Origin of the sequence: Gallintestinimicrobium sp. (assembly GCF_046968865.1) — a bacterium.
GTDB classification, from domain to species: Bacteria; Bacillota; Clostridia; order Lachnospirales; family Lachnospiraceae; genus Gallintestinimicrobium; species Gallintestinimicrobium propionicum.
This window is the reverse complement of the sequence record NZ_JBKVPW010000007.1, coordinates 57,672-115,342: the sequence shown is the minus strand read 5'-3', so window position 1 is coordinate 115,342 and position 57,671 is coordinate 57,672. Positions and strand designations below refer to the sequence as shown.

At 49.2% G+C, this 57,671-nt stretch carries 61 protein-coding genes (2 of these 61 cut by a window edge); 5 read left to right on the top strand and 56 right to left on the bottom strand.

The annotated features are described in order from the left end of the window. The 38 genes from ACLTOQ_RS08115 to ACLTOQ_RS07930 all read right to left on the bottom strand — a co-directional run. Positions 1–4 carry the 5' end (the start) of a DUF3991 and toprim domain-containing protein gene (locus ACLTOQ_RS08115; protein WP_262586091.1) on the bottom strand. Its footprint begins 926 nt before the window's first position, so only the first 4 of its 930 coding nucleotides appear in the window; the start codon lies at positions 2–4; the stop codon falls past the left edge of the window. Between the two features lie 11 nt (positions 5–15). Next, entirely contained in the window at positions 16–1,368 is a 1,353-nt protein-coding gene (mobP3, locus tag ACLTOQ_RS08110) for a MobP3 family relaxase (RefSeq protein ID WP_021915705.1), read from the bottom strand. A 6-nt stretch (positions 1,369–1,374) separates the two neighbouring features. Next, entirely contained in the window at positions 1,375–1,782 is a 408-nt protein-coding gene (locus ACLTOQ_RS08105; RefSeq protein ID WP_021915704.1) for a ribbon-helix-helix domain-containing protein, read from the bottom strand. A 346-nt stretch (positions 1,783–2,128) separates the two neighbouring features. After that, a complete protein-coding gene (locus ACLTOQ_RS08100) occupies positions 2,129–2,371 on the bottom strand; it encodes a DUF6103 family protein (protein WP_021915703.1) in 243 nt (80 codons plus the stop codon). Between the two features lie 29 nt (positions 2,372–2,400). Beyond that, complete coding sequence (locus ACLTOQ_RS08095; protein WP_262586096.1) at positions 2,401–3,201, bottom strand: C40 family peptidase; 801 nt, start codon at positions 3,199–3,201, stop codon at positions 2,401–2,403. A 242-nt stretch (positions 3,202–3,443) separates the two neighbouring features. Next, complete coding sequence (locus ACLTOQ_RS08090) at positions 3,444–3,947, bottom strand: gamma-glutamylcyclotransferase family protein (RefSeq protein ID WP_021915701.1); 504 nt, start codon at positions 3,945–3,947, stop codon at positions 3,444–3,446. Positions 3,948–3,960: 13 nt separating this feature from the next. Beyond that, positions 3,961–4,968 carry an amidoligase family protein gene (locus ACLTOQ_RS08085; RefSeq protein ID WP_021915700.1) on the bottom strand — a complete coding sequence of 336 codons (1,008 nt, stop codon included), beginning with the start codon at positions 4,966–4,968 and terminating at the stop codon, positions 3,961–3,963. Between the two features lie 9 nt (positions 4,969–4,977). After that, positions 4,978–6,852, bottom strand: a complete 1,875-nt coding sequence (locus tag ACLTOQ_RS08080; protein WP_412271356.1) for a VirB4 family type IV secretion system protein — start codon at positions 6,850–6,852, stop codon at positions 4,978–4,980. Positions 6,853–6,893: 41 nt separating this feature from the next. Further along, positions 6,894–7,493 carry a hypothetical protein gene (locus ACLTOQ_RS08075; RefSeq protein WP_330667332.1) on the bottom strand — a complete coding sequence of 200 codons (600 nt, stop codon included), beginning with the start codon at positions 7,491–7,493 and terminating at the stop codon, positions 6,894–6,896. Then, on the bottom strand, positions 7,490–7,756 hold the full coding sequence (locus tag ACLTOQ_RS08070) for a hypothetical protein (RefSeq protein WP_021915697.1): 267 nt from the start codon (positions 7,754–7,756) through the stop codon (positions 7,490–7,492). Before ACLTOQ_RS08070 ends, ACLTOQ_RS08075 begins: the two co-directional genes overlap by 4 nt. Positions 7,757–7,768: 12 nt before the next feature. Then, entirely contained in the window at positions 7,769–8,992 is a 1,224-nt protein-coding gene (locus ACLTOQ_RS08065) for a DNA cytosine methyltransferase (protein WP_262586099.1), read from the bottom strand. Between the two features lie 11 nt (positions 8,993–9,003). Next, positions 9,004–9,543, bottom strand: a complete 540-nt coding sequence (locus tag ACLTOQ_RS08060; protein WP_021915694.1) for a DUF4259 domain-containing protein — start codon at positions 9,541–9,543, stop codon at positions 9,004–9,006. Positions 9,544–9,566: 23 nt separating this feature from the next. Continuing rightward, positions 9,567–10,472, bottom strand: a complete 906-nt coding sequence (locus tag ACLTOQ_RS08055) for a conjugal transfer protein TrbL family protein (RefSeq protein WP_021915693.1) — start codon at positions 10,470–10,472, stop codon at positions 9,567–9,569. Between the two features lie 24 nt (positions 10,473–10,496). Beyond that, positions 10,497–10,835, bottom strand: coding sequence for a DUF3852 domain-containing protein (locus tag ACLTOQ_RS08050; RefSeq protein WP_021915692.1), 339 nt, complete (start codon positions 10,833–10,835; stop codon positions 10,497–10,499). Between the two features lie 19 nt (positions 10,836–10,854). Next, on the bottom strand, positions 10,855–12,453 hold the full coding sequence (locus tag ACLTOQ_RS08045) for a hypothetical protein (RefSeq protein WP_262586239.1): 1,599 nt from the start codon (positions 12,451–12,453) through the stop codon (positions 10,855–10,857). Positions 12,454–12,620: 167 nt separating this feature from the next. Next, a complete protein-coding gene (locus ACLTOQ_RS08040; RefSeq protein ID WP_021915690.1) occupies positions 12,621–13,199 on the bottom strand; it encodes a DUF6550 family protein in 579 nt (192 codons plus the stop codon). Positions 13,200–13,274: 75 nt separating this feature from the next. Further along, positions 13,275–13,829, bottom strand: coding sequence for a hypothetical protein (locus tag ACLTOQ_RS08035; RefSeq protein ID WP_412271412.1), 555 nt, complete (start codon positions 13,827–13,829; stop codon positions 13,275–13,277). A gap of 32 nt (positions 13,830–13,861) precedes the next feature. Next, positions 13,862–14,269 (bottom strand): DUF4320 family protein, encoded by a 408-nt coding sequence (locus tag ACLTOQ_RS08030; protein ID WP_021915688.1) that lies wholly within the window; start codon positions 14,267–14,269, stop codon positions 13,862–13,864. A gap of 16 nt (positions 14,270–14,285) precedes the next feature. After that, positions 14,286–15,158 carry a secretion protein F gene (locus ACLTOQ_RS08025; RefSeq protein WP_262586105.1) on the bottom strand — a complete coding sequence of 291 codons (873 nt, stop codon included), beginning with the start codon at positions 15,156–15,158 and terminating at the stop codon, positions 14,286–14,288. 5 nt (positions 15,159–15,163) lie between these two features. Next, the gene (locus ACLTOQ_RS08020) at positions 15,164–16,093 is read right to left on the bottom strand and encodes a type II secretion system F family protein (RefSeq protein WP_021915686.1); all 930 of its coding nucleotides are present in this window, start codon (positions 16,091–16,093) and stop codon (positions 15,164–15,166) included. After that, the gene (locus ACLTOQ_RS08015; RefSeq protein WP_412319216.1) at positions 16,090–17,616 is read right to left on the bottom strand and encodes an ATPase, T2SS/T4P/T4SS family; all 1,527 of its coding nucleotides are present in this window, start codon (positions 17,614–17,616) and stop codon (positions 16,090–16,092) included. The genes ACLTOQ_RS08020 and ACLTOQ_RS08015 overlap by 4 nt, the downstream gene beginning before the upstream one ends. Further along, the gene (locus ACLTOQ_RS08010) at positions 17,610–18,419 is read right to left on the bottom strand and encodes a hypothetical protein (protein ID WP_021915684.1); all 810 of its coding nucleotides are present in this window, start codon (positions 18,417–18,419) and stop codon (positions 17,610–17,612) included. The genes ACLTOQ_RS08015 and ACLTOQ_RS08010 overlap by 7 nt, the downstream gene beginning before the upstream one ends. Then, the gene (locus ACLTOQ_RS08005) at positions 18,416–19,315 is read right to left on the bottom strand and encodes a Flp pilus assembly protein CpaB (RefSeq protein ID WP_021915683.1); all 900 of its coding nucleotides are present in this window, start codon (positions 19,313–19,315) and stop codon (positions 18,416–18,418) included. Before ACLTOQ_RS08005 ends, ACLTOQ_RS08010 begins: the two co-directional genes overlap by 4 nt. Positions 19,316–19,371: 56 nt before the next feature. Further along, on the bottom strand, positions 19,372–19,461 hold the full coding sequence (locus ACLTOQ_RS08000; protein ID WP_021915682.1) for an LPXTG cell wall anchor domain-containing protein: 90 nt from the start codon (positions 19,459–19,461) through the stop codon (positions 19,372–19,374). Continuing rightward, complete coding sequence (locus tag ACLTOQ_RS07995; protein WP_262586110.1) at positions 19,458–19,937, bottom strand: prepilin peptidase; 480 nt, start codon at positions 19,935–19,937, stop codon at positions 19,458–19,460. The genes ACLTOQ_RS08000 and ACLTOQ_RS07995 overlap by 4 nt, the downstream gene beginning before the upstream one ends. Further along, positions 19,927–20,118, bottom strand: a complete 192-nt coding sequence (locus tag ACLTOQ_RS07990; RefSeq protein WP_262586241.1) for a DUF6133 family protein — start codon at positions 20,116–20,118, stop codon at positions 19,927–19,929. The genes ACLTOQ_RS07995 and ACLTOQ_RS07990 overlap by 11 nt, the downstream gene beginning before the upstream one ends. A 68-nt stretch (positions 20,119–20,186) precedes the next feature. Then, positions 20,187–20,534, bottom strand: coding sequence for a SpoVG family protein (locus ACLTOQ_RS07985; RefSeq protein ID WP_262586112.1), 348 nt, complete (start codon positions 20,532–20,534; stop codon positions 20,187–20,189). 55 nt (positions 20,535–20,589) lie between these two features. Beyond that, on the bottom strand, positions 20,590–21,147 hold the full coding sequence (locus tag ACLTOQ_RS07980; RefSeq protein ID WP_021915679.1) for a YodL domain-containing protein: 558 nt from the start codon (positions 21,145–21,147) through the stop codon (positions 20,590–20,592). A gap of 20 nt (positions 21,148–21,167) precedes the next feature. After that, positions 21,168–21,665: a hypothetical protein gene (locus ACLTOQ_RS07975; protein WP_412319215.1), complete on the bottom strand. Its 498-nt coding sequence runs from the start codon at positions 21,663–21,665 to the stop codon at positions 21,168–21,170. A gap of 11 nt (positions 21,666–21,676) precedes the next feature. Beyond that, entirely contained in the window at positions 21,677–24,400 is a 2,724-nt protein-coding gene (locus ACLTOQ_RS07970; protein WP_412319214.1) for a hypothetical protein, read from the bottom strand. Positions 24,401–24,478: 78 nt separating this feature from the next. Continuing rightward, positions 24,479–24,760: an AbrB/MazE/SpoVT family DNA-binding domain-containing protein gene (locus tag ACLTOQ_RS07965; protein WP_021915675.1), complete on the bottom strand. Its 282-nt coding sequence runs from the start codon at positions 24,758–24,760 to the stop codon at positions 24,479–24,481. Then, positions 24,741–25,127, bottom strand: a complete 387-nt coding sequence (locus ACLTOQ_RS07960; protein ID WP_262586119.1) for a hypothetical protein — start codon at positions 25,125–25,127, stop codon at positions 24,741–24,743. Before ACLTOQ_RS07960 ends, ACLTOQ_RS07965 begins: the two co-directional genes overlap by 20 nt. Then, positions 25,124–26,056 (bottom strand): DNA adenine methylase, encoded by a 933-nt coding sequence (locus ACLTOQ_RS07955; protein ID WP_262586243.1) that lies wholly within the window; start codon positions 26,054–26,056, stop codon positions 25,124–25,126. Before ACLTOQ_RS07955 ends, ACLTOQ_RS07960 begins: the two co-directional genes overlap by 4 nt. A gap of 52 nt (positions 26,057–26,108) precedes the next feature. Beyond that, positions 26,109–26,450, bottom strand: coding sequence for an LPD28 domain-containing protein (locus ACLTOQ_RS07950; RefSeq protein WP_021915672.1), 342 nt, complete (start codon positions 26,448–26,450; stop codon positions 26,109–26,111). 56 nt (positions 26,451–26,506) lie between these two features. Then, positions 26,507–27,910 (bottom strand): DUF6329 domain-containing protein, encoded by a 1,404-nt coding sequence (locus ACLTOQ_RS07945; protein WP_308728935.1) that lies wholly within the window; start codon positions 27,908–27,910, stop codon positions 26,507–26,509. 460 nt (positions 27,911–28,370) lie between these two features. Then, entirely contained in the window at positions 28,371–29,780 is a 1,410-nt protein-coding gene (gene rlmD, locus ACLTOQ_RS07940; RefSeq protein ID WP_412319232.1) for a 23S rRNA (uracil(1939)-C(5))-methyltransferase RlmD, read from the bottom strand. A gap of 144 nt (positions 29,781–29,924) precedes the next feature. Beyond that, positions 29,925–30,869, bottom strand: a complete 945-nt coding sequence (locus ACLTOQ_RS07935; RefSeq protein ID WP_118763339.1) for a 3'-5' exoribonuclease YhaM family protein — start codon at positions 30,867–30,869, stop codon at positions 29,925–29,927. Positions 30,870–30,970: 101 nt separating this feature from the next. Beyond that, positions 30,971–32,269 (bottom strand): S1C family serine protease, encoded by a 1,299-nt coding sequence (locus ACLTOQ_RS07930; protein ID WP_412319213.1) that lies wholly within the window; start codon positions 32,267–32,269, stop codon positions 30,971–30,973. Positions 32,270–32,526: 257 nt separating this feature from the next. On the opposite strand from ACLTOQ_RS07930, the gene ACLTOQ_RS07925 reads away from it, so the two are divergent. Genes ACLTOQ_RS07925 through ACLTOQ_RS07915 form a run of 3 tightly spaced genes read left to right on the top strand, consistent with a single transcriptional unit; the run spans position 32,527 to position 37,079 of the window. After that, positions 32,527–34,905, top strand: a complete 2,379-nt coding sequence (locus ACLTOQ_RS07925) for an endonuclease MutS2 (RefSeq protein ID WP_021915667.1) — start codon at positions 32,527–32,529, stop codon at positions 34,903–34,905. A gap of 55 nt (positions 34,906–34,960) precedes the next feature. Beyond that, entirely contained in the window at positions 34,961–35,659 is a 699-nt protein-coding gene (locus tag ACLTOQ_RS07920) for a response regulator transcription factor (protein ID WP_021915666.1), read from the top strand. A 1-nt stretch (position 35,660) separates the two neighbouring features. Next, positions 35,661–37,079 carry a sensor histidine kinase gene (locus ACLTOQ_RS07915; RefSeq protein WP_021915665.1) on the top strand — a complete coding sequence of 473 codons (1,419 nt, stop codon included), beginning with the start codon at positions 35,661–35,663 and terminating at the stop codon, positions 37,077–37,079. 11 nt (positions 37,080–37,090) lie between these two features. Here ACLTOQ_RS07915 and ACLTOQ_RS07910 read toward each other — a convergent pair whose 3' ends face one another. The 17 genes from ACLTOQ_RS07910 to ACLTOQ_RS07830 form a co-directional block, all read right to left on the bottom strand. After that, complete coding sequence (locus ACLTOQ_RS07910; RefSeq protein ID WP_337562112.1) at positions 37,091–37,612, bottom strand: tRNA (cytidine(34)-2'-O)-methyltransferase; 522 nt, start codon at positions 37,610–37,612, stop codon at positions 37,091–37,093. A 7-nt stretch (positions 37,613–37,619) separates the two neighbouring features. Next, entirely contained in the window at positions 37,620–38,792 is a 1,173-nt protein-coding gene (locus ACLTOQ_RS07905; protein WP_349173196.1) for an aminotransferase class I/II-fold pyridoxal phosphate-dependent enzyme, read from the bottom strand. Further along, entirely contained in the window at positions 38,789–39,271 is a 483-nt protein-coding gene (locus ACLTOQ_RS07900; protein WP_021915662.1) for an Lrp/AsnC family transcriptional regulator, read from the bottom strand. Before ACLTOQ_RS07900 ends, ACLTOQ_RS07905 begins: the two co-directional genes overlap by 4 nt. A gap of 40 nt (positions 39,272–39,311) precedes the next feature. Beyond that, complete coding sequence (locus ACLTOQ_RS07895; protein ID WP_412319212.1) at positions 39,312–40,331, bottom strand: AIR synthase-related protein; 1,020 nt, start codon at positions 40,329–40,331, stop codon at positions 39,312–39,314. Positions 40,332–40,427: 96 nt separating this feature from the next. After that, on the bottom strand, positions 40,428–41,981 hold the full coding sequence (locus tag ACLTOQ_RS07890; protein WP_412287479.1) for a VanW family protein: 1,554 nt from the start codon (positions 41,979–41,981) through the stop codon (positions 40,428–40,430). Between the two features lie 226 nt (positions 41,982–42,207). Continuing rightward, a complete protein-coding gene (locus tag ACLTOQ_RS07885) occupies positions 42,208–42,921 on the bottom strand; it encodes a PolC-type DNA polymerase III (RefSeq protein WP_337427139.1) in 714 nt (237 codons plus the stop codon). Next, positions 42,918–43,574: an endonuclease III gene (gene nth, locus ACLTOQ_RS07880; protein WP_412319211.1), complete on the bottom strand. Its 657-nt coding sequence runs from the start codon at positions 43,572–43,574 to the stop codon at positions 42,918–42,920. Before nth ends, ACLTOQ_RS07885 begins: the two co-directional genes overlap by 4 nt. Further along, a complete protein-coding gene (locus ACLTOQ_RS07875) occupies positions 43,571–45,502 on the bottom strand; it encodes a B12-binding domain-containing radical SAM protein (protein WP_412319210.1) in 1,932 nt (643 codons plus the stop codon). The genes nth and ACLTOQ_RS07875 overlap by 4 nt, the downstream gene beginning before the upstream one ends. A 444-nt stretch (positions 45,503–45,946) precedes the next feature. Continuing rightward, positions 45,947–47,467 carry a UDP-glucose--hexose-1-phosphate uridylyltransferase gene (galT, locus tag ACLTOQ_RS07870; RefSeq protein ID WP_412319209.1) on the bottom strand — a complete coding sequence of 507 codons (1,521 nt, stop codon included), beginning with the start codon at positions 47,465–47,467 and terminating at the stop codon, positions 45,947–45,949. A 21-nt stretch (positions 47,468–47,488) separates the two neighbouring features. Continuing rightward, positions 47,489–48,652, bottom strand: a complete 1,164-nt coding sequence (locus ACLTOQ_RS07865) for a galactokinase (protein ID WP_412319208.1) — start codon at positions 48,650–48,652, stop codon at positions 47,489–47,491. A 311-nt stretch (positions 48,653–48,963) separates the two neighbouring features. Continuing rightward, complete coding sequence (locus tag ACLTOQ_RS07860) at positions 48,964–49,137, bottom strand: hypothetical protein (RefSeq protein WP_412319207.1); 174 nt, start codon at positions 49,135–49,137, stop codon at positions 48,964–48,966. 189 nt (positions 49,138–49,326) lie between these two features. Beyond that, the gene (locus ACLTOQ_RS07855; RefSeq protein ID WP_412319206.1) at positions 49,327–49,464 is read right to left on the bottom strand and encodes a phage holin family protein; all 138 of its coding nucleotides are present in this window, start codon (positions 49,462–49,464) and stop codon (positions 49,327–49,329) included. A 327-nt stretch (positions 49,465–49,791) separates the two neighbouring features. After that, a complete protein-coding gene (locus tag ACLTOQ_RS07850; protein WP_412319205.1) occupies positions 49,792–50,034 on the bottom strand; it encodes a hypothetical protein in 243 nt (80 codons plus the stop codon). A 45-nt stretch (positions 50,035–50,079) separates the two neighbouring features. Next, on the bottom strand, positions 50,080–51,609 hold the full coding sequence (locus ACLTOQ_RS07845) for an ABC transporter transmembrane domain-containing protein (RefSeq protein WP_412319204.1): 1,530 nt from the start codon (positions 51,607–51,609) through the stop codon (positions 50,080–50,082). A gap of 19 nt (positions 51,610–51,628) precedes the next feature. Further along, positions 51,629–53,278, bottom strand: coding sequence for an ABC transporter ATP-binding protein (locus ACLTOQ_RS07840; protein ID WP_412319203.1), 1,650 nt, complete (start codon positions 53,276–53,278; stop codon positions 51,629–51,631). 512 nt (positions 53,279–53,790) lie between these two features. Next, positions 53,791–54,624, bottom strand: coding sequence for a PD-(D/E)XK nuclease family transposase (locus ACLTOQ_RS07835; RefSeq protein ID WP_262586167.1), 834 nt, complete (start codon positions 54,622–54,624; stop codon positions 53,791–53,793). A 273-nt stretch (positions 54,625–54,897) separates the two neighbouring features. Continuing rightward, positions 54,898–55,221, bottom strand: coding sequence for a helix-turn-helix domain-containing protein (locus tag ACLTOQ_RS07830; protein WP_021916158.1), 324 nt, complete (start codon positions 55,219–55,221; stop codon positions 54,898–54,900). Positions 55,222–55,471: 250 nt separating this feature from the next. Here ACLTOQ_RS07830 and ACLTOQ_RS07825 point away from each other — a divergent pair, with 250 nt between their 5' ends. Next, positions 55,472–55,951 (top strand): RNA polymerase sigma factor, encoded by a 480-nt coding sequence (locus tag ACLTOQ_RS07825; protein ID WP_337427127.1) that lies wholly within the window; start codon positions 55,472–55,474, stop codon positions 55,949–55,951. 110 nt (positions 55,952–56,061) lie between these two features. Next, on the top strand, positions 56,062–57,006 hold the full coding sequence (locus tag ACLTOQ_RS07820; protein ID WP_337427125.1) for an RsiV family protein: 945 nt from the start codon (positions 56,062–56,064) through the stop codon (positions 57,004–57,006). A 107-nt stretch (positions 57,007–57,113) separates the two neighbouring features. On the opposite strand, the gene ACLTOQ_RS07815 is transcribed toward ACLTOQ_RS07820, so the two are convergent. Beyond that, a protein-coding gene (locus ACLTOQ_RS07815) for an AraC family transcriptional regulator (RefSeq protein ID WP_117961861.1) crosses the window boundary here: on the bottom strand, positions 57,114–57,671 show its 3' portion. 357 nt of this gene lie beyond the right edge of the window; the window shows 558 of its 915 coding nt (coding positions 358–915); the start codon falls outside the window, past its right edge; the stop codon is at positions 57,114–57,116.

Genomic DNA, 57,671 nt, shown 5'->3' with positions numbered 1-57,671 from the left:
CCATTTCCCAGCCCCCTATCCTTCTATCTGCTGTTCCGGTTCATGGTCATCTGTCCGATGCCCCTGCGCACGCCGTCTCTCAGTCAGCTTTTTTCTCCGTTTCCTGTCAATATGATATCTTCCCGTCCTGTTTTCTTTTCGGAACTCTTCCTGAAATATTTTTTGCAGACCAGTCATCAGCCTTACTGTAGCAAAAAATACAGAAGGTTCCCTGACCGCAACTTCCCCCTGAATCCACTCGGTACTCCGCACATTATGGCTTATTTGCATTGCCTCACTGATAATCAGGTTTTTAAGGCTTTTAAATGCAGCGCACTGCGACAGCGGCACCTGTTTTTCCGGGCTGTTTTCATAAAATTTCCGGATTTCTCCCTGCCATTTATTCCATTCCTTGTATAACGCATCCACACGTTCATCTTCCGCAATCTCATCTATGATCCGGTCCACCAGATTTTTTACGTCCCGCTTCAAATATCCATAAACTTTTTTCCCTTTTGTATGGCTCAGTTTCCCCGATAAAGCAAGAAGCATTTTTTCCAGCTCCATGTTTTTTACCATCCCGCTTTTCATCTCTTCCATCAGCTGTTTTATGACATCCGCACTTTCCTCCTTCATTTCCGTTCGTGCCTGATTTTGCTTATCATAGATGTTTGCAAAATCCTGCCGGAAAATGTCATGTGCCAGTTCCGACCGCATCGCCTCAATCGACATTTTGGTCAGATAGCCATCATTGTCCCTTGCAGAATACACCATTAGATGTACATGGGGGTGATGTCCCTCATTATGAAAGGCTGCATACCACCTTAAGTCTGCGCTGTCGATTTTCATATGTTTACAGAGCATCGCCCGCTTTGACCTTAATAGCGCCATCCACTGTTCTGCCCGGTCATATCCCAGCCGCGCGGCATCCTCCCTCTTCAAAGAAATGACATGCGTCCATATCACGCCCTTATGTTCCGCTGCCTCTTTCTGCACCTGCCGCAGCATGACAGGCTTCCCTGCGTCAGTAAACAGACCATGCTCCCCGACCCGCTCCACTCTCGGACGGTTTGCTATATAATCCACATAATTTTCCATACTCCCTGAAAAATCCACATAACGCTCCAACGCACAGGATATCAGCTCCGATGCATTCCCCATTGTCGGATGCTCTGAAAAATCCATGTATTCCAACAGCTCCCTTGCCTCCGGGATTTTCCGGACCATCTCCTCGATATATTGTTTCTGGTTTTTGGTCGCCGGAAGGTTATCCCGTCCCCCTGCCATTTTTTCAACGCCTTCCCGTGTTCCTATATAACGGACATAATGTTCTATCCGCGGCGCAGGGACATCCCGCAGATAGCGGGATGTAAAAATCAGCTTTGCCATATACTTTTATTCCCGTCCCCTCTGATACCGGTATGCATCCTCAAACAGGACTGTTCCGTTGATACGGCTGACTTCCTCCACACATTTTGCATGGAGCTTCTGCAAATCCCCTTCATCCACCTCATGACTGTATGCAACCACATGGCAGAGCTTTGCCAGCTCCACTGCCATTTTAAAATCCATCCGCGCCAGACGGTTTTCGCTGTCCTTCACAGTCCCTCCCAGCATAGACGAGAGGGACTGCAAAAGATAATCCTCCGATTTTTCAGCAGAAAGGAATCCCAGATAAAACCGTAAAGCGTCCTCTATCATCTCTGTGCGGCTCAACGCCATCCCCTCCTGCACATAAGCATCTGCTGTCCTGACAAGCTCTTCATCCATCCGGATTGAAAATTTTATTTTTTCCGTGTCCATCCCCCTTTCTCCTTTTATCCCTTTCCCTTTTTGCAGAGCCACCCAAAAAACTGCTTCCTTTCCCGGTTTTCGCCGTTTCTGCCACCTGAACCCTGCAAAAAATGTTTCATGGGTGGCATCCTGTTTTCCCGCACGGCTTTGCCGGGCGGTGTATTACGGGCGAGGAGGCTTTTTTAAGCCACCCGCCCTTTAACCCGCACACATTTCGACCTTGTCCCATCCTCTTTTTCTCCGGAATCCTGCCCTTTCCCAAACTTCGCCAAACGCGCGCTTGACTGGCACTCATGCACATTTCCCCGCCCCTGCTCCCAAAAGCCCACACAGCGGCTCACAGACGCTTACAGGGCTATTCCTCTTCCCCTCTGGCTGCCGCCCTGCTCTGCCTTCTTCCAGTATTTCTTGCCTCTTCCACCCGGCTTACCCTGTCGTCGATGTATTCCCGGGTCGCCAGCGGCACATATTTTTCATAAAGCTTCTGGATGATGTCGTTTAATTCTTCCTGAAGGTTTGCATCCTTTTTCCCCATATGGAAGAAAAGCGCATCCAGTTTCTCCGTATTAAATGTGATTGTTAATGTCGTATTTTTCATTTGTTCCCTTTCTCTGCTTTCATCCGCAGCTAAAACAACCGTCCATACCCATACAGATGCCTCCGCCAATAAGCAGCGTTTAAGTCCGCATACCCGATCGGGTCACCTGCATGGAGCATCCTTCCCCCACCTACATAAATCCCCACATGGCTTACAGCGCTTCCTGAAGCATATGTCCCTGTAAAAAACACCAAATCTCCGGGCTGTGCCTCCCCCTGTGATACGGAGGCACACTGGTCATAAATCCCCTGCGCTGTTGTCCGGGGCAGATAACATACCCCCGACTGTGTATAGACCCAGCAAATATAACCGCTGCAATCAAATCCGGTCGCCGGGGAGCTTCCTCCCCACACATAATCCATCCCGATATATTTCCGTGCTTCCTCCATCAATGCGGCAAAACTTCCATCTCCCATCGCCTCCCCCGCTTCTCCGTTCATTCCTCCTCCGATACCTCCTCCTTGTTTTACAAGACTGTAAATTCTGCGGGCATTGGTTTTATCCTCCACACGGATCTCTTTTCCAAGCAACTGCGACAGGCTTTGGCATATCTGGTTCTGGTCAGAAACAGGAACCGTTACCGTAACGATATTTCCTTTCTCATCCTCTATTTCTTCAAAAGAAACAAAGCATTCCGCAAATTTCCTGTAATCGGCTCTCCTCATATGTTCCTGTTCTGTCCCGAAAAACAGTGTATAGAAATATGACTTGACCAGATCTGCATCAACTGCCCCGTCCCTGACATCCTTATTTATTTTACCAATCTCCCTGTCCAGATCTTGAAAGCTTTCCTGCATATCCCGGATATAACTTCTATACTCCTCCGGCATTTTTAAAGATATCCCACTGCCATAAAAAGACAAAAATACAGCCTGCCTGTTATGATCAGCAGTACCTGATAAGGAACATAACATTACTGAAATGATAAGAAAAAACGGGATACAAATGGCTGCTGTCACGGACAAAACTGCCGTCCTGACACGTTCATCAGTCATTGCTGTAAGCGCTCCTTTTACGGCAAACACTGCCCCTGATACCGACACAAGCCCTCCCCCTTCCATGTTGATATCTGTTAATATCCCATCCGGACACCGCCTGTGCCCTGCTGGTTTTCCTGCAGACTTTTTTCTGCCAGTCCATATGCCCTCTGGATGGCCTCCTCCAAAATCTCTGCATCAAAACCTGCTGACTGGTATCCCTCCCGGATGATTTCTGCGTAATGTTCCGATGGAATCCCAAATTCCCGTCCGGGAGTCATGACATATGCCATGACCCGCTGGCATTTCCCATCCACTTCCACCTCCATCATCTGCTTCCTATACAATCTCGGATACCCTTCATAACAGTCTAACGCCACCTCATCCCGGGCACCGATCTCCCAAAGCACCACCGGAACACTGCTTCCTTCCCGCGGCTCTACCGTCGCAACCGCTCCGTGCCTTGCGCCCCTGAACAGCAGCTCATAATTTTTCAATATCCCCTTCCCTACTACTTCTGCGGTCCGGCACCGGTCAGCCATCTGCTCCAGATTCATGTTGCTCCCGTATGCCATATACAATCTTGTCCTTCTGCCCATTTTTCTTCTCTCCTCATCCTCTTATCATCATCGTTCCTGTTTCCGTTTCCTCATCAGCTGCCTGCTCCTGCAGCCTGCAGCTTTCTGCCCGTTTTCGCCGCAGCCGCTCCTGCTGTGCGATTGCCTGAGCCGGGTCTCTCCACGCGATACACCCCGGCAGATTTTTCAGCAGATGATACCGTGCTGTTTCAAATTCTTTTCCATTTAATCCCAACCGCAAAAGCCACGTCCGGAAGGTATACTTCTCATTCGTTGTCTCCGTCCTGATTCTGCTCGCACAGGTCTGATTTAATGCCTGCGCCGTAACTGCAAGACAAAACTGGATATATGCCTTGATCTTCCCTGCATGGAGCGTCCCGTTGAACAGCCGGAATTCAACCGTCCCTTTCTGGAAAACCGAATGGAGGTTCAGACAATGATACCTGCTCTGGTCATAATGTTGTCCCCTCCTGCTCCTGCCGTTGTACCAGATTTCCTCTACCGCCTCCATACTGGTCGGACGCCGTCTGTTTAATTCTTCCAGAAAACGTTCCTCCACAGGCCTGCACCATCGATGCTGTCTCTCCACTGACACCCCAAGCGCCTTATAGATCAGGTCCTCCTTTGCCGCCATGATATTTGTAAGGTTTCTCAGTTTCCCTGCGTCAAAGGGAGAAGCATCGATATGCACATGGATGCCGCAGCTCTCATTTACGATCGCACCTTTCTTTTTCAACTCACGGATTAATTCCTGAATTTTTTCAATATCTTCATATCTGCAGATTGGGCTGACCATTTCTGTCCGATATACTGCACCCGCCGCTCTTTTCTCCCCGTTAACCTTCTTTTCCGCCCGGATGCTGCCGTCACTCATGAATTTCCACTGTCGTCCCTCCTGATCCACGGCTGCATATGTCTGGTAATAGGTGCCCACATATTCCGACCTTGTCCCAAAATATGTGGCGGCTACCTTGGCCGCCCCTGCCCTTGTGATCCCTGTCATTTCGATCTCTATCCCAAACCTCTGCTCCCTAAGTTCCATTCTCCCCCTCTATCTCCCGCCGGCATCCCCAAACAACTTTGCCTTGTGCTCCGGCGCATGCACCATCAGGTTATACCGCTCATTTCCACATTTATAAAGGCACACGCCCCTCTGCGGATACCGGATCAGCTGATATTCACATTCTTCCAGCTGCAGGGTATCTGTATAAAATTTTGCATCGATGCTCCCGGCATTGAACAAAAACTGATGGGTCGGGATTGAAAACAACGGCTTTGTATATTCCCGTATGCCGTCCAGATTAAAATCCTCCAGATTCTGGCTCGCAATGATCACGGCCGAATCCTTTTTCCTTACCCTCTTTGAAAAATTACGCACATATTCCACGGCGGTCAGGTTCGACAGGAACAGATAAAATTCATCCAGACTTGCCGCCGCATTTCCCTGTGTCAGCAGTTCATTGCTCATAAAAGAAAGCACATTAAAAAGCAACGCATCCTTTAAGCTCCTGCTCGCCTGCAAAAGTCCCTTTACCCCAAAGGTAATAAACCCGGAGTCTGTGATATTGGTGTGCCCGTTAAAAAACTTACTTTCTGCCCCCATGCACATGGAATGCAGCCCCAACAGGATTCCCTGCAGCATTTCTGCCGTATAAATCTGTTTGCCATTTTCATCAAACCCTTTATATTCCTCTTCCATAAAATCATACAGGTCTGATAAAACAGGATAATCATAAGAATTCATGCGGTCAAAATGACTTCTGTCACTGATTCCCCACTTGGCATAAAGCTTCTGTACCATGATCTCTATCACATCGAGCTCCCTGTCCGTAAAATCCTTATAGCTCCTAAAAAAATCCTTCAGGAAGCTGATATGCTGTGACAGGCGCGACCGGATGCGGAACGTCTGAGGTGCATCCGCATCCTCTAGCCCGCTGCTGTCATCCCATATTTTAGGCTCCAGCGGATTGATCAAAAACTCGCCGCCCATCAGGTCGATAAAACATCCACCCAAATTTTTCGTAAGCTCTTCATATTCCATTTCAGGGTCAAGGGCGCATATCCGCATGCCCGCCTCCCGTAAATTTGTTAAGATGAGCTTCAGCAGATAACTTTTCCCTTGTCCGCTGTTTCCCAAAATCAGGATGTTTGCATTGGTCTTATCATCCGTGCGTCTGTTAAAATCCACGATCACATTGCTTCCAAACTTATCCTTCCCGACATAAAATCCATTCGGGTCCGTTTTTCCGGAATAATGGAACGGATAAAGGTTTGCCACACTGCTGGCGGGCAATACACGTTCAAACTGATCCCCGAATAGATTCCTCCCTGTCGGCATCACACACCGAAATCCCTGTTGCTGCCGCAAAAGCAGACGGTCCACATTTAACTTCGCACGTATCAGTTCTGTCAGTACCTCTGTCTGTAAAAGCTTAAAACGCTCCAGGTCATGGGCACACAGCTCCAGATAGACCGCCGTATGCAAAAGCGGCTCCCTGTTTCTGTGCATCTGCGCCACAATCGCCGTTACGTCCTGAAGGTTACTTTCTGCCAGCACAGTCTGCTGTAGATCGTTCGTGCTGCTCCGGTCCAACCGGTTTTTATTTACCGCGTTGCTGATGATCCTTTTTTCTTCCATCGCCGTAACATGACGGGTATAGATGTGGAGCGTTACGCCATCCTTTTCCCCGAGATGGGACAGGATTGCCTGCTCATCCGTCGCAGTCGGGTATTCCCTGATCGCCCATACACAGCGATAAGTATTCCCGCATATAAAATGGTCTGTTTCAAACCAGATCACTGACGGCGCAATCATATCCAGAAATTCCCGGATATGAGAATCTTCCCTGTTTTCCTCAAAATCTTTCTGATGTTTTTTCAACTTTCTGCCTCCATGACTGAAAAAATCCCGTCTGCCTTCCGGCATCCGGGATTCGATTTTTTCCTGTTATATAAGTTCCTGCCCTTTTAATCCTCCTGAATGATCCAACGCTCTCCGTCAAAATCTTCAAACTTTTCCGTTGTCACATTTTGCTCATAATATACGGCAAGAAGGCGCTTGATGTCCTCCCTTCCCGCCCTGCTGACAGAAAAGCCCTGTTCTTTCAGGGATTTTTCAATTCGTGACAGATAAGCCAGAGCCTCCCGCTCTTCTTCCTCCTTCAACCGGACGATGATTAAAAATTCCCTCGCTGTTGCCATCTGAACCTGTATCCGGTCAAGATGCTTCTGGTCTTTTTCCAGCAGGCTGCGCACCACAGGGTTTTGTTCCTCCTCCATCCTCCTGCGTAAGAACAGTTTATTCTCTTCAAAGCTCTCCCTGCTGTTTAAGCATAACATCTCAACTTCCGCTACCCCTTTCAGCACCGTCATCAATGCATATATCCGTCTCCCGATGCTCGCTTCTGACAGCACGGATAAATTTGCCGGTTTTATCAGAAAATACACCAGCGTCTCCTGACCGTATGTCACAAGTCCATATTCCGTAAGTGCCTGTACACCGATCAGATGGCGCGTATCTGTCTCCTGCCTCCGCTTTCTTTCCCTTTTCCCTATATATCCGCTCACTCTGAACACCTCCTCCATTCAAAGCTCTGCTGACGGATAAAGAAGAACTCACATGCATATCTGATAAAATCCAGAATGCTGGCATCCTCAAAACGGATCGTCAGAAACGCATAAACTGCCGTCAGCACTGCCGGGAAAAAGATTCCCGCCTGTGTCAGCGCCAGCACCGACGCCACCGCGCAGACCCCTGTAATCCCAAGGTCTTTTAATTGCCAAAGCCACAGGGTAGCCCTTGACTTTAAATTATCAGGGTAAATATACATATTTTTTTCTCCTCACACGCCTTCAAAATCTCCGTTTTCATCCAATTCTCTGTTTTTCTGCAAAAAGCAAGCGATCCGCCGCAGGACAAAGTCCACACAGGGAATCGCCACGCTATTTCCAAGGGCACGGTATCTCGCATTGTCAGATGCCCCCGGAATATCCGTCCATCCGTCCGGAAACCCCTGCAGCCGTTCGCACTCCAATGGTGTCAGGCGGCGCACCTGTTCTTTATTTTCTACAACGCACTTATCCCCATTGATATACTGGTTTCCTGCTCCCTTATAATCTGAATAAGTGAGCGTCCCGACTGTTTTCTGATAAGTTTCCTTCTCACAAAATACCGCATGACGGTCCATACACGTCAGACTGTAGCTCACATCCGGCAGACACCCCAAGCCATTTCCCCCATTCTGCAACTGTCTGCCGATAATATTTCCCGTAATACAATAGCTTCTGGGATTCATGGCACACTTCCTGTTTTCTTCTCCTGTCATCCTTCTATCCCCGCCTGTTTCTTCAGCGCCCAAAGAAGCTGCTCCGGGAGCTTCTTCCCCCTTGCTTTTACCCTTTCCAGTATCCCCCGGCACGCTTTCTGGCTCAAATAATATCTTTGGGGCGGTGAGTCCTCCAAAATCTGCCACAAGAAAGATTCGACGGCGACGCTGGGGGACTCCCCAGTATTGAGCGTCCAGCACTCGCCAAGCCACGCTGCATCGTTTTCCCAAAATGGCAGCCCCAGCAGATTCCCAGCGCCCGGTGTCAGGTCGAGGCACATCACAGGAACAGTCTGCGATCCGGATGATTTCCTGCAGGACCGCCCTGAAATCCTCCCCCGCCGCACTGCTGAATGCTCCCGGCACATTTTCCCAGACCATATACCGAGGTCGTCTAAGGTCATCTGATATCCCTCTTGTACCATCTGCATCCCTCATCTCCTTTACGATCCGCACCTGTTCCATAAATAATCCTGACCGTTCTCCCGACAGCCCTTTTCTTTTCCCGGCTACGGACAAATCCTGACAGGGGCTGCCGCCGCAGATAATATCCACAGGAGGGATATTTTTCCCGTCGACTCTCGTGATATCCCCTAAATGTTCTATTTCCGGGAAATGGATTTTTGTTACCCGGATTGGGAATGCCTCTACCTCGCTTGCCCAAACTGGCTTTATCCCATTATGGACAGCTGCCAGCGGAAATCCCCCGATCCCATCGAACAGACTCCCCAATGTCCACATTCAGCTCCCCCTTATTCCAATTTCATCATCTGCTTTTTCTCAGCCCTCTGCATTCCTGCATTCCAAAACTGGATAGTATCCCCTTCCTTTTCCAAAAGCTCCTCCAGCCGCTTTATCAGATTTTCAACATGCCCCTGCCAGCCAATCCAGTTTTCTTCCTTCAGCCAGCCGTTCCACTGATATTCTTTGCTCCTTTCCCTGCTCCGTCTCAGCATATCTTTCAAATAGTTTCGGATTACCATGACCGTTTTCCGCTTTCCTTCAAACTGCGTTATTTTTGCAAAATTCATTTCTTTGCTTTTTTTATCGGAACCTCCATATAATCTATACTGCTCCCCATCCAGATACGCCATAATGACCTCTGCCAACACCATTGGCTTTGTATGCACTTTCCCATCTTCGCACACATCCCCATAAGCATCCCAGCATTTGCTTCCCCCACTCAACTTCTCCAACTGCAAATGCCCGTCCTTTGGAAGTATCTTTTCCAGCTCGATTATAATATCCAGCCCTTCATCCGACTCTAAGGCTTTGATTCCCCAGCATCCCATTTCCAAACCTCCTGATATCGTTTTTATTTTACCGTGATTGCCTGCACCACAGACCGGGTCAGGTTTATCGCCCCCTGCGCCGCATAAAATGCCCCCGTTACATTAGCCCTCGTTGTTGTATCCAGCCCAAACTGCCCTGCGATCCGGGGGACTTCCCCTGCCGATAACATCAGCCCCATCCCCAACAGCGCATGGTCCTTTACTGCCATCAGCCCTGCCGTCAGGATCACTGCCTGCAAAAAAGCTGTCAGGCACAGCCCTACCACCTGCTTGCACCAGCTGATAAATCCATCTGTATATCCCCGCGGGACACTGAACAGATAAAGGCTTCCAACAGAAATCTGGATGAGAAGGATGCCTCCCCTTTTTAAATTTGCAAAAAACACCTTTATGACCGCATATCCCATCAAGATCAAAAGGAATATCATTAAAATCGGGCTGTCTACTGCAGATATCCCGCCAAACACGCCCGACACAGCTGCTTCCTGCCAGGTCCCGGCATCCTTTAGCGAGGAAAGTATCCGCTGCGCCGCCTCCCCAAATGTCTCCCCGGAACCGCTCAGGCCACGCGTCAGACTTGCCTGCAGCGATACACACAGGCGGTACAGCTCCACCGGCACGGTCGAAAACAAGCTTGCCGCAAAAAAGCCCTTCAACGCATTTACCCCAGTTTCCCGTATGCTCCCTCTTCCATTTTGATACTCTATCCCACACTCAAACCCTGCTACCACAAGACCTGTCACATACAAAGCCCATGCCAGACAGGAAAAAAACATTACGATTGCCTGTACCCATTCCATTTCAAACAGGTCTGCCCCCATATTTCCCATCTGAGCAAAAAAGCTTCCCAAAAATCCTACGATCTGTCCATAGACCCAGTCCGTAATCTGCCCCAGGACCGTGTCCGCAACAAAATCCCATATAAACATCTGCCGCTCCCCTGTCCCTTTTTATCAGATTCCGAGTATCTTCCATACATACATCGGCGCAGTCAGCATCAGCACAAGACACACAAATAAGATAGCGGGCGGCGCCCAGTCAAACTGCCCGTGTTTGCGGTAATCAAAATATGCTGTCCCCAGCTTCCCGAAAAAGAAAACTGCCAGGATCATATCTATCGCCGGGAACACCACGTTGTCCACCACAGTTTTTATCTGCCCTGCCGCACTGCTCCATGTTTCCTCGATCACGCCCGCCACATTTGCTTCCTTTGCACACACGGGGAACGCCATCATCCCTGCCGCCAGCATGACAGCCCCCAGTAAACACACGACTTTTTTTGTTTTCTGCATTTAAAATCTCCCTTCTTTTTCATCTCCACGGATTCTGGGGCGCGATATGCCAGTCTTCCCATAGGTTCCCCTGTATCTGCAAGGTATCCGTCAGATTCCTGGCAAGCATCCCCGCCGGAGTCCAACAATCCATCAGCCATGTATATGGCGTATAACTTCCATCCGGATACCAGATTGGAGTAAAATGGGTCCTCCCCCTGTAAGTGCTGTAGCTGTTTTCAAAAAATTCATGGGTCATGCCATAGCCATCCCCCATGCGCTCTAATAATCTCCAGAAGGTTTTATATCCGAATTCCGGGAAATAGGTGACTGCATTCTGCGCAGGGGTTACCGCATCCGGCTGGTCTGTCTGCACAGAAGTCATGACCCTTTCATGAAACCCGTATCCTGATTTCATCGTTTTCCCATTTGCAGTCGGGGATTTTTCATCCCCCCAAAGCTCCATAGATGCACTCAGGCTGGCAGAATGACGTTCCAGCAAAAACTCCCACCAGCCTTCGTCAACCCAATATCCCTCTTCCTCTGCCTCCGGTGTCTCATGCCAGACCCATTCTGCCTTCCACCACGGCTTCCACACACTCCATCCTGTCGTTGTTGCTTCACTCCGATAAGGTATCTGCACAGCCTGAAAGCTATCGTTTCTATCGTCCGCATTCGGGTCCGGAGGGGGATTTTTCCCAAGCTCTGTAATCCTTGCCGTAATGATCCCTTTTTCTGCAGTTCCGCCTCCCTCTACCGTTACAGGGATTTCCATGACCTGCTCCTCTTTTGGCGTTGTCCATCGTACCCATGCCAGCTGTTCCTCCCCTTCCGGATAATAGACATTTTCTACCCTGTAATCACGCCCACCTATCTGAAATGTCACAGTTACCGGATGCTCCGGGTCGCTCTGTCCCCCCTTGATCCGGACAGACGTGATGACTTCTGTATTTGTCCGGTATTCATAGTCATAGCTCGCTACTTCCGGTCCTTCCGGCAGGATATCCTGAAACCGGACAATCCCAAGCCCAAGGCTGCTTTTTATTTCTTCATCCGATACCGTCTGGTCCGTGCTCTTTCCCCACGCCGGATATCCTAAATCCCCTGTTTCCAAAAACATGGACAGCGGAAGGTTTTTATGCGTAAAAGATACCATCCGCTTCCGCAGCCCGCCGCTTAGTTTCTCATCATAAAGCGCAGCTTCCGTAGCGGTCGTTGCGATCATGCTCCCCTGAAAACGGTAATAACCGACCGGCTCTAAAAGCAGCTTATATCCCCCGCTTACCAACACTTCAAAGTCCATCCCGGTCAAACCTGCGATACTCCTGATGACCTGTTCATCCGTAAAATAATTTTTGATCGCTTCGATATTGGCAGCACCATTGCTTTGAGAACTGATAATCTTAGGCAGTGCCTGCGCAGGGTTCACATATTCATAAGTGCCTGTATCCACTGACAGGGCAGTTCCTCCAGAATAAGAAAGTTTACATACCTTCCCGAAAGAGTAATCTATTTTCGGTTTTTTGTTTGTCAGGTCGACCGGCCTTGTGACCGGCTCCCTGCCCTCTGCCCGGACCACCGTCACACGCACCCCGTCATTGCCCGGCGACCACACATTCTGGCTGCTCCCCTGCCCCATGCTTCCCCCGCCGCCGTCCACATTTCCATCCCCCACTGCCTTCACTGGAATGGCACACAGCCAGCAACAAAGGAACACAGCACATAAAATCCTCCATTTTCCTTTCACCGCTTTCCTCCCATATACGAAAAAAACACCGCTCTATGCGGTGCTTTTCCCCATGATGTTTAATCCATCACGCCTATCTTATTTCCGTTTTCATACATATCCTGCGCGACAGTTCCCGAGCTGCCGCCGCCCTCATTTTCCACCCAGCCAAAGCCCGGTATAAAAATCTGTCCACCATCCGTGTCGCCCGCCTGAGGTTCCTCCTGCCCCGTTGTTTCCCCCGGTGCATTTTCTCCCGGCTGCTGATCCGGGTTTTTTAACGCCTCCTCCGGCACCTCCGGTTTTTTCACATCCAGCTGGATGCTTTGCACAGTGTCCTTCTCCTGTCCGTCATCCGCCCCATTCTCCAAGCCATCCTGTGCTGTCTCTCCCGATTCGGTTTCCGATTCTGTTTCAGCCTGCAGGCTCTCCGGTTCTGTCTCCACTATCCCATCCCCGTTTTGCGCCCCTTGCCCTTTTTCTTCCTCCTGTTCCATATCCACCGTTATCTCTGTAACTTCCCCGGTTTCTGCCTCAAACCGTTCCTCCGGCACAGCTTCCGGCTTTAGCTGGAACCAGATTGCCACCAAAAGCCCTGCACACAATAAAATGCCTCCTAAAACCAGAAGATACCTTTTTGCCTTTTCTGTCAGTTTCATCTCTCTTCCTCCATATTTATCCATTGTTCCCCTGACCACAACATACTATAAACGGTCCGCAAAGTCTATCACTACCTAAAAAACCTCCGTATATCCTGCCTGAACTTTCAACTCCATCTCAAGCGGTAATAACATTTTCCCTAAAAAACGCACCGGGGCTTCCATCCGGATTATTCCCTCCGCTTCAAAACGCTGTGTCCCCGACGGGTCTGATGGCGCAAACGGTGCATTCCGTATCGTAACTTCCAGCCCATCCAGCGCAAATTCTTCTGTCTGTCCATCCCCCATATATTTGAAACGCCTGCCGCCATCCAGCTGTGTCCCAAGTATTCTGTCCAGCTGTCCGTACACATCCCCCGTATCCAACGTTTCTTCCCAGGCATCCTCCCCAAAGGGCTGATAACTTCCGGAATATCCCTCCCGCACACCATGATAGACCCCTGCATAATTATCATTTACCACGGAGATGATCGCATCTTCCAATGCATCCCTTACTCCGACTGCAATAATCTGGAGCCGGAAATACTCGCTGATTCCGCAAAAAATGACCAATAACGCCAACGTTACCGCTGCCGCCATCGGAACTCCTGAACCGCCCTTCCCCTTAAGGCATTCTATCGTCCTGCACACCAGTCCTCTTATCTTTTCTTTCCGTCCGCCTTTTATTTCCAATACACCTCCGATTTCCCTGACGCCTCTGCCCGCAATGTGACCGGGAACGAACCAAATTTTCCAAACAGTCCGATATTTGTTTCATAGGTGAGCGTTACGGACACATCCTTATTTAGCTGTATCCGCCCCTCCTGCGACCATGAGATATCCGGTTCCAGACCTGTTTTTTCAATCAGGCTTTCCTCCCGACGGTCGGTTTCTGCCCCCACCCGACCTGATATTTCCGCTTCCCGCACCAGCTCTGTAGCAAACACATCCAGCTGCTGTTTTTTTACAAACACCGGGAGTACCTGCACACACAGCGCCAGCACCAGCATCCCGCACAGGACCAGAACGACCATATCCACATATCCTTCCCCGCTCCGGTCCCGCCACAGCCGTTTCCACCGTTTTCCCATCTTTCCCCTTCTTTCTTTAAAACATCCCGCCCAGATTCTCTATTGCCACATAACAGATGATCGTAAGATATGTGAGCAAAAAACACATCAGCATCACAAAGGAAAACACCCTTATCTTAGGCGGTATCTTCTGCGCCTCTGCCTTTAACCTCTGCAGTTCGATCTGCTTAAAATCATGGGACAGCATCTGAAAATACACAGCACTGTCATCCCCGCGCAGCACCCCTATCAGCCCCCTTACCACATCCGACAGCATCGGGGAGTTGATTCTTGATTCAAAACGTGTTAATGCAGCTTCATAGTTAGAGGACCTCATATCCGCTATCAGGATATCCAGCTCACCTGAAAGGCTCTCTCCCGCATTCATGCGAAACCGCTCCAGCATCCCGACCACATTCCTGCCTGATTTTAATTCCTGTTCGATCGTTGCGACCAGCCGCGGAAGCTGCGCTTCAATCTCATCCCGCTTTGCTTTCAACCGTTCGTCGGCCTTTTGCATCTCCTGAAAGTATAGCAGCACCGCCAAAATGACGATTACCGGGGTTAAGAGCGGAACAAAAAGCACACAGGGGATGGTACCCAATAATACTGCCCCTGTCTTTACAAGGGCATACGCCTGATAGACTTCCGGGGAAAGGTTCATTCCCCCTGCCTTTAATATCCGGTCCAGCCTCCCTCTCCGGTATGCTTCCATATGGATATATTTTGACAGATACACTGCCGCTGACATCAGACAGGCTTCTATGGTCTTTACCGTCTTTTTTTCCTGCCGGACCGTCCCCAGCATCGCCCGCGCCGTCCTGAGCGTCGGGAGCCTTAAAAAAGAGCTTGCCAGAAAAAACAGCCCCATCGCCAGAAATACACCAAATAAAAAAAGAAGAACTGTCACTGGTATTACCTCCTGTACTCGATCGGACGGGTCAGTTTCACTACAAAACCCGCTGAAATAAAAATTGCTGCCGCTGTCCCTGCAAGGATGACCTGCCCCAGGACAGTATGCATCAGCACTCCGTACCACTCTTTATTTAACAGATACATCAGCGGGATATTCCCAACCACAAAGATGACCATGATCAGAAACTCCTTTCTCGGCTCTGCGATGAGGTATTCCAGCTCTGCGTTTACATTACGCATATCGGATAATTTTGACACGATCGGTACAAGCGTCGTTTTCAGGCTGCGGTCTCTCTGACAGTCGCTGAGAGCATCACACCATTCCCCGAACACCTCATTATCAATCCGTCTTTTCATCGTATGCAGTGCTGCGTCAATATCCGGGTCCACCATCCGCACCTGCATCAGAAACGCTCCAAACACTTCTGATACCGGCGGGTTCAGATACGAAATATTTTCTTCTACTGCCGTCACGATGTCCTCCGTCCTAAGGTATGCCGTCGTTATCACGGACAACGCTGTTTCCAGCTCCGCCGATACATCCCTTTTGTAATGGTGCGCGGTCAGCTTCACATACCAGAACGGGAGAAACAAAAATCCTGACGCCAAAACCGGGGCTAAGAGCAAACTCCCCAAAAGCCCTGCCAAGACCGCCCCGATCAAAAACAGTATGAGCGAAACGGCGCACACCATTGAAAACCGTTCCCCCCGCCCGGTCAATTCAAGCACTTCCTGTGCTTCCAGAATCTCCCGGCGCAGGATTCCCTTCTTTCGTTTCCCTGTCGATTCCCTGATTTTTTCCCTGATCCCCTGTCTGGGATGGATAAACGAATCAAACAGCCCCTCTGTAAATTCTGATATATTGAGATTCAGAAGCAAAAAAAGCCCTGTTACCAGCCCTGCACAGGCAAGCGTTTCTATTGCGATCATTTTTTCTGTCCCTTCCTTCCATTCAACGGTGCAGCAAGCCGCACCAACATCTCCTGCGGCATCCCATTCTCCATCAGCCGCCTCCTAAGGCTATCCGAAATGGCATTGACCCTCCGGTGGCTGCCTTTTACAATAAATTTCCCGTTTTCGATCCGGTTCTCCTCAATCTGATACTCAAATAATGGCCGGAAGCTCCGTGTCCCGTCCGGAAGTATCTCGCATTCCATGATCTCCATTAAACGCCTTTCCTTGTTTTCCAGCTGCTTACAGAACGCAACGATCGGATACGCTTCCGTCACAAAACCCATCAACGTTTCATCCCGCATCTCCACTGCACGCTTACACAGGGAAACCATCCGGCGGTATGTCGCATCACAGCTCATGGAATGGATCGTCGTCACGACCGCCACTCCCGTCCGTGCCGCTTCCTGCGCCGCATTTGCCTCCGGTCCCCTCATTTCCCCGACTACGATAATATCCGGATTAAACCGAAGGGCCATATCGAGCAGCGCCGTCTGGTCAATCCTCTGCCTCTCATTTTCACTGTCACGGGTCAGGGTATGGATTACGGAATTTACCACCCGTCCCTCTTTTCTGCGTACCAAAGCCAGCTCCCTCGAACCGTTCTCGATGCTGTAAATACGCTTATTGTCCGGTATGGTTGTCAAAAGCCACCCCAGAAGTGTTGTTTTTCCCGAGCTGGTTGCCCCCGCCACACACACGGAAATGCCATATCGGATACACTCCGCCAGAAAATCCAGCATTTCCTCCGTGGCAGTCCCGCCATCTATAAAATCCTCTTTTTTCATATTCTGCGGGTTTACGATACGGATTGACGCTGCGACACCCACATCTTCATCCACCACCGGGGTTTTTAGCACAGCAATGCGGATATTTTTAGCCAGATGTCCCAGCACGCTCGGGCTGGCATCATCCAGCACCATACCGGATACATGCAGCATCCGACGGACCACATTGACCGCATGCTCCGGGCTTTCAAAATGTTCCTCCAGCTTTCTCGTCTCCCCGCCCGAAAACTGTACCTCCACATCGTCCCATGCGTTGATGTCAATCTCCTCGATCCCTTCTCCGTAAACATATTTTGTCAGGAAGCCAAATTCCGCCATCTCGGAATAAATAGCATCGATCAGCTCCTCCGTCCCCATCCCTGCCACACATATCCTGTGGTCCTGGATATACTTTCCTGCAAACCGCCTGATCTGTGCTTTGACCTCATCGCTTCCCCCCGCCGTTACAAGACCGCTGTACTCCTTTGACAGATACCCCTGCACTTCCCGAAGCACGGAAGAAAAACCCCGGCTCTCTCCTGAGGCAAAAAACAGGTCGCTGCTTTTCATCCTGCCCGGTTCTTTTCCTGTGCAGGGTCTGTTTTCAGGTAAACGTCCCTTTTCTTCTTTCTGCTCCCTTTCCGTCGCCGCCTCTGTTTCCTCTACATCTGGATTTTTAAAAGCTTCAGATAGGTCTGCGCACCATCCGGCCCGGCTTCGCCTTTCGCCTAACATCCAAACACCTCCCCGGTTACCGCCTCTATCGCCCTCCGAAAGCCTCTGCTCTCCTTTAATCCCAGCTCTTTAAACAGGTTTCCTTGCAGCACCTGCTCTTCCACTTCTCGGGAATATGGAATCTGGAATACGGTATTCCCCAACACCTGCTCCATATGTGCGCTCGCTTCATTCGGCCGAACATTACTCGCAGCCTTATACTGCTTGTCCGCATCCCATTTACTTTCTTTCAAAAGCGGCAGCTGGCTGGAAAAATAGCTGACAGATTTCAGGTCGCACCCTGTCAGCCTCAACACAGAATCAGCCTCCATCAGGGAAACTGCGGAAAGGATGTCGTTGGCGATATAGCTGCTGCAGTCAATGATGATACATGGTGCGATCTTCCTCAAACACTCCAGCAGTTCCTCTGCCTGCACCCTTTCATATTGCGGATAAGTGTATTCATTCTCCCCTTTCCGCATTCCAAGGATTGTCAGATGCCGGAGTTTCTTATGGGTAATACAATGATGCCGCACAAGATTCTCCGTCACATGGGCTGCTGCGAGGATACTTCCTAAAGAATGCTCTTCTTCCAGCTCCCCCGGAGGACAGATACAGGGCAGCATTGGCGTATTCATATCGCACAGAAGCAGTGCTACGTCCTGCTTCTGCATTGCCAGCCGCATGGCAAGCTTGGATGCGACTGTCGTTTTTCCGCACCCCGGACTCCCCCACACCGCAAGCATCTGGTTTTCCGGTTCCTCCCGATACGCTTCCTCTTCCTCTGGCTGATGGCAGAAAATGCTGTTTTTTATAAAATTCAAGGCTCCTGCACCTCCTGCGGCTCTTCTGTACTTTCTTCGCTTTCCTGTATTTCATCTGCAGACAGGCTTTCCTCTGCTGTATCTTCTGCTTCAGCATCATTTTCAGGCAATTTATCGGTTACATGCACTTCCATATCTTCTGTCTGTCCGTTGTCCTTCCCGTCCTTTTCTTTTTCCAATCCCTTTAAAATGGAATCCTGAGCAGCCACAAATTTTTCAGCATTTTCCCGTTCTCCACGATAGACCAGGGATAAATGGATTTTCCCTTCCGCCTCCAGCTCTGCCAAAAGCTTTGATTGCTCCGGGGCTGCCAAAAGCGTTACGGTTCCCGGAAGCTCTTTTTCTTCCCCTTCTTCCTGCGCTTCTGTATTCGCATCATTTCCGCTGGATGCCGTTACCGCGATCACTTCCATGTATTTTAATTCCGGCAGTATTTCTGTCGTCCCCTGCTTTTTGTAATCCGGCGCGATCACTGAAACAATATCCCCGCTCTTTAACTTTCCGGACAAGCCATTGGCAAAGGCTTTTACAGAAATGGAGATTGCCTGTTTTTTTCCATCCAGATGATACAGATAAGCATTTTCTGCAGCCGGTTCCACTTCCACCTTGGAAGTCAGGATATAGTCCCCTTCCACAAAATCTGCCACCGCATACTTCCCGATCACCGCATAAGGGTTTCGCGCTACATTTTCAGGAAGATTAAAGCTTCCTACTTCCACTGTCTTTACCATATCCGCCGTAATCTTTTCCCCGCTTTTAATCTGCTTTACGACCCGCACGATCTCCGCCTTATTTGCAAGACTTTTGTTAAAAAGCGGCGTGATGCCGAAACAGATCAGCAGTGCCGCTGCAATACACATTACCCCCAAAACTGTCCGATTCTTAAAAAACTGCATTGATATTCTCCTTTTTCTCTACAAGAGAGGGGCGGTCTGGATACCGCCCCTCCCTGTTACGCCTGTTTTCTTCTGCGCCCAAAATAAATCCCTATTGCCGTGGCAGCGGCCATGATCCCTAACACAAGCATTCCTTTTTTTCTCATCTCATCCATCCTCCTGTCTGTAAACAATAAATAACAGCTGCTCCAAAGCACAAAAAAGGGCACAATGGAAAACCCTTTTCCTTTCCATCCGCCCTTTTTTGCAAATAGACATATCCTAAAAACAATACCAGGCCGATCAACGATGCGCTGACCGCCCCCTGCAGACCGAGGACCATTCCACTGCTCCCTGCCAGCTTAATATCCCCGCCGCCAATCCCTTTTCCCTCTTTTCCGCATAATGCCGCAACCAAATACGGCACTAAAATGAATCCTCCCAGAATATAACACGGGGAAACATTCAAAAATAACACCCTCAGGCATGCCGTCATCACAATCCCTGCCTGCAGCCGGTCTGAAACCTCCCGATACCAGATGTCCCTGACCGAAACGGCTGCAAGCAAAGAAAAAAAAGCTGTAGAAACCAGCATTTCCATCCAAAACACCTCTGCAGCCTGAAATGCCGGCTCAGCCTGCATAATCAAACATCTCCTTGACCCGGTTCGTCAGCGTGGGCAGTACCGTATCATTAAACAATGCATACAGCCCGGCAAGAAGCAGCGCCCCCAATACCACTGCGATCAGGATTTTTACTGCGGTATCCACATATCCTTCTCCCGACGTTTCTGCCAGCTTTGTCTTTGCCTCCCATACTTTCATGACTACAGCCGTGTGGGCTTTCCTTACCTGATTTCTCCATTTTCCCATCTTCCCATTCCTCCATTTTTTCATTGCATCTGCACATACCCTGCTTCTTCTCCCGGTCCCGGCGGTGGGCTTCCATATCCCTGCACTGCCGCTGTCTGTACCTCCCTCATCACCTGCCGGTATGCCCCCAGAACCTTTCCATAAAGCTGTTCCCTGAATTCTGCAGTTACAGGAAAACATACTTCCGAATAACCATCCACTGTTTTACGGCTTGGCATTGACACGAACAGACCGTCCCTGCCTCCTTCTACAATTTTGATTCCCCGCACTCCAAAGCATCCTCCGATCGTTGCAGATGCGTAAGCTCTGATCCCACCCTGTCCTCCGGGCGGGCACACGGATGTAATCCGTACCTCTACCTCCTGCATAATGTGCTCTCCTTTTTCTTTTGTTCTGTTTTTTCATGACCTCCCCTTCCTCGTGCTACATTTCTAAACATGACTCCATCCCCGGCTCTGCTCCCTCAAACGGTATCTGTACAAACCCGATCTGATCCACATAATAAAATGTGCTTCCGTGTCCATCATACAGTTCTAGGACATCGCTGACAGACAGGACATGCCCCTTGTATCCTTCCGGAAGCTCTGCCTGAAACGCATAATAGAGGCTTTCAAGGTCATCCGTCTTGGCGATCCCGTCATAGACTATCCGATACTTTACCCTGTCCGGTTCCCCAAACAGCCTCTTTGTCTCCGCATAGCTGATAAATTTCATCTCAATATCCACTCCCGGGTCTAACTGCCATACTCTTACCCGCTTCACACCTCCGGGGGCTTCCTTAATATCTTTTCGGCTTTCCAGCAGTTCAAACGTCCTTTCTTCCCAAACGATATCCCTGATCTGCCCCTGCTTTTTCAGAAACCCCTCCAGCTCCGACGTGTGGAATACAGGGTCTGCCACCGCATATCCCTCCCTCACATATCCGGCACGGTTCCCATAGAACACGATGATCCCGTTTTCAATCCATACCTGCTTTGCCATCTGTTCCTCCCAAAATCCTTTTATTCAAGCAGGTCGCCCGAAGGCTCTACCCTTTTCCCCTGTCTTTCCTCCAGTATTACCTGTCCGTCCAGACTACAGATTTTGATCCGGTACTGGTATCTTTTCTGCATCAGTACATATCGGTGCGCTTCCTCCATACTTCTTAAGGCAACCCCATCCGACAATCTGCCATCCTCTAAAAAACAATACCCCCAGTACCGCCCATTCCCCTCCGGCTTTCTTCCACCCGGACAAATCTGTGACAGATGCAGCCTTTCCTTTTCCCCGAGAAGTTCCGGCCGCAATATACCGAGCATATTTTCACGCCACCCGATATGTCGCTCCCCGTTTTCCAAACAGATCAGCCGAAGCGCCCCCCTTTCTGCTAAAATCCCGGAACCTTCTCCCCAGAGGCACAGAAAAATCTGGCCGCTTTTCTCCTCCTGCCTTAACACGACCACCCTGTCTATAAGGCACTGGGAGCCATCACATGGTTCGCAATCTTTCTCTGTATACATCTTTATATACCTCACATTTCTCCTGCACCTTCCTCTGCCGTCATGTCCTCTACTGTCCCGTGTGTCTCTCCAGACATCTCTTCCTGTCCAGGCTCAGTCTCTTCTACACCTCCGTCCTCGGATGGAACGCCCGTCTGGATTTCTTCTGTTTCTGCAGGTTTCTCTATGACCTCTTCTGTTTCCGGAAGCGTCCCGGCCTCTTCCGTACTTTCCTCTGTACTCTCCCCTTCTGTCTCTGCTTCGGTCGGGCTGTCTGTATCTACAGTTTCCTCTTCCGTTTCGGGTACATCCCCATTCTCCGGTTTTGGCATCGGCGGCGGAGGCGCTGTATCTGCCTGCGGTCTTACGATCAGCTCCAGGCCTATTTCCGGCACTTCCATCACACGCGGGCTTGTATCCATTTTTCCGGCTTCCGGATACACGATGTGCGCTCCGGTAATCTGACCATCGCTGAGTCCACAGCCCAGCTCATAATAAATCGGCTTCCCATCCTCTGATGTGGGCAGCTTACATTTTAAACTTCCGCGCTTATTTGCCGGCTGGTCACCGCAATCATAAGCAACTCCCCAATACGGGTCGCCGCCAGCCCAGTCCACCCAGATCGGATGGGATTTGCAATGGCTGTTATGCTCATGCGTCCAGTTATAGCAAGCGTTCTGATGGGTATGGTAAACTGCCTTTGTATAGCAGCCGCCCTCCACATCCTGATGTGCAACCTCCCCCACATGCGTCCCCTCTGCGTCTGTGTGGTAATGGTAATCATAGGAAATTTCCCCCGGTACCTCCTGCACGCCGATCACAAGCTTCTGGGGAATCTGCAGGATAGCTTCCCTAAATTGTGAAAATGTGGCATCCTGACTTACTTCCATCCCTTTTGTGAGCAATGCGGATGCCAATCCCTGCTTTCCATTACTCACAAATGTAAAAACCGATTTTAACTGGTCGTTTAATTCCGTTTTAAGCTGCGTAAGAAATTCCTGCATACTGGTCTGATACGCGCCAACAGCATTGCCGACCCCTTCCAGCCCTGCATTCATGCTGGCGTTATGCCGCGTAATGCTTTCTTTGATACCGGAATGCCCTTCCTGTACCTTCGCACCATGGGCAGAAATACTATCTAAAATAATCTGCTGGTTCCCCTTCAAATCTATTCCCAGCTCCCCGATAGCATCCTGACCGGCACCCTGCGCCTCCTGCAATTTCTCAAAATAAACTTCCAAAGCACTATTCAAGGAAGAAAAAGACGCATTCAGCTGATCCAGGTTTTGCTGCATTGATGTCCCGAGGCTTGCCCGCATCCCGTCAAGCACCTTTAACGTTTCTGCATGATCGGCTTCTGTATCCGCTGAAAGCTGTGTGATCAGTACCTCCAGCTGCAGATATGCAGCTTCCAGTTCACCGTCTATCTTTTTTGTGGCTTCCTCGATAGCATGCATCAGCTCCTGACAGTTTTCCTCCTGTTTCTGGTCCATCGTTTTCAGCGCAGCACCGATCTGTTCTTTTGTATCAGAAATCTGCACATGGATTTCCGACAGCCGTTCCTGAAGCCCGGCTGCAGACAGATTGATGTTTTCAGACAATTCTTCTAATGATGCCTTTGTCAAAAGCTCCATCGAAGAGAAACGGCTTTCTATATATTCCATATTTTCTTTTGCCGTTCCCTGCAGATTCTTCTCCAGCTCTTCCAGTATCCCTTCCAGCTCACTCTTCTTGTCAGCCATCTCTCCCTTTAAATCTGTACCGAGCTCTGCAAGCGCTTTCTGTCCGCTCTCCCCGATTTCCGTTAACTGCTCCTGTGTCTTTTTGACCGCATCGTCCAATTCCTGAAACTGCTTTAACAGCTCCTCCTGATGCAGCTGCCCTTTCTGAGCCATCTCTTTTAATGTATCCGAAAGGGTTTCCTGTGCATCTGCCAGCTGCTCCCTGACGCCCGAAATCTGCTTTTGCAGCTCTTTTGAGCTTTCCCGTATCGTTTCTTCATGTGCTGCATGATATTGCTCCAGCTTTTCCTGTGTCTGTCCGACTGCCTGATCGACCCGTGAAAGCCCTTCCCCAATCTCTTTCATGGACTCCGAAACCTGTTCCCTGATCAGTTCCGTTTTTTCCTTCAGATTTTCAACAGATGTCCCAAGAGACTCCCCTTGAGAAAAAACCTGCTCCAGCGTATTCTGGTTATCCTGTATCTGAAGGTCCAACTGCGTCAGATGCTCCGAAACGGACGACAGGTTTTCTTCCATCTGCGCTGTCACACTGCTTTCCAGATGTTTGACCGTCGTCTGTGTCTTTTGCTCCGATGTGTACACTTCCTGATAGGCATTCACATATAAATCCGTAAGAGCTTCCGCCAACTGATGGATTTCCTCTCCGGAAAGCCCTAAATTTAATTCCAGAATCGCCTGTTCCAGCGCTTTCACCGCAGATTCACGGTCAAAGGAGCTTCCATCCCCGAACAGTCCCTCCAGCATCCGGATTGCGGTATCGATCACTTTTTCCTTTTCGCTCTCCCCCAGTCCCGAAAGCATCTCCAGCCCATTGTCCTCTCCCTCCAGATATGCTTCAAAAACTTCCTGCATGGTCGGGATTTTTTCCCTGCATCCATGCATAAGTCCTCCTGTCAAAAGTGCCGCTGCCACAATTCCTGCCCCTGCCAGCAAAACGATACGATTCCTTTTTCCAGTTTCCTTCTTCTGTCTATTACGGCTGGTTTCACAGCCATCCTTTTTTCTTTTTTCCATCATCTTTTCCTTTCTTCTCATTAATCGTTTTCTCTTCTGGACCGGTTGGGTCCCTGCACCTGCCTGTACCTTTTTTGTTCATCCCGTTTTTTCCTCATTTAAAAGCCCTGATAGGTCTGATATCAGGCTCAGCCTTAAACGGTCCGGCATTGTACGGAACGCTGCCCTCACAAATGCTTCTACCGTCTCCGGGGACTGGTCACCCGGTTCGATCACTGTCACTTTACGCAGTGTTACCTTCCCGTCCGCTATCTCCAACGCCACGATATCCCCATATCCAATCCCGGTTTCCACACGCAGCTCCTTTGGAATCAATACCCTACCTTTTGCATCCATCAGCTTATATATCCTCTTCTCCACTACTCCCCTCCCTGTTTTCTATTTCCGCAAGATTTTGGCAAAATGCTTCTGCCTCCTCTTTTGTCACACTGATTTCCATTTTTTCCAAATCCAGCACGAGGGAAGCAATCTGTGCACATTCTTCCGTCAGGTCTTTCATCCTCGCCCCCGGCCTGTATCCGCCGCACGTCCGGATGTATCCCTTTACCCGGCTGTCATACATCCCTGTCAGCATATTTTTTATCAGTGCAAAATAAACGCCGACCATGCAGGAATCCTCTATCCTTACCGCCGGCATACCATCCCAGCCTAAAGCCAGCTGCTGTCTGCCCCCGGTGCGCGATTCGATCAGTTCCCGCGCCCGGTAAAGTTTTTCCAGATTTGTCATCCCCCACCTCCCAGAAATTCCGGGGCAAAAAGAGTCATCTGACCGCTGCTGCGACGCTTCTCCTCCGGATCATAGTTCGTAATGATCAGCTCCCTGTACTCGCTCCCTTTCTCATAGCGCTGTGCCATGTTATTCAGGCGGGTTGCTTCGGTCAGATAATACCCTGCGTACAAATCCCTGATATAGCTGCAGTCGTTATAGCTGACCATCCACTTTCCCTGACATCCTGCCAGCGTGTTTTTTAACCGTATATGGTCCTGCTCCGGGAAACTCACTTCGTAATAATCTTCCGTCATATAATAGGGCGGGTCACAATAGAAAAAAGCGCCTTCCCGGTCATACTGCCGGATCAGCGCCTCAAAATCCTTATTTTCAATCACGGTATCCGCAAGCCGTTCCGCCGCCTCCCTGATCAGAGAAAAAACCTTCCTCACATCAAAAGGCTGGCAACTGTAGGACGTGCAGCCGCTCCCATAGCTGTAGCGGATTATCTTATAAAATGCGGCTGCCCTCCGCACATCCTCTGCCACTGCTTTCCCCTGCAAAAGCCCCTGCATCTCCTCAAATTCTGCCGGCGGAAGATTGTGAAATGCCAGCTCCAGTTCTTCTGCTACCTGCTTTCTGCCACACTCCCCCATTTCCAGAAAGCTTTTAATCTCCATAAACTCATCCCGGCTGTTCAGCGGCAAAAACCCCAACACCTGCAAAAGCTCCCATGTCCTGTTTTTTACACACCGGTAAAGGTTGATCAGGTCTGCATTGTAGTCATTAAACACTTCCATCACACCCTTGTCCGGTTCTTTTCCAAACAATACCCAGCCGCCACCACCAAAAACCTCAATATAGCGGTCATATTTTGCGGGCATCATCCCATAAATGGTTTTCCGCAGCGCTTTTTTACCGCCTACCCATGAAATAAAACTGTTCAGCTTTCCCCCTGTCCTTTCCTCTTTTCATACAATATCCACTCCTGCCCGGATTTTATTTTCTCCCGAGCCACTGCTTTAATTCTGTCTCAGAAATCTCCTGAAATTCTCCCAGCGAAATATATTCTCCTGCCATTTTTACAGGATTTTCCGGATGATACTCCCCATCCGCCCCAATTGGCAGCTTTTCCCTGCAAAGGATACTTCCCATCCGCCTGTGTTCCACACGCTCTTTTATTTTTCCAAAACTGCAGTCCTCCCTCTCCGAGTCCTCCACCTCATAGCAAAAAATCCCTTCCGGCACACTATTCCGGTCCAGCCTCATATAAGAAAACAGGCAAACCCTTCCGTCTACCTCGACCAGATCATATCCTTCCATCTTTGCATCAAATCCCATTGTTTTCTTCTCTCCTTATCTTTTGATTTTTCCTCTTCCAAGCTCCCCTGCTTCCTTCATCCCATCCGCATCCCTATCCCTCCCCTCCCGACATCTGAATGCCGCAATGATGCATCCTTTAACTTTTCTTCTGTCGTAATGAAATAGTCGCTGCCCGAATTCCAAAAACTGACATACAAGTCCCCCTCTTCTGTCCGGATCGGGCGCTGCTCAAATCCCTCTCCCCATCCGTCGCTTGCCTGACCGCTCCATTCAGCTATTACCGCATTCAGCTCTGTATCTGAAAGCTTCCCATAGCTTTCTATCTCCAATACTCCCCACAGCTCCCCCTGCCACACTTCCACATCGGGGAACATCCGGAATACTTTCTGTCTAAGAATCCGGTTTCTTATATATTCCGCTAACCCACGGTCGCCTTCTGTATCCAGCTGCTCTTTTATGAGCTGCTTTTTGATCGCACTGACATACCTGCACAGCTGCGTTGGCGTGATTTCCTCAGGCTCATCTGATTCATACCCTTCCTGTCCATACATGAGCGCCGTTAAGGGGCTAAACAGTCGTATCCCCTCAAATTCCTTCGGCAGCATCTGTATTGGCTTATCTTTCCGGAATATCAAGCCATGTTCCGTTTGTACGATTCCATTCTTTTCCATTTGGGAGAATCCATAGCCTTCTATGTCAATAAATGGCGCGATTTTCTCATCCAAAACAATCTGTGCCTCCTCCAGCAGATATTCTCCATAATCCTCCGCTGTCACAATTTTTTCCGGGAGGAACTCATACTGTTCCAGCCGCATGGCAATTTCCACCACTTCCTGCATATTTTCCGGACGTTCTGCTTCCAAAGCAGAAAACAATTTTTCCATCCCTTCTTTCGAGCACAGGAACTTCTCCTGTTTTAAACACCCCGCAAATGCATTCATCCCCCTGATTCCATAGGACAACGGAAGGACCTCTTCTATCCCCTGATACCGGCTTCCATAAAAACAAATCCTTCCTTCTTCTATATCAGACACCCCCAGCACTTCCGCGACCCTCTCCAGCTTTTCCTCATCCGCAGGAAGGGACAGGGGATACCATCTGCCATAGTCCCTTTTATAAAATGGAGAATCCAGCCGCAGCCAAAATACCGAATCCTTTTCATATCCTACATCCGGTAACGGCTCCGAATCATACATTGTATCCAGCACTTCTCCCGTCCTGATAACCTTTCCATCTTCCAATAATTCAAATTTATCCAGGTTACAGGACAGGTTTACCATTTCTTCCAGCGTCTCAGGATGTTCCATCTCCAGTGCCTCCTGAAAGACCTGCTGTTCTTTTCTGGTCAGGCACTCCATGCGCCGCTCCAAAAAATCGACTTCTTTATATCCTTTTTCTGGTGGTACTTCTTTCCCGATCAGATATGGGGCAAATACGCTGCCGTCTGATTCTACTTCTACAATTTTCGCTGCATTCATTCCCAGCTGCCCTGACATTTCCCTTATCGTCTGCCTTGGCGCAGGGAATCTGGACCATATCTTCTGACCTGTAGTTATGGCTTGAAAACATACTTTTAACATGATGTACTCCTTTCTGCTATCCTGTGTTTTTTACGAAAAAAAGCCGCAGCTCTCATAAAAGAGAAACTACGGCTTTCTTATGATGAAAAAATCAATAATACTTTATTCCCCCAAATAACACCAATGCGCTCAGTACTTAACTCTTGTTGACTTCTTTTTACTTTCCCTTCTATCTCCCCCCACTAAATAATTTGCTTATAAATTCACAAGTTACTCCATTGTCATCTATTTTCTCCCTTCCTTTCTCCGATGTCATCTGTCAAAAGCTCAAAAAATCGAGGTCGAAAACCGTCCATTTCCGCCTCGATTTTTGCTCATTTTTCAGTTTCAAACCACAATATCTTGTGGTTATACAACCCTATTTCCCCTTATCACCACAATACGTCATCATTATCACCGTCTCCACATGTCCCCCCATCGGGAAGTTGTCAAACGCCCTGCCGCATTTTAACTCATAGCCCTGGCTGCAGAGATATTTTAAGTCACGGGCGAGCGTCGCGGAATCGCAGCTGACGTAAACCAGGCGCTTCGGGCGCATTTTTAAAATGGTATTGAGGCACTCTTCGTCACAGCCCTTGCGCGGAGGATCAACAACGATAACGTCCGCAAAAATTCCTTCTGTTTCGTATAAGTGCGGCAGCACTTCCTCCGCTTTTCCGACATAAAATTTCGCATTGTCGATGCCGTTGCGCACTGCATTCTGGCGCGCATCATCGATTGCCTGCGGGACGATTTCCACGCCATAGACCTGCTTCGCCTGGCGCGCCAGGAACAGGGAAATCGTGCCGATTCCACAGTAAAGATCCCAGACTGTCTCATTTCCGGTCAGTCCTGCATAAGAAAGCGCCTGACTGTAAATATTTTCCGTCTGAACCGGATTGACCTGATAAAAGGACTGGGGCGAAATTGTGAAAACAAGCCCGCCGATCGTGTCCTCAATGCGGTCTTTCCCGCGGATCGTCCGGGTTTTACTGCCCATAATCACATTGGTCCGCTCTGTATTGGAATTGACCGAAAAACTGGTCATTCCGGGCACCTTTTCAAACAGCCTGTCCGCAAGCTCCTGCTCCGCCGCAAACGAACTGCCGTTGAGAATCAGGCAAACCATAATCTGTCCTGTTGAAAAGCCTTTACGGATCAGGACATGGCGCAGCAATCCCTTTCCTGTCGTTTCATCGTATGCTGGAATTTTCTTTTCCGTACAAAAATCCAGCACAATATCCAAAACGATTTTGTTTTCCGCAACGCCGAGCGCACAGTCCCTGTTTTCAATAATCGTGTGTGTCCGTCCGGCATAAAAGCCCGCAATCAAACGACCATTTTTGTCCATTCCGACCGGAAACTGCGCCTTGTTGCGATAATGGAACGGATGCTCCATCCCGACCGGCGCTTCCATAATTTCCTCTACAAAATCCGGGGCAAAGCCGCCGATCCGGATCAGGTTGTTTTTGACCTTGCGGTCCTTAAAGGCGAGCTGCTTTTCATAGGAAACCGCCTGCAGCTGACAGCCGCCACACTGTCTCGCATACGCACAGACCGGCTCCACGCGGTCGGGCGACGGTTCCAACACTTCTTCCAGACGCGCAAAGGCATATCCCTTTTTCGGTTTTACGACTTTTGCACGCACCGTATCGCCCAGAACCGCGTCCTTGACAAACAGCGTATAACCATTGCCTGAAAGGGCACCGGAATCCTCCAGATGTCCGATGCCCTCTCCGTCTATTCCCATATCTGTAATTTTCACTGTAAAAATCTGATTTTTCTGTATATTCACGTCATCCTCCATGCTTCGGCAGCTGTGCTGTATTTTTACCGCTGCAGCTGCGTAGAATGCGCGCCGGTCGTGCTTTCTACGTCCGGCTATGCAAAACCTGCGCAGCTGCACTGCGTCCATTCCTTCGGCCAAGCCGTCTTAGTCCATCCGCGTCATGCGCAGATTGGATTCAAAGAACCGGTTGTAACCCAGCCATCCGGTTTCAGAAGTTCCCTCCAGAATCTCCGTAAAGGTTTCCAGCTTCGCATCTGCATTATCCGCCAGATTCAGTGCCATCGCTTCCATGAGCGCAGGCTTTTTGGGAGAACCGTATTCATATTCTCCGTGGTGCGCCAAAATGCAGTGTTTCAATTCCGAAGCAAGCACAGTCGGAAAGCCCGGGATCATCCGAATTTTGTCGCTGACCATCTCCGTTCCGATTACGATATGACCAAGCAGCTGTCCATCGTCCGTGTAATCGTTCTGCGGGAAAAGGGAAATTTCTTTTGTCTTGCCGATATCATGACACATCGCGGCAGCCAAAAGCAGATCCCTTTTTAACATCGGGTAGGATTTTGCAAAATAATCGCACAGCTTCACAACGCCAAGCGTGTGCTCCAGCAGACCGCCTACAAATCCATGATGTACGCTTTTCGCTGCGGAAGATTTTTTGAAGTTTGTAAGAAACGCCTCGTCTTTTACAAAGAACGCCTCCATCAGCTTTTTGAGCCATTCATTTTCCATGCTGTTAATATAGGAAAGCAGCTCCTGATACATCACGGAAATGTCCTTTTTGCTGACCGGAAGATAGTTGGCAGGCTCGTATTCGCCCTCGCGGCACAGGCGGATTCGTTTGATATTGATCTGGTTTGCGCCCTGAAAACAGGTCACATCGCCATAGACCTCAATATAATCCAGGCTGTCGAAATCATCGATGCCCGCACTGTTGGGATCCCAGATTTTGCCGTCTACCGTGCCGGTCTTATCCTGCAGGATGACGGTTTCATAAGGCTTACCATTCTTCGTCACAGCAGACTGTTTATGCTTACACAGATAAATATCGAATACTCTGTCGCCTTCTTTATAATCCTTAATAAATTTCATTTTCTTTTCCTCTTTTCCAAAAATCTCTATTCTGTTGAAAATGCTACGCAAAACCGAAAACGGCAGCCCTGTATCAAAAGCCTTTCGCTATCCTCTACGCCTTATTCCTGCAAAAGCACCTCAATCTCCATTTCCTGATATTCTTCCTGTCCCTGCCGCATCACAGTGACTGTCACCGTCGTGCCCGGCTCACAGGAAAGAAGCGCCGCATGGTAGTCCGCAAACGAAGTGATCTCTTCTCCTTCCATGCCAACGATTACGTCGCCGCTCTGGATTCCCGCTTTCATCGCGGGAGAATCCATTATGATTCCCGTCACATATGCACCGACCGGCACATGTTTTTCCAGATGGATTTCGTCCGGTACATCCGTCCCGGTAATGCCCATATGGGCGATTTTCTGACCATTCGACAGCTTGCCAACCGTCGTCAGCAGATCGGAAATGCCATATGCGCTGAGCACATCGGAGCTCTCTGCTTCCCCGGCGTGCACGATGCCGAGTACCTTTCCGGAAAGATTGATTAAAACGCCTCCGGTTCCCTGTAACCCCGTCATATCTGTCTTCAACAGGCGGACATTATGATCCGTAAGATTTTGATAATAATCTGCAGAAGTTACCATTCCGAAAATTATCGTTTCCGCACCCTGCGGACGTCCGATTGCAATCACCGGTACAGCCTGTACACTACTGCCGGAGCTTCCCATCGTCGCCGATCCGACATTTTTCCGGATATCCTCCGGAATATCCTCCAGCGCCACACTCAAAATGGCGAGTCCCGTTTCCTCATCCTTTCCTTTCAGTGAAGCGGACACACTCCGTCCGCTGTAAAAGGAAACCTCCAGTTCCTCCGCCTGACGGATGGCTGCCGCGTCCACAAGAATCAGCAGCTCCTTACCGTTATCCGCAACGATCAGCCCTGCCGTCTGTCCCTGGTTTTCATAAGTGTTATCAAACCAGTCCACATCCGACACCACACCGGTCACTGTTACCATCGAATGATCTGCAAATGTCTTCGCCACCGTATACATATTCCGGTACAGCTTCTGATAATCCCCGATTTCCAGCGCGACTTTTTCCACAACGGTCTGCAGCTCTGTCGTTGTCTCCGTTTCCGTCTCTTCTTCCAGAATCATATCCTCCGGACGCATCTCATCCTCGATATTTTCTTCCTTCAGCTCCACCTGCTGCGGCTCCTCCTCCGGATACAGCAGATTGGAAAATACCGGTTCCAGCACAAGGAAGGTCACACAGGCGATCAGCCCAAAAATCGCTGCCATGCTCGCCGTCAGCAACGTTTTTTTGAACAGCTTTCGGCGGTTCAGCGGTCGTTCTTTTACCTTTTCTTTGATAAACTCGATATCCTGATTCGTCAGATCCTGATTCGGTCTGTTATCCTCCATAAGTATCGGTTCCTTTCTGCCCGTTTGGGTACTTTTCAGTATACCTCATCTGCCCGCCTGCACACAAGTGCCGGAAAGACTTTTTCCGGGCGCAAAATTTTTCCCCGGTTTCTCTCTCTATATGGTATGATAGGAGTAGCCGCCTGTACCACAAGACAGCAGCATCAATCCTGTGTAATGATTCTGCTGTGCAGCATTTTATGGAACGAATATATGTGCCTTTTGGCACTGTGTTTTGAAAAACGAAAGGAACTACTATGAACGCGAAAGTTTTACGCGTATTGGAATATGATAAAGTCATTCATATGCTGGAGCAAAAAGCAACCTCGGACCCCGGACGACAGCTTTGCCGGGATCTCGTGCCCATGACCGATCTTGCGCAGATCGAACAGGCTCAGACCGAAACTGCAGATGCCCTGACCCGGATTTTCCAGAAGGGCAGCCTGAATTTCGGCAGCAATAAGCCCCTCGGCATGTGCCTGCGCTCCCTCGAAATCGGCAGCACCCTCTCCTCTGAAGAGCTGCTGCGCATCGCCGGTCTTTTGGAAAACACCGCCCGTGTCAAAAACTTCGGGCGCTCCGACAAGGACGAAGAACAGCAGGATTCCCTGACAGAATATTTTCACTGTCTCGAACCTCTCGCACCCCTTTCCAAAGAAATTCGCCGCTGCATCATCGATGTGGATGAAATTGCGGACGACGCCAGTCCTGCCCTCAAAAAAATCCGGCGGAGCATGGTATTAACCGGAGAAAAGATTCACAACCAATTAAACAGCATGGTAAACGGTTCCGTCAGAAACTATCTGCAGGATGCCGTGATTACCACCCGCGACGGACGCTACTGTATCCCCGTCAAGGCGGAATATAAAGGTCAGGTGCCCGGCATGGTGCACGACCAGTCCTCCACCGGCTCCACCTTTTTCATCGAACCCGCAGCCGTTGTCAGCTTAAACAATCAGCTGCGTGAGCTGGAAATCGAGGAGCAAAAGGAAATCGCCGTTATTCTGGCAAATTTGAGTGCCGAAGCAGGTGCACACACCCTTGAGATCGCAGAAAACCAGCGGATTATGACGCAGCTCGATTTCATCTTTGCAAAGGCTTCCCTTGCGATGGATCAGAATGCTTCCCGTCCGCTTTTCAATGACGAGCATATCGTTCGTATCCGTCAGGGACGACATCCGTTGCTTGACCGCAAAAAAGTCGTTCCGATCGACGTCGAGCTTGGCAAAAATTTCGATCTTCTCGTTATCACCGGTCCCAACACCGGCGGTAAAACCGTATGTTTAAAAACAGTCGGACTGTTCACGCTGATGGGGCAGGCAGGTCTGCACATTCCTGCCCTAGACCGCTCGCAGCTGTCCGTTTTTACAGAGGTTTTCGCAGATATCGGTGACGAACAGAGCATTGAACAGAGCTTGAGTACCTTTTCCTCCCACATGACCTCCATCGTCTCCATTCTGGCAAAGGCAGACGCAGATTCCCTGTGCCTGTTCGACGAGCTGGGGGCCGGAACCGACCCGACCGAGGGTGCGGCGCTGGCGATCGCAATCCTGAACTATCTGCATGACCGCGGTATCCGCACAATGGCGACCACACATTACAGCGAGCTGAAAATCTACGCTCTTTCCACAAATTTTGTAGAAAATGCCTGCTGTGAATTCGATGTGGAAACGCTGCGTCCGACCTACCGACTGCTGATCGGCATTCCCGGAAAGAGCAACGCCTTTGCAATTTCCAAAAAGCTCGGTCTTTCCGACGAAATCATCGAAGCTGCCAAAGAGCAGATCGACGAACAGGACGTCAGCTTTGAAGACGTTATTTCCGATCTGGAAAAGAGCCGCGTTACAATTGAAAAAGAACGCCGCGAAATCGAAGATTACAAAAAAGAAATCGAAGCCCTCCGGCATAAGCTGCAGGAGAAAAACGATAAAATCGACCAGACGCGGGACCGTATCCTGCGCGAAGCGAATGAAAAAGCGCGGGATATTCTGCGTGAAGCAAAGGACACCGCAGACGAAACGATCCGCATTTTCCAGAAAGCCGGTCCCGGCGCTTCCATGAAAGATCTGGAACAGGCGCGTCAGAAGCTGCGCAGCAACATCGACGACAAAAACAGCAAGCTTTCCGTCGCTGCAAAGGACAAGCCCAAAGCTCCGGCGTTAAAGCCCGAACAGCTCAAAAAAGGCGATGCCGTGCGCATTGTTTCCATGGGGCTCAAGGGTACGGTCAGCAGCCTGCCTGATGCAAAGGGCAACCTCTTCGTACAGTGCGGCATCATGCGCACCTCCACGAACATAAAAGACCTTGTCCGCATCGAGGAAGCGACAATTACCACACCTACGATGTCCAAAACAAATACCGGCAAGCTCCGGATGTCCAAGTCCTTCTCCGTTTCCCCTGAGATCAATCTGCTGGGCAAAACGGTAGACGAAGCCCTCGCCGCCCTCGATAAATATCTGGACGACGCTTATCTGGCACATCTGGAAAACGTCCGCGTCGTACATGGCAAGGGGACCGGTGCCCTGCGCAAGGCCATCCAGCAGCATTTAAAGCGCATCAAATATGTCAAATCCTTCCGACAGGGCGAATACGGCGAAGGCGATGCCGGCGTAACGATTGTAGAATTTAAAAAATAATCCGCAGGACGGCAATCATCTGCCGCCTTTGCAGAAAGGAATAACGAGGTTCATTATGGTAAATAAACAGAAAATTCTGATTGTTGACGACGATGCCAATATCGCCGAACTCATTTCGCTGTACCTGACCAAGGAATGCTTTGATACGATGATCGTGGAGGACGGGGAATCCGCCCTCCGCGCTGTGGATACCTTCGCGCCGAACCTGATTCTGCTCGATCTGATGCTCCCCGGCATCGACGGCTATCAGGTCTGCCGTGAAGTCCGCAGCAGTTCCTCTGTTCCCATCATCATGCTGTCCGCCAAAGGCGAAATTTTTGACAAGGTGCTCGGTCTGGAGCTTGGTGCGGATGATTACATGGAAAAGCCCTTCGACTCCAAGGAGCTTGTCGCAAGAGTCAAAGCGGTGCTGCGCCGCTACAAGCCAGCTGCTGCCGTTCCGGCAAAGCCTGCTGTGGAATGTGTCGAATATCCCGATCTGACAATCAATAAAACCAATTATTCCGTTATGTATATGGGGAAAAATGTCGATATGCCGCCAAAGGAGCTGGAGCTTCTCTATTTTCTGGCAGCTTCGCCCAACCACGTTTTTTCCAGAGAACAGCTTCTGGATCAGATCTGGGGCTATGAATACATTGGCGACACCCGCACGGTAGACGTACACATCAAGCGTCTGCGCGAAAAGATCAAGGATCATGCAAACTGGAAAATCGCCACGATCTGGGGAATCGGCTACAAATTCGAGGTAAGATGACATGCGCAAAACCCTGTATCTGAAATTTGTACTCGGCTACCTGATCTTCGGATTTTTCGGATTTTTAGTCGTAGCAACGTTCGTTTCCAGTATGACGCTGGAGCATCTGAAACGGGAAAAGGCGGACTCCCTTTATAAAGAAGCTACTCTGATCGCAAATACCTACGCTTCCGACTTATACAGCAGCAATGTTTCCCTCGAGGAGGTCAAAAAACAGCTGGATGCGCTCAGCACCTACCTGTCCTCCCAAATCTGGATCATTAATCCATCCGGACGTATTATCATGACAACGGAAACACCGCTGGATGTGAATCATGAATCTCGCGTGGAAAATTTTGACTCGACCATCACCGCCGGTTCCTTTTATACGGTTGGTGACTTTTTCGGCTGCTTTCAGGAGGAAATGCTCAGTGTATTTGCGCCCATCACTTCCAATTTTAAAGTGCAGGGCTATGTTGTCATCCATATCCCCATGGCAAATATTCGGGCTTCCAGCGAAAGCCTGCTGAATATTTCCTATATTATGCTCGTGATTTTTTTCCTGCTGTCGCTGATCATTCTGATTTTCTTTACAGAAATGGTCTATCTGCCGCTGCGCAAGATCACAGCAGCCACCGAGCAGTACGCGGCAGGCAATCTGCATTATGAATTTCAGGTAGACAGTGAGGATGAGATCGGTTATCTGGCTGCCTCCCTGTCTCTCATGGCAAGTGAGATCGCACGCGCCGAGGATAACCAGAAAAAATTCATCGCCAACGTTTCTCACGACTTCCGCTCTCCGCTGACTTCAATCAAAGGGTATCTGGAGGCGATGCTGGATGGAACGATCCCGCCAGAGCTCCACGAAAAATATCTCGGCATCGTCTTAAACGAGACGGAACGCCTGACAAAGCTGACCAACAGCCTGCTGACCTTAAACAACCTGAATATGAAGGGCATGATCCTGGAAAAATCTGTTTTCGATTTAAATTCGGTCATTCGCTCTACTGCCGCTTCCTTCGAAGGAACCTGCCAGCAGAAGCATATCGGCATCGAGCTGCTTTTAACCGGCGACCGTATGCCCGTTCTCGCCGACAAAAGCAAAATCGAGCAGGTCTTATACAACCTGCTCGACAACGCGATTAAATTTTCCCACCCAGACTCTGCGATTCGCATCGAGACAAACGAAAAGCATGGAAAGGTTTTTGTCTCCGTCAAGGACAGTGGTATCGGAATCCCGAAGGACAGCCTGCGGCTGATCTTCGATCGTTTCTACAAGACCGACCTTTCCCGCGGCAAAGACAAAAAGGGAACCGGACTGGGACTTTCCATTACAAAAGAAATTATCCAGGCGCACAACGAAAATATCAACGTCATCAGCACCGAGGGCGTCGGGAGCGAGTTTATCTTCTCCCTGCCCGTGCAGGACAACGAAGCGTAGGGCGGGCTGCCTTACGCTTTCCAGTGCAGCCGGTGCAGTTCTCCGCCTTCCTGTAACCCTACGAAATGATTCTGGCGCAGCGCTTCATACAAAACGATCGCTACGGAGTTGGACAGGTTCAGGGAACGGATATCCTGTCCCATCGGAATGCGGATACAGCTCTTTTCATACTCCACAAGGATTTCCTCCGGGATTCCGGCACTCTCCTTGCCGAACATAATATAATCGTCCGGTCCGATCTTTACATCGCTGTAAACCTGATGCGCTTTCGTCGTCGCCATCCAGAGCTTCGGTGCGTCCGGCTCGCCGCTTACAAGCGTCGGATTTTTTTCCAGAAAGTCCGCAAAATTGATGTAGCGGCGCACATCCAGCAGATTCCAGTAATCCATGCCTGCGCGCTTTAACTGCTTCTCACTCAAAGAAAAGCCCAGCGGCTCAATCAGATGCAGAACCGTCCCGGTCGCAACGCAGGTTCTTCCGATATTTCCCGTATTCGCCGGGATTTCCGGCTGATGCAATACGATGTTCAACATATCTTAATCATTCCTTTTCCGCTTTCAGTTTTTTTACAAAATGCGACAGCCGCCCGATCGCAACTTTCAGATTTTCCAGGGAATAAGCGTAGGAAATACGGATGTAGCCCTCGCCGCTGTCCCCAAACGCCGTGCCCGGCACGACTGCAACCTTTTCTTCCTGCAGAAAACGCGTCGCAAACTCATCGCTGGTCATGCCGAATTCCTTGATACAGGGGAACACATAAAACGCGCCGTAAGGCTCGAAGCAGGGCAGCCCCATTTCTGCAAAGGCATGCAGCAGATAGCGTCTGCGCTGATTGTACTGTTCGCGCATTTCCGCTACATCGTCATCGCCGTTTTTCAGCGCCTCTACCGCCGCATACTGGCTCGTCGTAGGAGCACACATAATCGCAAACTGATGGATTTTGAGCATCTGTTTTAAAATCACTTCCGGTCCGCAGGCATAGCCCAGACGCCATCCGGTCATTGCATATGCCTTGGAAAATCCGTTGATCAGAACCGTCCGCTCCCGCATCCCCGGAATCTGTGTGATGGAAACCGGATTGCCTTTATAGGTCAGCTCACTGTAAATTTCATCCGATATCACAAACAGATCTTTTTCTTCCACGATCTTTGCAATCACTTCCAAATCTTCCCGTTCCATGATCGCACCGGTCGGATTGTTCGGATAGGGCAAAATCAGAATTTTCGTCTTTTCTGTGATTGCATCCAGAAGTTCCTGTGCCGTCAGGCGGAACTCGTTTTCCGCTTTCAACGGGATGATGACCGGCTTCGCACCTGCAAGCACGGCGCACGGCTCATAGGAAACATAGGACGGCTGTGGAATCAGCACCTCGTCTCCCGGATTTACCATCGCACGCAGTGCAATATCGATGGCCTCGGAGCCACCGACTGTAATCATGATTTCATGCAGCGGATCATAGGACACCTGATAGCGGCGTCTCAAATAATGCGCAATTTCCTCCCTCAGCTGCTTCAAGCCGGCATTGGAGGTGTAAAAGGTACGTCCCTTTTCCAGAGAATAAATGCCCTCGTCGCGGATGTGCCACGGAGTATCGAAGTCCGGCTCGCCGACACCCAGGGAAATCGCATCCTCCATTTCGCTGACGATATCGAAAAATTTCCGGATTCCGGACGGTTTAATCGTAACGATTGTATCAGAAAGGGGATTTCTCATGGCGTAATCATCTCCCTCTGATCCTCGCATTTGCGGGTCAGGATCGTTCCGTGATCCTTATATTTTTTCAGGATAAAATGGGTCGCTGTGCTCAAAATGCTGTCCAGCGTGGAAAGCTTATCCGAAACGAACGCGGAAACTTCTTTCAGGGATTTGCCCTCCAGTGTTACGAGCAGATCGAAACCGCCGGAGATCAGGTACACTGCATGTACCTCCGGGTACTTGTAAATCCGCTCCGCGATGCTGTCAAAGCCCTGACCGCGCTGGGGTGTTACGCGAACCTCAATCAGCGCGGAAACCTTTTCGATGCTTGTTTTTTCCCAATCAATCAGTGTATGATAGCCGCAGATAATGCCCTCTGCTTCCATCGCTGCCATTTCGTTTACCACGTCAATTTCCTCTACGCCGAGGATGACTGCCAGCTCTTTTAAATCGATCCGGCTGTTTTTCTCAATAATTTTTAATAATTCTTCTCTCATTTTTTCTTCCGTTCCTGCCGGATATCCGGCAACTGTTCTACTACTCCATCCGATAAATCGCGTCCGTATTCGCCGGTTCTAAAAATCTTCGTTCCTCTCCGTTGACAATCACGCGATCGTTGTCCGCCGACAAAAATCCGATCACCGCCGCCGGGATTTTCTGCTGCTGCAGCTGCTCTGCCAGCATCTCGCCCTGATCAGTCACAAACAGCAGACTGCCGTTTCCGGACAGCTCATAAGGATTGACGTCCAGCTCATTACAGATTTCTACCGTTTCCTGTCGGATGGGAAGCTTCTTTAAAGATACCTCCAGTCCGGTCCCGGCCTGCTCTGCCAGTGTCCAGAGTGCATGGAATACACCGCCTTCCGATACTGCACAGGCAAGTCCGACGCCGGACTTACCGGCGACTGCAGCCTCCGGTAAAATCGAAAAGTGCTGTTCCAGCTGTGCTACGTCGTCCAGAAGCTGCGCAGGATAGCGCTTCAAAAGGGCTTCCCGGTATGTTTTTTCCAGGCGGACAGTTCCTGCCAGTCCCGCCCATTTCGTCATTACAATCTGCTGACCGGCGCGCGCCGACAGCGCAGCGCCTGCAGGCGCAGTCCACACTTCTACAAGCGCCTCTGCTGTCGCAACAGGCGCAATGACTGCACCGGACACATGCACTTTCACATCCGCGAGCGTAACCTGCAGCTTCTGCGCTGCTTCCTGCGCTGCGACAGTCATCTTCTGCAGCTCCTGCTCTTGACAGTCTGCCGGAAGCATCAGCTGCATGGACACCATGCGCACCTTTGCTTCTCCTTTTCCCACTGCTGCCGCTGCTGCGCGGTTTACTGCCTCATAAACGCAAAGTTTGGCTCCCTCTGCTCCGGACCAAACAGACAGACTCTGCGCCGTAATCCACAGCTGCTTCGCTTTTTCCGGCGCTTTATCCACATTTTCAGACGTGAGAAAGGCGCAGCCTTCCCCATACTCTGCGCCTTTCACCCCTATGCCGTTTGTTTCTATTTTTCGATGAACGCTGCGTTTATAAACGGTTCCCGTTACGTTCCCTGTTTTCATAAGCTTTTCTCCATTCCGAATACCATCGTATCAAAGCATTGCAGAGCCGGACCTCCAGCCCGGCTCTGCCATCCGCTCTGCTTTAGGATCCGGTGCTTAGTTTCCCGCCGCTGCGTCCTGCTGCGCCTGGGCAGCCTGCGCCTGAGCCTCTGCGATCGCCTGCAGCTGCTCCGGTGTCAATGCCGCCGCTGCTGCCTGCTGCGCTTTGATATTGGAAATGGTCGCTTTGACCGTATCAATGCTGCTGGTCGCAATGGCCGCCTGCATCTGGCTGGTCGCATTCGGATCCGGAGAAGCAATTCCAACGGTTGCCGTTCTGGGGCTCATCTTGTAGTTGCTGCTGTTGACCTGCTCCCGGCTGACTTCCACACCGTTTTCCTTTACAATCTTCCAGAGTCTTGCCTTGTAGCCAATATGTGCGCTGCTGACGCTGATGACGCCGATAGGCTGGGAAGCGTCCGCTATGATCTGATCCGCTTCCGGAACCTTTTTCTCAACCACTTCACTCTCATAAGCTACGGTGCGGTTTTTTGCTCTCGTCTCTACACCATAGATCGTAAATGTAATCTTTTTATCAGCCGTATGTCCATCGATATAAATCGGATAATCCGTATTATTCACAAATACAAAATCCTTGCCGGAGGATTCTGCAATCGCCGCATCTGCAGACGGATCTACATAGGTTACGATCATGGAATGATTGTGACGTTCTGTCACTTCCAGCTCTGCCCGCAGAACCGCATTGTACAGCGTCGTAGATACCTGACAGATACCGCCGCCGATGCTGTCTACCACCTTGCCGTTCAAATAAGAACCCGCCATCTCGTAACCATTTTCGGTGGAGAAGGGCTTCACTGTATTATAGGTAGAAAACGTATCGCCGGGATACAAAGTTGTTCCGTTGATCAGGCTGCAGCCATTTGCAACGTTTTTGCTGCGGGACGCCCCGGAGGTCGAATAGCTTGTCGTAAATGTTCCGAGCACATCTTTTACCTTCGCAAGCTCTTCTGTTTTTCCCTTGGGCTCATCCACTGCCATTACGAGGGCAACGTTTCCGTTTTCCCCTTTGACCCAGGAGCCCGTAAGATAATCGTAGATCGCAGCTACGGACGCATTTTCATCTACCACATATCCGGTCTGTCCATCTTCGATCTGAAAGGATCCGTCAACCCGTGTCAGGTGCGCATCGATCGCTTCCACATTAAATTTACTGCAGCGCTCCGTCACAGCCTGACGAATCGCTTCTTTATCAAAATCCAGAACAACGGGGTAATTCTTTCCTTTATTCTGCAGATCTTTTTCTGCCTTATAGCGCGCTACGATATTTCCCTTTTTTCCAAGGGACACTGCTTCCGAAACAAGCTCCGGGTTTTTCCAGGAAATTCCCAGCTCAGAAAGGCTGATAGATACACTCTGTCCATCCTGCGCCTGCAGCTGCACCTGCGCCTGCCCGAGTTCGTTCACATAGCTCTGAACCGCTCCCTGCGCCTGTTCCTGTGTCATCCCGGAAAGATCCATGCCATCCGCCGAAATCCCGGTCTGGATGGTATCATTCGGTGCTGCGTATACAGTCTTTCCTGCCACCGCCGTGCACGCAAACACGCACACCAGCATGGCTGCCGTCATCAGTACGGTTTTCATTCGATTCATTTTAAAATTCCTTTCTATGCCGCTTATAAAAACGACAGCAATGTAGGAACAATCATCGACAGCACCAGAATAAGAATGATGATCGACGATATAATTTTCTGTGTCTTTTTCTTTCTGAAATTCATGCTCTGCTCCTTTATCCGCAAACTGCCTTATAACATCTGACAAATAGCATCAAAGCACCATCTTCCATGGCTGCGCTTCCACACATTATAAAGCACTTCCCTCACTTTTGCAAGCTTCCATATGCCGCAAGAATCCGGTCGATCTGACGGCTTGCCTCGTTTTTCGTCAGCATGGAAACGTCGTAATCCGGCGTCAGCTGATGCAGCGCAAGAAGCTTTGTCAGACGTTCCTTCTGAGCCTTCGTCGCAGGCGATTCGCGTTTTACCTTGCAAATCAACGGAACCGGCTCAAAATCCTTTGCCCGGTCCGGGTCTGTTCCATAAAGCTCCAGCAGTTTTTCATATAAAATATGCGTTGCCCTCGCGTCCTCCAGCGCCCGATGCGCCTGAATCGGAATTTCGAAATGTTCGCACAGGGCGGATAGTCTTCTGCTCGGAAGCTCCGACAAAAACTGTCTGGAAAGCTTCAGGGTATCCACGCCGCTCCGTTCAAAATCCAGCCGCATATTCACCGCCGCGCGCTTCAAAAATCCATAATCGAACAAAATCCGATGTCCCACAAGGGGCAGATCTCCGGCAAACTCCAGAAAGGCAGGCAAAACGCTTTCCATCGTCTCTGCCTCATCTACCTGCTCCTGTAAAATCCCGGTCAGCTCTGTGATATGCGCAGGCAATATGCGCCCCGGATTGACAAAGGATGTAAAGCTTTCGACAATCTGTCCGTCCCGGACGCGCACTGCCCCGATTTCTATAATTTTATCCTGCTTCGGCGCAAGCCCGGTCGTTTCCACATCTACGCTCACATATTCTTTCACTTCTTTTTCCTGCTCTCCTTTTTTTGACGGTTCTGATAATCCTTACACCATTCCGTCAGAAAACATTCCCCGCATTTCGGCGTCGGCGCCTTGCAGATGGTCCGCCCCAGCGTGATGATCTGAATATTGTACAAAATCAAATGATCCTTCGGTAATACCTTCATCAGCTCATATTCCACTTTTTCCGGGTCATCCTCTTTTGTCAGCCCCAGCTTTTTGGAAATCCGCTTCACATGGGTATCCACCACAACGCTTGGCTCGTGGAAAATATTGCCGCGGATAACATTTGCCGTCTTGCGTCCGACTCCCGGCAGCGCCGTCAGCTCCTCCAGCCCGGAGGGGACCTCGCCGCCATGCAGTGCCATCAGCCTCTGACAGCAGGCAATGATATTTTTCGCTTTATTATGATAAAAACCGGTCGGACGGATATCCTGCTCCAGCTCTTTTAAATCCGCCTCCGCAAAGGCTTCGACCGACGGATATTTCACAAACAGATCTTTCGTGACAATGTTGACCCGTGCGTCGGTGCACTGCGCGCTCAGCATCGTCGCGATCAAAAGCTGCCACGCGTTTTCATGGTTGAGGTAGCAGATATATTCTCTCCCGTAGTGGGCGTCGAGCTGATCCAAAATGGCTTTCGTGTGTGCGTTCAATCGGCGGCCCCCTTTCCTGTCGTAGCGACTGCTTCTGCGTCCGCGGCGGTCGCCTGTCCGGCTGTCGGTTTTGCGTCCGCAGCGGTCGGCAGCTCTACCACCGCTGTTCTCGCATTGTCCGTCAGGCGATCCCGGTTCTGATAATCGAATAAAATTGCCGTTTTCGTCTCCGGAACCTCGCCTCTTTTCAACATACTGATCAGCTCCCACGCCTTTTTCTGTACCGGCCAGGAAAATACCTCCAGATGGGTCATGCGCTGCAGCTGCTTTGCGTGATATTCCTCATACCCCGGCAGATATGTGCGGTTTTTCTCTTCTTCCTGATAAAACTCGACGATCTGATCATGATACGGTTTTTCGTCCAATGCAAATGCCGGTCGGCTCTTCGCATTTTCCCGCAGATACAAATCATACACCGCCAGCTCCCGGTATAACTCCATTCCATCCGGGTCTTCCTGCTGTGCAAACTCCAAAAGCACCTGGTAGCGGTAAGCTCTGGCAGGCGTATGGACAAAATATCCTTTTTCATGATAAAAATCAGCCAATTTATCATACATTGCAAAGGGATTTTCAAAGCGGCTCTGCAGAACCGGAATCAAATGTGTGAACTGATTGCTGTTATAATACAGCTCCACCATTTCCTCCACCCGCTTTAACCGGATGATATCCCCATAGCTCAGCCATTTTGTATACAAGACCTCATAGGGCGGACAGCTCTGGTACACGATCCCATAGGTCTGTGCCATTTCTTCCAGATAGGAGCCTTTTAATACCTTCAGAAATCCGAGCTGCAGCTGCTGTGGCCTCATGCTGTATACATCATTAAAGGACCGGATAAAGCTTCCCATATCTTCATAAGGAAGTCCTGCGATCAGATCCAGGTGCACATGAATATTATATTCGGAATGGATCCGTACCACTGCATGCCGCAGCTTATCCAGATTTGTATGCCGTCTGACCGCTTCAAGGGTTTGCAGATTCGTGGACTGCACACCGATTTCCAGCTGAACCAGACCGGGGCGCATTTTTGCCAGAAGCGCCAGCTCTTCTCCGTTCAGCAGATCTGCCGAGATCTCAAAATGGAAATTCGTAATTCCATTATCGTGCTCTTGAATATATTTCCAGATTTCCATTGCGTGCTGATGATTACAGTTGAAGGTTCTGTCAATAAATTTCACCTGCGGAACCTTTTGATCAAGGAAAAACTGCAGCTCCTCCTTCACCAGTGCCAGATCTCTCAGGCGTACCCGTTTGTCAATCGAGGACAGACAGTAACCACACCGAAACGGACATCCGCGGCTGGATTCATAATAAACGATCCGATTGACAAAATCCTTCATATCCTTATAAAAAAACGGGATCTCACTGATATTGGTCAGGGAACGCTCCTTTGTCCGCACAAGCTCCCCGGTGATCGGATCTCGATAAACAATACCTGCAATACTGTCCAGTCCGGCCTGTTTGATTGCTCCCGGCCAGAATGCCACAATCTGCAGCTGCTGCTGTTCCGAATACCGTCCGCTGCTCTTTTTTTCATAAAAGGTCAAAAGCTCTGAAAACGTCACCTCGCCCTCGCCGACCATGATGCCGGTCAGAAACGGGAATTGCTCCAGAACCTCCTCCGCATGATAGGATACCTCCGGACCGCCCAGCCAGATGGGCAGCTCAGGACGCACCTGATGCAGCTCGGAAATGACCTCCTGCATCATTTTCCAATTCCAGATATAACAGGAAAAAGCCACTGCCTCCGGCTTTCTCTCATAAAGATCGGCAAGGATTTCCTCCACCGTCTGATTGATCGTATACTCGGCAAGCTCCACCTGTGCCGCGGCTTCCGGATGGTATTTTTCCGCATAGGCCCGCAGACTGTAAAGCGCCGGATTGGAATGAATATATTTTGCGTTCAGTGCCGCCAGTAAAAACTTCATCTATAAAACCTTCTTTCGTCAAATGCCTGTTTGATTTCGGTAAACATAATACCACAAATCCGTTTGCTGTGCATCAACATCCACAACAAAATGCACGCGCTGCAAGCATTCTGTTCCCACGAAAAAAGGGCTTGCCGCACGTTAGTACGACAGCCCTTTCCTTTCGCTTGTGTTTATTATACCTGCTGCAGGTCTTTCTATATAGTGCACAGCAATATATCGTGAGCATAGCTCACTCAATAGCTTCGCCGTTCGCGATGAGCAGGCTTCGCCTGTTCCCGCTCTCTTGCGCTCATTATATCACGAGCCCGCGCTGACGCGCTTTATCGCCTGCTACGCAGGCTGCTCGTTCTCTAATGGCACAAGAAAAACAAATGCCGCCTTCGGCGTCGCTTGTTTTTCTTTTGTGCTCATTATATCACATTTGCAGACTTGTGCACAAAGTCATGCATTTAAGCGGTCAATAAACCGTTCGAATCCTTTTCTTCCGTCCTCCGTGCATTTATAAACGCCTGCGTCCTCCAGAACCTGCATGAACACCAGTCCAATCTCCTGCTGCACAATTTCATGGATATTTTCGGCATTTACCTCGCTGTGTCTGGTCAAAAATTCCTCCGCCCAGTCCGCGTGAGCTGCAAGCACCTCGTTTTGCCGAAGATCAGCCCCGCAAAGGATCGCTTCTTCCAGCTCTGCCATCTCTTTTTTCAGACGGGCAGGAAGTACTGCAAGTCCCATTACTTCGATCAAACCGATGTTTTCCTTTTTGATGTGGTGTAGGTTTGCATGGGGATGGAACACACCAAGGGGATGCTCTTTCGTGGTGATATTATTGCGCAGAACCAGATCCAGCTCATAATGATCGCCACGTTTTCTAGCGATAGGCGTGATCGTGTTGTGCTTCTCCCCCTCTGTCTCTGCAAAGATAAAGGAGGCCTCATCACTGTAGCTGCGCCATGCATCCAGGATCACATCCGCCAGGGCGATCAGCCGCTCTGTATCCGGACCGGAAATTCGGATTACGGACATCGGCCAGTTTACAATTCCTGCCTGTACATCTTCAAAGCCTTTGACCGTAACCCTTTTTTCGACCGGTGCTTTTGCCATCGGGAACTCATATCTGCCGCCCTGAAAATGATCATGGCTCAAAATCGAACCGCCGACGATCGGCAGATCCGCATTGGAGCCGAGCATATAATGAGGAAACTGTTTTACAAAGTCAAACAGCTTCACAAAGGTATTGTGCTCGATTTTCATCGGGGTGTGCTGGCCATTAAACACGATGCAGTGCTCATTATAATACACATAGGGAGAATACTGAAATCCCCATCTGCTGCCGTTGATCGTCAACGGAATGATCCGGTGATTCTGACGTGCCGGATGATTGATACGACCTGCATAACCCTCGTTTTCCACACAAAGCAGACATTTCGGATAACCGCCCTGCTTTGCCAGCCTTGCCGCCGCAATCGCTTTGGGGTCTTTTTCCGGCTTGGACAGATTGATCGTAATATCCAGATCGCCGTATTTCGTTGGCGTTACCCACTTTTCATCCCGGCAAACACGGTATCTTCGAATATAGTCCGTGTCCTGACTGAATTTATAAAAGAAATTCGTCGCTGCTTCCGGGGACTTTTCATATTCCTCATGAAACCGGCGGATGATCTCGCTGGGACGCCCTACCAGACAGCTCATGATCTTTGTGTCAAACAGATCCCGATAAACGATACCATCCTCCTGCAGGATCCCGTTTTCCACCGCATAATCCATCATTTCCGTCAGAAGATCCGGCAGCCTTTTGACCGACTCTTCTTCTGTCTGTTCTATCTTTTCCCCGAATCCATAGGGATAATCTTCTATCTGGAACAGCTCCAGCAGCCGGTTTGTCGTATAAATTTCATCCTCTGCAGATACCAGACCTGTCAAAAGTCCATACTGCACCAGTTCACGGATTTTATCCTGAATCATTGCCCTGATTGCCTGCCTTTCTTATAATACTACCGGACCGTCACCGATCTCTACCACATAAAAATCTGCCGTGTAACCGATTTTTTCCAGATAAGCCTTTCCAACCTGCTCCTGAAAGGCCTCGATTGCTTCATCCTTTACGATGCTGACCGTACAGCCGCCAAAGCCAGCACCGGTCATTCTGGAACCGATGACACCGTCTACCTTCCAGGCTTCCTCTACCAGCGTATCCAGCTCAATGCCGGTTACTTCATAATCATCCCGCAGGGAAACGTGGGACGCATTCATCAGCTTGCCAAACTCTGTGATATTGTTTGCTTTCAGCGCTGCAACTGCCTTGATCGTGCGCTGATTCTCATAAACCGCATGACGCGCACGCTTTACTCTGACGGGATCCTTGATGGCAGACTTGTAGGTTTCAAACTGCTCCTCCGACAGATCCCCCAGCGACTCGATGCCGATCACCTGCTGCAGCTCTGCCAGAGCCGCTTCGCACTCGCTTCTTCTTTCATTATATTTAGAATCGCCCAGACCGCGCTTTTTATTGCTGCAGGAAATCACAAGCTTCGCGCCCTCCAGCTGAATCGGCGCATACTCAAATTCCATCGTCGCAGTATCCAGGAAAATCGCATGATCCTTTTTGCCCATCGCGATTGCGAACTGATCCATAATGCCGCAGTTTACACCGTTAAACTTGTTCTCGGAAAACTGACCGATCAGCGCCAGATCCTGATTGGAAACCTCAAAACCATACTGATCGCGCAGGATATAGCCTGTCAGAACCTCGACCGATGCGGAAGAAGACAGCCCGGAGCCGTTCGGAATATTGCCAAACAGCAGCAAATCCATACCGTTTGTCACTTCCACCCCCTTCTCGCCAAATGCCCACATCACACCCTTGGGATAATTCGTCCAGTCCGCTTCCTTCTCCGGCTTCAAGCCCTCAACGCTCGACTCGATCACACCCAGCTGCTCGAAATTCATCGAATAAAACCGCAGCTTCTTATCCTCACGCCTGCGTGCCACACCATAAGTACCGATCGTCAGTGCACACGGAAAAACATGACCGCCGTTATAGTCGGTATGTTCTCCGATCAGATTCACTCTACCCGGCGCAAAATAAACCTTCGCACCGTCTGTTCCTCCAAAAAGTTCCCCAAATTTTGCTAAAAGCTGATCTTTCATCATAACCTCCCATTCCGCAGGCGCTTCGCGCCGGAGGAACCGCGAGCAGAACATCCGGTTCTGCTCTGCGATCATGGCTGCTTTGTGACGCCTGCGGCACAAACAGCCGTTTGAAGAATGAGCGACCACGCTTATTCTTCAAACTGACCTCCCATAAAATAATCTCAAACACAGGGCTCTCGCCCCTCCTGTAATTATCATACCATACCCCTTCCGTCCTGCCACCCCCAATTGTTAACAAGAACAGTCAAATTGTTGCATAACAATGAGCAGTGCCACCGGAAGGAAACCGACGGATGCGGGAAGCTTGCTCACCGGCAGACGCCGGCTTCCTCCTGGTGATGCGTCGAATGCCGCCAATCCGGTGAATGCGCAGCATTTACCGGATTGCAGCGCTGCGGACTTCCCCGCTCCCCAAGCCCTCCCAACTCCCTTCCGCCCTCCACTGCCCCGTCAGGCAACGCCTGACGTTTTCCCGCCAACATCCCATCGCCTCTCACTCCCCTTTCACCCCTCCGCCCTCCACCGCCCCGTCAGACGTTTTCCCATCACAACCTGCCTCCCTCACTTTTTGTAGTATAAAAAATCGCCACCCGTTTCCGAATGACGATTTTTCATCCACTATTTTTTTTTAACAGCCATCCAAAACATGATCCCCACACTCACCCAAACCATTACTTTTCCTTTTCTATTTTATTCCGGATTTCATCCAGATATTTTCCCAAAAATCCCGGCATATTCACTCCCAGCCGTTGAATATTTTCAAGAATAGACAGCAATTCCGTAATCGACAGCCATATCGTTATCAACATTCCAAAATTCACTTTATCACTGACTTCAATTCCTACAAACGCGCCAAAATTTCCTATCAATTCCCTGTTGTGAAGTTACAAATTCCATTTTCTTTTCTCCTCGTTTGATCTATTTTACATGCAAATGTCCTTCTCGTTCCTTATGTGCACCTTTATAGAAGAAGAAAGAAAACCAGTTAATGACAAACTACAACATAATAATGGGAAGCTTATCACAATCATGTGACAGGCTCCCCATTGATATCAATGTCTTTATTGCTATCGCTTCACTATTTTCACTCAACCCGAATGATCGCCACCGTCTCCGCATTTACCAATCTGCAAGCCCTATGGTGCTTCATCTGGCGAAGGATAGACCATGACTTCCGGTATTGTGGTTTTTTTCGTCCGAAGAAGACCTGCAATTGTCCCATTCTCCCTCTGATACAGATCCATCTCCGAAATCACAAGAAGCTCTCTTCCATCCCGGATGATTTTCTGTGCATGAAGCGCTTCTTCTTCAGAAAGTGTGAGTATCGTGATAGGAGAAGCATCTCCGGTGCAGACCATCACGGCGGCATGAAGCCTCATGCATCATACCGGCATCCGCACATTCTCTACTTACTTATTTAAGGCTCACACCTCAACAACCATTCCGTCCAGCTTCTGCGAAAAGCCATCCTCAAACACCATTACCACCAGTCCCTGAAATTCTTCCAAAACATGCTCCACCAGAAATCTTGCCGTTGCAGAATCCACCCGATCCGCCACACCATCCAGAAACAGCACATCCGCATCCTGATAAAGTCCCCGTGCGATCCCGACTCTTTTTCTCTGCCCACCGGACAGGTTCTCTCCCTTTTTTCCACACCGCTTGAGCAGTCCATCCTCAAAGGTTTTCACATCCTCGACCAGAGCTGTTTTTTCCAGAATGCCATTCATTTTTACATCCTCAATCCGCCCTCCCATAGAAATATTTTCCAAAAGAGAGTCATCGAATAAAACCGGCTCACTCGGTACATAGACGCATTTTTTATCCTTCAATTCTCTGTCGCATACGGAAAATAATGTGCGCAGCGCTTCGCTGCTCTTTTCGCCTTTTAAAATCACGATTTCTTTTTCCGCCGCATGGAACGTTTTCTTTCCACCGCCTGCACAGATTAAAAAATCATATCCGTCTTTTTCCCTGACAAAGCCTGCACCATCTGTCTCCTGAAGCAAAAATCCAAGGCGTTCCAGCGATGCGTTCGTCTGCTTCTTTCTTTTTACCAGATTTCCGATCGCATCCGGCAGATATGCCAGAAACGCATAGTAATAGTCAAACATGACAAATTCGCCAACCGAAAAGATTCCGTTCATCATAAACGGCAATGCAATCAGTAAAATAATGCCCAATGCCATATTCGAAGAATTGCCGGAAATACTGCCCAGCAGGCTGTCAAAAATTCTGTCCCGAATCTCGCTTTTCGATCTCTCCTGACATTTTCTCTCATACGCGGAAATCACCCGTTCCCGGTTTCCGATCATATAAAAATACTCGGTGTTTTCAAAAAAGTTATTCAGAAAACTCGTCACTTCTTTTGTGTTTTTCCGGGAATTCGTCCGGTATAAGAAAATATTCTTGCCAAGAACTTTTACCAGAAAAACCGTCAAAGCGGTCGGGAACAGGCTTACAGCTGCAAAGATCGGGTTGATAAAAAACATCACGATTAATATCGAAACGGATAATACGATTTTGGGAACCTGATAATAAAATTCCAAAAAGAAATTTACGACGTCCTCGCATTCATTCCGGTAATAATTTAAAACTGCGCCGTCTGTCTCCCGCGCCGGATTCAGCGATTCCCTCAACACATAGTTTAACAATACACTTTTTACGTTGTATCTCGCCTTGGTTTTCCATTTTTCCACAAAAGCGGAATTGACCTGTTTTACACAATTGATGATCAGTGGAACCATCACGTTGATCAAGATTAAAATGTTTAGGGAATAGATTCCAAGTGTGACGTCTTTTCCTTCAATCACGTTAAAAATGTCTTTTTTTGCAATACCGCTCATTAAAAAACTGAACGTATAAGTGATCGTTTCGACCGCTATCACAAGTAGTCCAAAAGCCTTTATGTCTTTCGTGAAAGCCCGATATAGTTCTCTCTTTTTCATTTTCATAATTTGTCCCTCTCGATTCTCAGCAGGTTTCTACCTGTATCCGACTTTCTTCCATATGTATCTTTTTGTGGAATTTCAAGGCACTCCTGTTTTTATGGGACACCATGATAATCGTAGAATCCGTAAATTCCTTTTCAAGGAGCGTATCAATCGTCGTGAGGATTTTATCGTCTATGGAAGCGTCGAATTCATCAACCAGCAAAATACGGGGCTTTGCAATTAATGCTGCCGTCCATGCCAAAATCTGCGCCTCATTTACCGTAAAATCTTCCGGTTTGATGGTATCTTCCAGACCGATTTTCGTCTCTTCCATCCACTGATCCATATGGGTGATTTTCAGCGCCAGCTCAACCGACTGCTTCTCGTAATTGTCGTAAAACCGCACCAGATTGTTCAGCAGCGTATCTTCGATAATCGGATAAAACTGGGAAATATAGAAAACATTTTCCACATATTTTCTCCGGTTAAACTCCCGGATTTCTTTTCCACCGATCAGAATTTTGCCGCAGTCCGGTACATACAGTCCTGCAATCAGATGCAAAATAGTGCTCTTTCCGCAGCCTGTCCTTCCCTCGATCAGCACATTTTCATTCGAGCCGATCGTAAACGATATATCTGACAAAACCCTCGACTGATTGTAGCCAAAAGAAACGTCCGAAAACACAATCTCATTGCCGCTAAATTCTGCAGCTTTTTCGTTTTGATCCTCCTGGGATTCCATTTCAAATATGGAATTCACTCTTTTTAGAGCAGCAAGCGACATCGGCATCTGCGCAAACTGATATTTTAAATGAAAAAACGGCATGTTCAATAAGCCGACATAACTCGTCAGCAAATACAGTTCTCCAATTGACAATCTGCCACGATTTAACAGCTGGACTCCGATCAGCAGTGCAATGCCTTCCGCAACATTTAGCAGGGAGAAAAACACCGTCGCCGGCAAATTTCCCCAGAAGGACGCCTTTACCTGTTTTTGCTCAAACTCTGCAAAATCCTTATGGAACCGCTCATGGATATAAGCTTCTTTGCCAATTCCTTTTACATCTGCCGCAGCATACACATCTTCGGAAAACTCTCCAAACAGCTTTGTTTCACTCACTCGCGCATCGTTCCATAATGCAGAAAGGCTCTTCTGGGTTCCGATAAAAATGACAAATATCAGAACCGCTATCACACAAAAAATTCCGCCGAGAATCAGCGACTTTGTCAGGAATACAACCAGGATTCCCACTATCATAAATGAGCTGCTCATGATGTCGATCAGCATATTGGAAAAGAATCCAACCATAACGTTGACGTCGCCTTCGATCTTCTCAAAAAAGTCTCCGGTTTTCGACATTTTATGCTGGGAGACGGAAAACTGGAATAATTTTTTCAACAACTCTTTCCGGATTTCATCGCAGACGCTCCTGCCCATTTTTTCGCTTAAATAAGAATTTAAAACTGTTGCAAATCCTTTTACGACCACAACTGCCAAAAAGAACAGAATAAATGCAACAAGCCATGTAATTGTCTGTTTCCCCAGACCGTCTATGATCTTGCTGAGTATGCCTGGCAGCCCCAAAGAGATCACTGTCTCCAAAATCAGCGAAATTAAAATGCCAAAAACAAACCGTTTCCTGGTTCGAAAGATCTGCAATAATGTGTCACTCAATATTTTCTTTTTCATTGTAGTTTACCCCTGTTATTACCCCGTTGATAGATTTCTCTTTTTCAAACAATAGAATGCAATACAAACTCCCGATGCTTTGATACTCACCCTTCCAATCTATAACTCGCTCTGCGCGAACGTACTGTTGTCACCAATCAACTGCCTGCGCGAATTATCTGCCTCCCCACACGCACAGTTCGTCATAAAATATATCTTATATCGATTGTACCATACTTTTCGGGGTTGCAAATAATCTCGTCGAAATTAGCAGCCTGCTCGTAGAAATTGGTAAAAATAGGGGGAAAGTTCCGCGAACATTCTATTGTTATGAAGGGAATTTTCCGCCTGCAAAGCAATAGAATGCACGCTCTGCGAGCATTCTATTGTCATGAATAAAAAATACCTATACATCATGCGACTTTTTTGCACGGTGTACCGGTATCTATAAAGTTTTCCCAGCTTCAAAATTAACTATACTTAATTTCCATTCCGCTGCTACTCTGCGATTTTGACTGCATTCCTTTATTCTTTTACTCTTCTGTAGTTTGCAGCCATTTTTTCACTGTTTCCACGTTAAAGCCAATCAACTCCGCGATTTCTTCCGGCGAACGCCCTTTTTTGCCCATTCTGAAAGCAGTTATTTTTGCCTGTTCTTCGCGTCCTTCTTCGCGTCCTTCCGCGTAGCTCTCATTTCTCAAATCTTCCATAACCTTGCACATTTCATTCACTCCTTTCGGATTCTCTTTCAGATACCGCGTCTTTTCCGCCATTAGATCAAAATACATATCTTCCGCATCCGTACAATTAAAATCGTGCATCAGCTTGCCCAAATCCGAATCGCCGCGGTATTCGCCATTTACATATAAAATATGTGTTCCATCCTCAAACGGCTGGTTCAGCGTAAGGTTCATATTCTGAATCACATACATTGGCTTCCCTGCCTTATAATAATCTTTTTCCGTGATAAAGATCACATAAGTATCCGGCAAGTCTCTGTAATCCTGTTTTTCATCGAGATTTTCCACGTCCATCACACTGGAATGGTATCTCGCACGATGCGGATCGGCTCCATTATCCGACCGTTGAACCTCCATATCGTATTTTTTCCCTGTACTGTCCTCTGCATACGCATCCAGACAAATCGACCTTGCTCCGGTCACCCGCTTTAAATCCGCCTGTGTCTCACACTTTAACAGTGTCAGATCCTTTTTCCCGGTAATAATCCGAAGAACCATTTCTGCCAGTGGGAGATTATCTTTGAAAAGTCCCCGCATGAATGTATCGTCAATCGGTCGGAAACTGCGCAGACGCTCAAGATCTTCCTGATGCCGTTTTTCTCTTTTTTTATCTTCCGTTTCACTCATATGCTATCCTTTCCGATTCTGCGGATAGCCTAAAGCCTTTCTTTGCTTTTATCCTACCACAGAACCCTTGCTTTATCAATCCTTATTACTACCATATAATACACTATCATTATTGATAATTATAAAAGCACATCACCTCTCCTTTTCTCAGGGTCAAGCGGAGCCGACGCTTCCTATCCTATTCCGTCCGATTCAGATACCCGTCAGCTCCTGCCTGCTTCTGTCGTTTCTCCAGTCCGGTGCAATTTTTCTTATCCACTGAAAACGAAACTCTTATTCCGATTTTCCGCCAGCCTGTACAATCAGAAAGTTCATGGTCTCTAAAATCCGCTTCCGATCTGCCCTCGACAACTCCTCCAGCTTTTTGGAAAGAGCGTTCGCTTCCGCGATAAAGCCGAAATCCAGTTCGTCCTGCAGAAGTTCATCTGCTGAAACGCCAAGCTGATTTGCGATCGCTACAAAATTCTGCAGTCTGGGCATTTTGATGCCCCGTTCAATACTGGAAATCGTCTCTATGCTGACTCCGATTTTTTCCGCAAGCTGCTCCTGTGTAAATCCACGCTTCTCCCTGCACCGTTTAATCTGCTCCCCAAGCATATACTTTTTCCCTTCCCCTTATCGTTATAGTCTCGTACTGATAGTATGGGTAAAGTATAGGTTTCCTATCTGTTCTGCTCCACGATCCCTTAGTTCTACTTAAGAACCTATAGTTCTATTTTCGGAAATTTTTCAACCAAATTTGTTAAAAATAATGGTATGGTAGAGTAAATTTAAAACTCCCTGAAACTTTTTTCCCGCCTACAACGTCTAATCCTCAGAACAACAAAAGAAGGAGGCGAATTTCTTCGTGATATCATTATCCAGAAAAACAAAAGAAAAAGCGGTAGAAGATCTGCTTTTGCAAAATTACGATCAATATTACCGGCTCGCTTACAGCTACGTCCACAACGAAGCAGACGCAGGAGATATCGTCCAGAACGGCGCATATAAAGCTATCCGAAGCAGCTCTGACTTAAAAGAGGTCCGTTATGCAGCCACCTGGCTGTATCGAATCATGCTCAACGAGATTTTTTCTTTCTGTAAGCAGAAAAAAACGGAGCCGTTGGAAGAAGGAAACGACGAGCCACACTACGAAGACGCTTACGAGAATTTCGATCTGAAACATGCGCTGGAGCTGCTGCCGCCCCGCGACCGCATGATCGTAGAGCTGAAATATTTTGAAGATATGAAGCTGGAAGACATTGCAGCCATCATGGAAGAAAACACAAATACCATCAAAAGCAGACTATATCGCAGTCTCAAAAAACTCCGGTTGTCGCTGGACTGACCGCCCGACACAGCTGCCGACCACATTCGAGACCCATCAGCGTGCAGCAAGTTCAACACCATTCAAGCGGTGGCTCAGCCCCGCCATTACTCTCAGAAAGGATTTTTATTATGGAAAACCGTGAAAAACAGTTACAGGAATTGAAAAAAGAATATCAGGACATCCACATGTCCGAAGAACAGCTTTTACAAATGAAACTAAAGATCTCTCAGGCAAAGCAGGAGAACAGCCAGCAGGGTTCCAATGCTGCCCACAGCTCTGTCTCCCACAGATGCTCCATCACACGCCGCTGCGGGATCGCCGCCGCTGCAGCTGCTGCAGCTCTGGTCATCTTACCGAACACCTCTGCTTCCGTTGCCTACGCAATGAGTCAGGTTCCTGTGCTCTCCAGGCTTGTTGAAGTCGTTACCTTCCGGGACTATCACTACGAAGATGACCGAAACAGCGCAGACATTCAGGTTCCGGAGGTAACTGTCGCACCGGACACCGACGCGGATACACAAAAATCCTCCGCCGTTTCCGAACAGACGAAGAAAACAGCAGAGGAAATCAATACAGAGATTCAGACCATCACAGACCGCCTGATCGCAGAATTCGAAGAAAGCAAGAAAAACGAAGAAGGCTACCAGAATATGACCGTCAAATCCGAAATTCTGGCGACCACCGATCAGTATTTCACCCTGAAACTGATCTGTTTCCAGTCTGCCGGAAGCGGTGCGGAATGGAACTACTACTACACCATTGACCTTTCCACCGGAAAACGCCTGCAGCTTGCAGATCTCTTCCAGGAGGGCAGCGATTATTTAACCACTATCAGCGACAATATCAAACAGCAGATGAAAGAACAGATGGCGGCAGATGAAAATAAAATCTACTGGCTCGATTCCGATATGCCGGAATGGGATTTTACCTCCATCACAGACAACACTTCCTTCTACTTGAATCAGAACAACGAGGTTGTGGTTTGCTTCAACGAAGGCGATGTTGCACCGATGTCCATGGGCTGCCCGGAATTTGTTATTCCTAACGAGGTGCTCGCCGGAATTCGGAAGTAAAGTCAACGAGGTATGCCGTGCCGCGTGTCACGGTGCTGCGCGATCTGTCTGCGTGTCCGCAACATCCTACGTTTTATCATGCCCGACACACCCGCGCAGCACTGCCGTCACGGCTCCCCGCCCAGCTCAAGCCTGCCGACTCTGGAGATAAACTCCTCTACCTGTTTTAAGTGCTCCCGGTTGACGCGGTTTTCATCCTGCTGAATCTGCTTCCGATACATCGTCGGAGAAACCCCCTTCATCTGCCGAAACGCCTTGCTGAACACAAGCGGATCCTGATATCCGCAGGACAATGCGATGCTTTCCACCGGCAGATGCGGCACCATCAGCATTTCCGCAGCCTTTGTCAGCCGATACGCCGCCAAAAACTGCTGCGGGGACATACCGAGAGATTTCTGAAACAGAGTATATAGATAACTGCGGTTGACACAGACATAATCCGCCACGTCCGTCACCCGGATCGGGTTGCAGTAGTTACGCTGAATAAATTCCACTGCCCGGCGGACATACTGGTTCGCCCGATCCGTTTCCTCCCGCCTTTCCTCCGGCATACTCTGCGCCACAACCGACAGAAAAATATGCAGCAAACCGTTTCGGCGCAGCTCGTTTGCAACACCGACCGTATTATGATCCATCATGTCCCGGACAATGCTGTAAAGCTCGTC

Coding starts and splice junctions, on each gene's coding strand:
- ACLTOQ_RS08040 (WP_021915690.1), bottom strand. CDS start 13,199: ATGAAACTGACAGAAAAGGCAAAAAGGTATCTTCTGGTTTTAGGAGGC.
- ACLTOQ_RS08050 (WP_021915692.1), bottom strand. CDS start 10,835: ATGCAGAAAACAAAAAAAGTCGTGTGTTTACTGGGGGCTGTCATGCTG.
- ACLTOQ_RS08030 (WP_021915688.1), bottom strand. CDS start 14,269: ATGGGAAAACGGTGGAAACGGCTGTGGCGGGACCGGAGCGGGGAAGGA.
- ACLTOQ_RS07875 (WP_412319210.1), bottom strand. CDS start 45,502: ATGAAGTTTTTACTGGCGGCACTGAACGCAAAATATATTCATTCCAAT.
- ACLTOQ_RS08095 (WP_262586096.1), bottom strand. CDS start 3,201: ATGCCGGAGGAGTATAGAAGTTATATCCGGGATATGCAGGAAAGCTTT.
- ACLTOQ_RS08015 (WP_412319216.1), bottom strand. CDS start 17,616: ATGTTAGGCGAAAGGCGAAGCCGGGCCGGATGGTGCGCAGACCTATCT.
- ACLTOQ_RS07835 (WP_262586167.1), bottom strand. CDS start 54,624: ATGAGTGAAACGGAAGATAAAAAAAGAGAAAAACGGCATCAGGAAGAT.
- ACLTOQ_RS07850 (WP_412319205.1), bottom strand. CDS start 50,034: ATGAGGCTTCATGCCGCCGTGATGGTCTGCACCGGAGATGCTTCTCCT.
- ACLTOQ_RS08000 (WP_021915682.1), bottom strand. CDS start 19,461: ATGAGAAAAAAAGGAATGCTTGTGTTAGGGATCATGGCCGCTGCCACG.
- ACLTOQ_RS07915 (WP_021915665.1), top strand. CDS start 35,661: ATGCGCAAAACCCTGTATCTGAAATTTGTACTCGGCTACCTGATCTTC.
- ACLTOQ_RS07840 (WP_412319203.1), bottom strand. CDS start 53,278: ATGAAAAAGAAAATATTGAGTGACACATTATTGCAGATCTTTCGAACC.
- ACLTOQ_RS07910 (WP_337562112.1), bottom strand. CDS start 37,612: ATGTTGAACATCGTATTGCATCAGCCGGAAATCCCGGCGAATACGGGA.
- ACLTOQ_RS08070 (WP_021915697.1), bottom strand. CDS start 7,756: ATGTATATTTACCCTGATAATTTAAAGTCAAGGGCTACCCTGTGGCTT.
- ACLTOQ_RS07830 (WP_021916158.1), bottom strand. CDS start 55,221: ATGCTTGGGGAGCAGATTAAACGGTGCAGGGAGAAGCGTGGATTTACA.
- ACLTOQ_RS08060 (WP_021915694.1), bottom strand. CDS start 9,543: ATGGGATGCTGGGGAATCAAAGCCTTAGAGTCGGATGAAGGGCTGGAT.
- ACLTOQ_RS07945 (WP_308728935.1), bottom strand. CDS start 27,910: ATGAATGCAGCGAAAATTGTAGAAGTAGAATCAGACGGCAGCGTATTT.
- ACLTOQ_RS08005 (WP_021915683.1), bottom strand. CDS start 19,315: ATGCAGTTTTTTAAGAATCGGACAGTTTTGGGGGTAATGTGTATTGCA.
- ACLTOQ_RS07985 (WP_262586112.1), bottom strand. CDS start 20,534: ATGCAGGAGGTAGAGGTACGGATTACATCCGTGTGCCCGCCCGGAGGA.
- ACLTOQ_RS07895 (WP_412319212.1), bottom strand. CDS start 40,331: ATGAAAACAGGGAACGTAACGGGAACCGTTTATAAACGCAGCGTTCAT.
- ACLTOQ_RS07930 (WP_412319213.1), bottom strand. CDS start 32,269: ATGGAGGATAACAGACCGAATCAGGATCTGACGAATCAGGATATCGAG.
- ACLTOQ_RS07900 (WP_021915662.1), bottom strand. CDS start 39,271: ATGAGAGAAGAATTATTAAAAATTATTGAGAAAAACAGCCGGATCGAT.
- ACLTOQ_RS07975 (WP_412319215.1), bottom strand. CDS start 21,665: ATGTATACAGAGAAAGATTGCGAACCATGTGATGGCTCCCAGTGCCTT.
- ACLTOQ_RS07995 (WP_262586110.1), bottom strand. CDS start 19,937: ATGCAGGCTGAGCCGGCATTTCAGGCTGCAGAGGTGTTTTGGATGGAA.
- ACLTOQ_RS07925 (WP_021915667.1), top strand. CDS start 32,527: ATGAACGCGAAAGTTTTACGCGTATTGGAATATGATAAAGTCATTCAT.
- ACLTOQ_RS07960 (WP_262586119.1), bottom strand. CDS start 25,127: ATGACAAATCTGGAAAAACTTTACCGGGCGCGGGAACTGATCGAATCG.
- ACLTOQ_RS08105 (WP_021915704.1), bottom strand. CDS start 1,782: ATGGACACGGAAAAAATAAAATTTTCAATCCGGATGGATGAAGAGCTT.
- ACLTOQ_RS07980 (WP_021915679.1), bottom strand. CDS start 21,147: ATGGCAAAGCAGGTATGGATTGAAAACGGGATCATCGTGTTCTATGGG.
- ACLTOQ_RS07820 (WP_337427125.1), top strand. CDS start 56,062: ATGGAAAACCGTGAAAAACAGTTACAGGAATTGAAAAAAGAATATCAG.
- ACLTOQ_RS08020 (WP_021915686.1), bottom strand. CDS start 16,093: ATGATCGCAATAGAAACGCTTGCCTGTGCAGGGCTGGTAACAGGGCTT.
- ACLTOQ_RS07845 (WP_412319204.1), bottom strand. CDS start 51,609: ATGAAAATGAAAAAGAGAGAACTATATCGGGCTTTCACGAAAGACATA.
- ACLTOQ_RS08065 (WP_262586099.1), bottom strand. CDS start 8,992: ATGTGGACATTGGGGAGTCTGTTCGATGGGATCGGGGGATTTCCGCTG.
- ACLTOQ_RS08055 (WP_021915693.1), bottom strand. CDS start 10,472: ATGTTTATATGGGATTTTGTTGCGGACACGGTCCTGGGGCAGATTACG.
- ACLTOQ_RS08045 (WP_262586239.1), bottom strand. CDS start 12,453: ATGGGGCAGGGGAGCAGCCAGAATGTGTGGTCGCCGGGCAATGACGGG.
- ACLTOQ_RS07860 (WP_412319207.1), bottom strand. CDS start 49,137: ATGTTGGCGGGAAAACGTCAGGCGTTGCCTGACGGGGCAGTGGAGGGC.
- ACLTOQ_RS08080 (WP_412271356.1), bottom strand. CDS start 6,852: ATGCCGGAAGGCAGACGGGATTTTTTCAGTCATGGAGGCAGAAAGTTG.
- ACLTOQ_RS07890 (WP_412287479.1), bottom strand. CDS start 41,981: ATGAATCGAATGAAAACCGTACTGATGACGGCAGCCATGCTGGTGTGC.
- ACLTOQ_RS07950 (WP_021915672.1), bottom strand. CDS start 26,450: ATGGGATTTGATGCAAAGATGGAAGGATATGATCTGGTCGAGGTAGAC.
- mobP3 (WP_021915705.1), bottom strand. CDS start 1,368: ATGGCAAAGCTGATTTTTACATCCCGCTATCTGCGGGATGTCCCTGCG.
- ACLTOQ_RS07905 (WP_349173196.1), bottom strand. CDS start 38,792: ATGAGAAATCCCCTTTCTGATACAATCGTTACGATTAAACCGTCCGGA.
- ACLTOQ_RS07970 (WP_412319214.1), bottom strand. CDS start 24,400: ATGGAAAAAAGAAAAAAGGATGGCTGTGAAACCAGCCGTAATAGACAG.
- ACLTOQ_RS07865 (WP_412319208.1), bottom strand. CDS start 48,652: ATGAAAGATCAGCTTTTAGCAAAATTTGGGGAACTTTTTGGAGGAACA.
- ACLTOQ_RS07920 (WP_021915666.1), top strand. CDS start 34,961: ATGGTAAATAAACAGAAAATTCTGATTGTTGACGACGATGCCAATATC.
- ACLTOQ_RS08090 (WP_021915701.1), bottom strand. CDS start 3,947: ATGGGCAGAAGGACAAGATTGTATATGGCATACGGGAGCAACATGAAT.
- ACLTOQ_RS07990 (WP_262586241.1), bottom strand. CDS start 20,118: ATGAAAGTATGGGAGGCAAAGACAAAGCTGGCAGAAACGTCGGGAGAA.
- ACLTOQ_RS08085 (WP_021915700.1), bottom strand. CDS start 4,968: ATGGAACTTAGGGAGCAGAGGTTTGGGATAGAGATCGAAATGACAGGG.
- ACLTOQ_RS07935 (WP_118763339.1), bottom strand. CDS start 30,869: ATGAAATTTATTAAGGATTATAAAGAAGGCGACAGAGTATTCGATATT.
- ACLTOQ_RS08100 (WP_021915703.1), bottom strand. CDS start 2,371: ATGAAAAATACGACATTAACAATCACATTTAATACGGAGAAACTGGAT.
- galT (WP_412319209.1), bottom strand. CDS start 47,467: ATGATTCAGGATAAAATCCGTGAACTGGTGCAGTATGGACTTTTGACA.
- ACLTOQ_RS07855 (WP_412319206.1), bottom strand. CDS start 49,464: ATGTTGATAACGATATGGCTGTCGATTACGGAATTGCTGTCTATTCTT.